Below are 56,230 nucleotides of genomic sequence, written 5' to 3'. Positions count from 1 at the left end.
GATCATTTCCGTGCGCAGGTCGGCCTTCAGCGTACTGATCGAGGTGGTGCCGAAAGCCAGCCGCCGGCCGTCGGCGGTGAGCGCGATCTGCTGCCGGCCGCCCTCCGCATTGGCCATGACGGAGGCCTCCAGCGCGCCGCTGAGCTTCATCAGCGTCAGCGGCGTGATGTCGTCGAGGTCGCGCGCCGACACCGCGATGCGGCCGCTGGCGAGGCCGGCTTCGCTCAGCGTGCCCTGGCCCTCGGCCGAGACGCTGCCGAGCTGGGCGGTGAACTGGTCGAGCCGCCAGCCGCCGCCCTCGGCGGCGCCGCCCTTCACGTCGACGACCAGCGGCTTGCCGTTGACGTCGCCGCCGGCGGAAAGGGTGCCGGCCGGCGCCGAGACGAGGCGGTTGGCGGCAAGGGTGAGGCGCAGATCGCGGATCGGCCGGCCCTGGGCGCGGATATCGGGCGCGGTCAGGGTCACGGCGGCATCCGGGTCGTCCTTCAGGCCGGTGAGGCGGGCATTGAGGCGGGCCGAGCCGGCGAGGCGGCCATCAATTTTGGCGAGGTCGGCGAGCGTCACGTCGCCGGTCACGTCGAGCCGCGTCCGGGCGATGCCACCGTCGAGGACGGCGGTGACATGGGCGCCCGTGGCGGTCAGCCGGTTCAGCGTCATGCCCTCGCGCGAGGTCTGCGCGGTGCCGGCCAGCGACATCTGCCGGCCGACCAGCCGGTCGGCGATCGCATCGCCCAGCGACAATTCGCTGCCGCGCCCGTCGATGCGCGCGAGCACGCGCGACTGCGAGGGATCGCCTTCGAGGGCCGCCTGGACGGTGGCGCGGCCGGCGAGCCGGCGGCCGGCCATGGTGGACAGGGCGGAGAGCCTGGTGATCTCCGCCTGGACCTTGGCGTCGAGCACGCTCGCGCCGGTCCGGCCGGTCACGCCGAGGGCGAGGTTGGGAGTGGCGATGCGGGCTTCGGCGATGTCGGCAACACTCTTGTCGTCGACTGTGGCGCGCACGGTGAGCGTCGCCGTGTCGCCGAGCGCCTCGGCGAGGCCGCGATCGGCCGGCGCGACGCCAGCAGCGCGGCCGTCCATGGTGATGCGGAAGCGCTGCGGGCCGCCGGCCGCGAAGGGCTCGACGGCGAGCGTCGCACCAAGGGACTGCAGCTTCAGGCCGGGCGTGTCGAGACCGGCAAGGTCGAGCCTGCCGTCGACCCGCGGCGCGCCGACCGGTCCCTTGGCGGAGGCGTCGAAGGCCAGGCGGGCAAGCGAGGAATCGCCGCGCCGGGTGGCGCCACCGGCGGACGGCAGGGCGCGGGCGGAGACGGTGACGTCGAGGACCTGGGCGGCGTCGAGCCTGCCGGCGACCAGCAGTTCGGCGAGGTCGGAAGCAAGGCGCAGGCGCTCGATGCCGAGCGCCCCGTCGTCGGCGAAGGTGATGCCGCCGCCGAGCGTCGTGGTGCCGGCGAAGATGGTGCCGACGGCCGGCGGCAGGAGACTTTCGATATGGGCGGTCAGGTCGAGGCTGAGGCGGCGCTCGGCGCCGTTGCGGCCGAGACGGGCCTCGCCCCGCGCGTCGGTGCCGGGGCCGGCGTCGAAGGCGACCTTGCCGCGCCAGTCGTCGAGCACGCCGGCGCCCGACAGGTCGAGCTTGACCGGCGGCAGGCCGGGCAGACCCATCAGGCGCGCGACGATGCCGCCGGCCGGCTCGTCGTGCTGGAAGGAGAGGTCGAGCTGCTGGGTGGCGGGAGCAAAATGCAGCTTGACGTTGGACTGGCCGGGCGCATCGAGGCGACGGACGTCGAGCAGTGCCTGCAGGCCTTCGGAGGGGGCGCCGAGGCTGGCATTGCCCTCGGCGGAGAAGCGGGCGGCGACGCCGAGAATGGTTTCGCCCAGCGACAGCTCGCCGAGCTTGAAACGGTCCACCTGCAGCTTGACCGGTATTTCGGGGAGCAGCGGGCCGTCGGCAGGCGGCGCCTCCTCGCCCGGCTTGGGCTTGCGGACGAATTCGATCTTGCCGATTTCGAGGTTCTGCACCTCGATCCGGCCGAGCAGGAGCGCGGCGCGGCGCCAGACGAGGCGGATCCGGTCGATGCGCAGGAAGACGCCGTCGGTATCGGCGATCGAGACGTCGCGGATGGTCGCGTCCGAGGACAGCGCGCCGTCGACCGCACCGATATTGACCTTGGAGGTGGGCGTCGACAGCAGCTTGGAGATGAAGCCGGCAAGCACGCCCTGGTCTTCCTGGGCATGCGGCACGGTCGGGCGCAGCATCAGGCCGCCGACCACCAGGGCGAGCAGGGCGAAGGCGAGGCCGAGCCGGCGAAGGCCGAAGCGCCGGCCGAAAGGCTTGGAGCTTTTCGTTCGCGTCATCAGAAGGCCTGTCCGAGGCTGACATAGATGGCGTAGGCGCTCTCGCCGGTGCGGCGGGAGACGGGAACGGCGAAGTCGACGCGGATCGGTCCGATCGACGTATAATAGCGCAGGCCGAGGCCCGCGCCGATCCTCAGGCGCTCCGAACCGTCGGGGAAGGACGAGGCGAAGGCCTGGCCGATATCGACGAAGGGCACGATGCCGATCGTATCGGTGATCTTGATGCGCGCCTCGAGCGAGGCCTCGAACAGGCTCTTGCCGCCGGTGACATAGCCTTCCGGCGTGCGCGGGCCGAGGCTCTTGTAGTCGTAGCCGCGCACCGAGCCGCCGCCGCCGGCGTAGAAGCGCATGGGGGCTGGAATGTCGCGCAGCGTGCCACCGGCGATGGAAGCGAAGGCGACGCGCACGGCCAGGATGTAGCGGGCGGCCTCGTCGAGCGAATAGTAGGTCGAGGCCTGGACGCGGCCGACGCCGAAGAACGAGGGCGCGTCGCGGAACCCCTTGTAGGGCGTGAACGAAGCGATGACGCGGATGCCGCGCGAGGGATCGAGCGGCCGGTCGGTGGAATCGTAGGTGACCGAGATGGGCAGGCCGACCACGCCGTAGTTGTTGCGGCCGAGCGGGTCGATCGACTGGCCGATCTGGCCCTCGATGCCGGCCTGCACCGAGAAGGCGTCGGTGAAGCGGTGGCGGATCGCGACCGTCGCGCTGGTGACGTTGCTCGAATAGAATTCGGTGCGTTCGCGCAGGAACGAGGCGTCGATCAGCAGGTCGTTGCGGGTGCCCCAGAGCGCCGGCTTGATGAAGGAGGCGGCCAGGCGGCCGCCGAGATTTTCCGGGCGGAAGCCGCCGCGATTGGTGCCGCCGAGCCATTTCTGGTTGGCGAGCAGATAGAACAGGTCGGCGTCGAGGCGCAGCCGCTCGGCGCCGCCGAACAGGTTGCGATGGGCCCAGTAGGTGCGCAGCGCCGGGCCGTCGACGGTGGAGTAGCGCACGGAGGCGCCGAGCAGATTGGGCGGCCGCTCGGTGACCTCGACGTCGAGCGGCAGATTGCCGTCGCTGTCGAGCGCCGTGCCCTCGCGCACCCTGACGCCGCCGAGGGCCTCGATGCGCGAGACCGATTTCCTGATGTCGGCAACGGCTTTCGGCGAATAGGGGTCGCCGCGCTCGGCATAGATGAACGAGCGCACCACGGCGGGGTCGACGTTGCGGGTGCCGGAAACGCCAATGCCGCCGATGCCGGCGACCGGGCCTGGATCGACCGCCAGCACCACGTCGACCTGATGGCTGCGGTGGTCGATGACCGGCTGGCGCCTGACCACCTTGACGAAGGGGTGGCTGAGGCCGCGGAAATGGTCGGAAAGCTGGGCGGCCGCGGCGAGGAGGCCGGAGGTGCGGGCGGGATCGCCGGCTTTCAGCGTCACGATGCGCGGCGGCAGAACCGACGGCGCGAAGGGGCCCCCGCTGCGTTCGTCGATCACCTCGACGCGACCGAACTTATAAAGCGGTCCCGGATCGACCACGATATCGACGGGCACCAGGGCCCGGCCCTTGAAACGGTCGAGCCCGGGGCGCGGCGCCGGCGCGCCTTGCCGGCCGGCGGCCAGCGGCTGGCCGGCGACGACGATGGTGACGCGCGCCGCATAATAGCCCGCGCCCCACATCGCGTCGGTGATGCGCGGCAAGTCGCTTTCGGCGCGGCGCAACAATTCATCGCTGTCGGCGGGCGCCTCGTTGCGCAGACGGTAGAGTATCGAAACGTCGTTGATCGCCGCGGCGGCGTCCTTGTCGCTATCCAGGCCCTTGACCGTCACTTGATAGGCAAGGGCATTGGCGACGACTTGCGGCTGGTCGCTTCCGAATAGTCCAAAAAAACTTTGCGCGTAGGCAGAATCGTGGCCAGCAACGCCGAGTATTGCCGAAACTACGCAGAGATAGGTTCGGGATTTAGCCCGCCGCCGGAACGCCATTCACGCTTACCTTTCAACGACGATACAATGGTGGCGATGGGGTTAAATTATGACGAACAACCCTCGAATGTGAAGAATTTCGATAGCAGATCATTAATCATGTCAATCTGATGGACCGCAATTCGTGCAGTAAACACCCGTTGCTACCACGGGTTCCATGGCCTGTCCGCCGGCCGCCGGGGCGAGGCGGGACGCCATTCGCCGGTATCCGCCGTTCGGCCGATGGGCGTCAAGAAAATGCTGCTCGCCAGTTGCGCGTCGCCCATGCAGAAATCCGGCGGAGATGACAAGGCGCGCGGGCCACGCCGCCGCTACCGGGAGCACGCCATGCAGAGCCTTCATTCGGGCGGGACGATCGGCGCCCTCGTGATTGGCGCCATCGTCCGACACGGTGACCGGCCGGCCATTTCCGACGGCACGGTCAGCTGGTCCTATCGCGAGCTCGGGGCGGCGATCGGGCGCTTCATCACCGTCTATCGGTCGATGGGCCTGAAAAAGGGCGATGCGCTCTCGGTTCTCGCCGGCAACCGCGCCGAATCCTGGGCTGCGATGTGCGCCGGGCTGATCATGGGCCTGCGCTACACGCCGCTGCATCCGCTCGCCGCCGAGGACGACCAGGCCTTCATCGTCGAGGATGCCGAAATCGACATCCTGATCGTCGACGGCGGAAAGTTCGGCCCGCGCGGCCAGGCGATCCGGGCGCGCGTGCCGACGCTGAAGCACCTGATGTCGTTCGGACCGATGGAGGGCGTGCGCGACATTCTGGCCGCGGCCGCCGCCGCGGAACCCGCGCCGCTCGTCGACGAGAGTGAAGCGGAGGATATCGGCTGGCTCGCCTATACCGGCGGCACGACCGGCCGGTCGAAAGGCGTGATGCTGCCGCACCGCGCCGTGGTCACCATGACGCTCCTGCTCTATGGCGACTGGGACTGGCCGGCCGAGATCCGCTATCTCGCGGCAACCCCGATCAGCCACGCCGCCGGCGTCACCATCTATCCCGTGATGTATCGCGGCGGCTATGTCCGCCTCGTCCAGGGCTTCGACGCGGAAACCTATTGCCGGATCGTTGCCGAGGAGCGCATCACCGCGACCTTCCTGGTGCCGACGCTGATCTATGCGCTGATCGACCAGCACGAGGTGCGGGCACGCCACGACCTCTCCTCGCTCGACATGATCGTCTATGGCGCGGCGCCGATGTCGCCGGACCGGCTGAAGGAGGCGATGAGCCTGTTCGGTCAGGTTTTCGTGCAGCTCTACGGTCAGACCGAGGCGCCGCAATGCATCACCACCCTGCGCAAGATCGACCACGACCTTGCGCGGCCGGAGCGGCTCGGCTCGTGCGGCCGGCCGAGCCCCTTCGTCGACGTCAAGCTGTTCGATCAGGACATGCGCGAGGTGGCGGTGGGCGAGCCCGGCGAGATCTGCGTGCGCGGGCCGCTGGTCATGTCGGGCTACTGGAAGCGGCCGGACGCGACGGAGGAGACCCTGCGCGGCGGCTGGCTCCATACCGGCGATGTCGCGGTGCGCGACGCCGACGGCTATCTCTACATCGTTGACCGCACCAAGGACATGATCATCTCGGGTGGCTTCAACATCTATCCGCGCGAGGTCGAGGATGCGCTGATGGCGCATGCCGCCGTCGCCTCGGCCGCGGTGATCGGCATTCCCGACGAGAAATGGGGCGAGGCGGTGACCGCCTTCGTCGTGCTGAAGCCGGGCGCAGCCGCGGGGGCGGAAGAGCTGCAGGCGCATGTGAAGGCGCTGCGCGGCGCGCCCTGGTCGCCGAAATCGGTCCAGTTCGTCGACGCCATTCCCGTGACCGGGCTCGGCAAGATCGACCGCAAGGTGCTGCGCGCGCCCTATTGGGAAGGACGCCGGCGCGGCGTCGCGTGACGGCGGGACGGTCGCGCCATCCGGCGCGGGGCATAGTATGAAGATCGCGGTGCGGGCAGCGATTCGGTGCTGGCGGCGCCGGCCACCAAGGCCGCGCCGGCATGGCTGGGATCTCCTGTGGAGGACGGGAGGGACGGTCCACCGCCCCCGCCGGCCGTGATATCGTGCCGGCCGTTCGGCGCTATGCGAGGTGGAATGAAAGTCGGCATCGAGCTCGGGATGACATCGGCGGGCGAGCCCGCCAGGCTCGATCTGGAGGAGCTGCTTTCAACCCGCCTGCTGGTGCAGGGCAATTCCGGGTCCGGCAAATCGCACCTGCTGCGCCGGCTCTTGGAGCAGAGCGCCCCCTGGGTGCAGCAGGCCATCATCGATCCGGAAGGAGATTTCGTCTCCTTTTCCGAGCGCTTCGGCCATACCGTGGTCGATGCCGAGCGCTCGCCCGGCGAACTGCAGCGGATCGCCAACCGCATCCGCCAGCACCGGGCCTCCGTCGTGCTCAATCTCGAAGGCCTCGACGCCGAGGAGCAGATGCGCTGCGCGGCGGCCTTCCTCAATGGCCTGTTCGACGCCGACCGCACGGTCTGGTTCCCGATGCTGATCGCGGTCGACGAGGCGCAGCTGTTCGCCCCGGCCGTTGCCGGCGAGGTCGCCGACGATGCGCGCAAGGCTTCCCTCGGCGCCATGACCAATCTGATGTGCCGCGGCCGCAAGCGCGGCCTGGCCGGCATCATTGCCACACAGCGGCTCGCCAAGCTCGCCAAGAATGTCGCCGCCGAAGCCTCGAACTTCCTGATGGGGCGCACCTTCCTCGACATCGACATGGCGCGGGCGGCCGACCTGCTCGGCATGGAACGCCGCCAGGCCGAGGCCTTCCGCGATCTCGAACCGGGCCAGTTCGTGGCGCTCGGGCCCGCCCTGTCGCGCCGCCCTCTGCAGGTGCGGATCGGCAGCGTCGACACGGCCGGCCGCTCGGGCCGGCCCTCGCTGATGCCGCTGCCGGAAACGCCGCGCGACGCGCTCGAGGACCTGATCTTCGACCCGGCGGGCGACGTGCTGCCCATGCCGACCCCCAATCCGGCGCGGGCGATCGCCACCGCCGAGCTGATGCGGCGCATCGAGACGGGCCGGATGCCGGAGACGGGCGCGGAGCCGGAAACCGATCCGCGCTCGGAGGAGGAGCGGCAGGCGCTGATCGACGGCATCTACGCCGAGCTGCTGTCGGATCCCGAGGCCGCGTTCCGCCCGGTGCCGCTGCTCTACCAGGATTTCCAGTTTCATTGCCGCCTGAAGAAGCTCGGCACGTTCGGCCAGGACATGTCGTCGTTCCGCCGGCGCCTTGCCCTGGCGCGCGCCGGCATCACGGCCGAAGAGGGCGATGCCGCCTGGCAGCAGGTGCTCTCCGTATCGGAAAGCCTGCCGGAGGAGATGCAGGGCGTCTTCCTCATGATCGCCCGGGCGGCGCGCGAAGGTGCGGTCTGCCCGCCTGACGAGGCGCTCGCGCGCGCCTATGGCAGCCATTCGCCGTCACGCGGGCGCTGGCTCCTGACCTATATGGCCGAGCAGGGGCTCATTCGCAGCGAAGCCGATTTCCGGGGCAACCGGACGGTGGCGATCGCCGGCGTCGGCTGGCGCACCGCCGCCGGCAGCCCGAAGACGGCGGGCAAGCCTGCGGCGCCGGCCTCGAAACTCGCCTCGGCCCAGGCGCTCATTCTGGGGTTTGCCGGCAGCGGGCGGACCGGTGACGAGGCGGCCGGAGACATGCATCCGGACGAACCGGATCCGGACGAGGGGCATCCGGGCGAGGGCACGGTCGCGGCCGAATAGCCCGCACCGGCGCCGGACGGCGCGTCCCGTCCGTCACGTGAGAAGAGGCGGGCGCCGGCATGGCTGAACGGCAGACAGCATCGCAGATCTTCCTCTGGGTCGTCGCCGTCGGCTTCTTCATGCAGATGCTCGACTCGACGATCGTCAACACGGCGCTGCCGGCGATCGCGGCGAGCCTCGGCGAAAACCCGCTGCGCATGCATTTCGTGGTGATCGCCTATTCGCTCACCATGGCCATGCTGATCCCCGCTTCGGGCTGGATCGCCGACCGCTTCGGCACGCGCCAGGTGTTCATGGCGGCGATCATCCTGTTCACCGTCGGCTCGGTCGGCTGCGCCATGTCGCGCACGCTCACCGAGCTCGTGCTGACCCGCATCGTCCAGGGCTTCGGCGGCGCCATGCTGCTGCCGGTTGGCCGGCTGGCCGTGATGCGCGCCGTGCCGCGCGAGGAATTCCTGCCGGCCATGAGCTTCATCGCCATTCCCGGCCTGCTCGGGCCGCTGATCGGTCCGACGCTCGGCGGCTGGCTGGTGCAGGTCGCCTCCTGGCACTGGGTATTCCTCATCAACGTGCCGATCGGCATCATCGGCTGCATCCTGACCTATACCCATATGCCCGACAGCCGCGCCGCCTCGATCGGCCGGTTCGATTTTGCCGGCTATCTCATGCTGTCGGTCGGCATGGTCGCGCTGTCCTTCTCGCTGGACGGCCTTGCCGGGCTCGGCATGGAGCACGCGACGGTGCTGCTGCTCCTGGTGTTCAGCATGGCGCTGATCATCGCCTACGGCCTGCATGCGCAGCGCCGGCCCGATCCGCTGTTCCCGCTCTACCTGTTCAAGATCCACACCTATTCGGTCGGCCTGCTCGGCAATCTCTTCGCGCGGATCGGTTCCGGCGCCATGCCCTTCCTGATGCCGCTGCTCCTGCAGGTCTGCCTTGGTTACAGCGCCATGGATGCCGGCATGATGATGCTGCCGGTGGCGGCGGCCGGCATGTTCGCCAAGCGCATCACGCCGCCGCTGATCCGCTCCCAGGGCTATCGGCGAGTGCTGGTCGGCAATACCCTGCTGCTCGGTCTCATGATGATGAGCTTCGCCCTGGTCACGCCGGGACAGCCGCTCTGGATCAGGCTGATCCAGCTCGGCGTGTTCGGCATGCTCAATTCGCTGCAGTTCACCGCCATGAACACGATCACCCTGCGCGACCTCGACAGCGACGGCGCCGGCAGCGGCAACAGCCTGTTCTCGATGGTGCAGATCCTGGCCATGAGCCTCGGCGTCACGGTGGCCGGCGCCCTGCTCGCGACCTTTGTCGGCATGTTCGGCAGTTCCGGCCCGGCGGGCACCCTGCCGGCCTTCCAGGCGACGTTCCTGTGCATCGGCCTCATCACCTGCGCATCGGCCTGGATCTTCTTCCAGCTCGCGCCCGAGATCCGCGGCGCCAAGGAACACGATGATCCGGCCGATGTGAGCTGAGCCGGAGCGGCCATTCGCCGTGTGCGCTGGCGCATGAACCGCCGCCGGTTTTCCTGCCACTCATGGGGACACGGAGCCGCGCAGGGCGGCTCAAGTCCCGGAGGGGCGGTCATGGTGGCTATCGATCTCTCGTCCAAGCGCAGCTCTGCATCGGCCAACGCCAGGCCCGCCGCGGGCTTCGACCGGTCGGTCGCCCGGCGCGACCTGCGCTTCGTCAGCCTCGACCGCCGCGGCGGCCGGCCCGTGCCGCATCAGCCGCAGGGCGGCCGCGTCGCCCTTGGCTGGGTGCGCGCCTTCCTGCGGGAAGGGCTCTGAAGCCGCCGGACGCTCCGTCGCTGCCGGCTGGCCGGCTCAGCTCTGCAGGCCGAGCGCGGCGCGTCCCGCTCCAAGCAGGATGGTGTCGCTCTGCGGCGAGTGGACGCGGGCGCAGAGCACGTCGCGCAAATGCCGCTCCAGCGGATTGGCGCGGCTGAGGCCGGGATTGCCTGTCAGCGCCACGGCCTTTTCGACGGCCGCGATGGCATTGGCGCTGATGAGGTGCTTGGCGAGATAGCTTTCGTGGACGGGCGGCGGCGTGCCCTGGTCGACCCTCTCGGCCAGTCCGAACAGCATGGTGTTGGCGAGAAGGAGCGCCTCGATCTCGCCGACGGCTTCCTGCATGCGCGGCAGGCTCGACAGTGGCGCGCCGAGATTGGCCGGCGTCCGGTTCTTCAGGAAACCGATGAGCCAGTTCCGGGCGGCGCGGGCGACGCCGTCATAGACCGCGGCGAAGAGCAGGACGGGCCAGGCGGCCGACGCCGCGTCGGGCACTCCCCACTCGGCCGGACGCCTGATGTCGACCGCGTGGTCCGCGGGGATGACGACGTCTTGCAGCAGGACGTCGTGGCTGCCGCTCGCCCGCATGCCCAGATGATCCCAGGTCTCGACGATCGAGAAGCCGGGCGTGCCGCGCGGCACCAGGAAGGCGCCGACGCGCGGCTCCGGCTCGTCGGTCCTGGCCCAGACGGCGTTCCAGGCCAGGATCGGCACGCCGGTCGAGAAGATCTTGTGGCCCGAAATCGACCAGCCGCCGGCCACCCTGCGTGCGGTGGTCGCCGGCAGCCCGCCGCGCATGGGCGTGCCGAGCGCCGGCTCGACCCTGAGATTGTTGGCGAAGGCGCCCTCGGTGACGGCGGAACGGGCGACGCGGGCGCGCATCGCCTCCGGCCAGCGCGGGTTCTGCCGGAGCTGGGCGTGGAAGTGATATTGCTGGGCGAGCACCAGGGCGGTCGACGGCTCGCCCTCGGCGATGGCGGCGACCACCGCAACGGCCTCGGCAAGACCGGCCTCGCCGCCGCCATGGGCGCGCGCTGTGACGAGGCCGGCAAGGCCGGCCCGCCTGAGCGCTTCAATATTGGCGAGGGGAAAGCTGGCCGCCGCGTCGTGCGCGGCGGCGGTCCGAGCAAAATCCCGGGCGATTACCCGGGCGATTGCCCGAGGTTCGCTTGAATGATCGGCGCGGCCGTCCATGGCGGGGCGGGTCAGGCCGCCTTGGCACGCCGGCCGGCGGCCGCGGCACCCTCCGCCGGCTTCGCCTTCTCGGCGCGCGGCTTGACGAGGTTGACGCCGCCGGAGATTGCCTGCGGCTTGCGCAGCAGATTGAGGATCGGACAGAACCGTTCCACCGCCTCTTCAAGCTCGGCGATGGCCTTGGCGCTCGCCGGCGAGACGATGTGCACGACATAGGCGATGTCGTGCGGGTGGACCGGCAGGTGCGGATGGTCGGGGTGGGAGGCGCGGGCGTCGATCGTGCCGCTGACCTCCACCTCCAGCGATTCGATCGGAACCTTCTGCAGCGCCGCCTGGATCAGGTAGCTGTGGGTGAGACAGCTGCCGAGCACGCCGAGCTGCAGCTCGGGCGAACTCGGCCCGAGATCGTAGCCGGCGAAATCGGGCGGACTGTCGGTGACGACCTGGAAGTCGCGGATGCGGATGCGGCGGATGCCGCTGCGGCCTTCGGCGCTCACCCTTGCTGCGAGCGGCTGGGGGCCGAGCTCGCCCTTGTCGATGCGCGCCTTGCGCGTCAGCACCGCGCCGCGCTTCTCGGCGAGATAGTCGTTGAGATCGGTCATGGACGTCTCCTCGGCTTTCGGAATGGTTTGGTCTTCACCAGGTCGCATCGAGGCCGAGCAGGCCGAGCACCTCGTGGCGCAGCTTGGCAAGATGCGGATCGCCGCGATGGCGCGGATAGGGCCGGTCGACCGCGATCTCGGCCTTGATGCGGGCGGGGCGGTCGGACAGCACCACCACCCGCGTCGCCATGAACAGCGCCTCCTCGACGTCATGCGTGACCAGCAGGGCGGTGAAGCCGGCCCGTTGCCACAGGGCGACGATCTCCGACTGCATGGCGAGGCGGGTGAGGCTGTCGAGCTTGCCGAGCGGCTCGTCGAGAATGAGCAGGCTCGGCTCGTTGACGAGCGCGCGCGCCAGCGCGACGCGCTGGGCCATGCCGCCCGACAGCTGGTGCGGATAGGCCTTGGCGAAGGCGGCGAGCCCGACGAGCCGCAAGGCCTCGTCGACACGGTGGCGCTGGCTGCGGATCAGGCCCTGCGCCTCGAGGCCGAGCGCGACATTGTCGAAGACGGTCCGCCACGGGAACAGCGTCGGATCCTGGAACACGACGACCCGCGACGGATCGGGCCGGTCGATCGGGACGCCGTCGCTGACCAGGCGGCCCGATGTCGGCGGCTCGAGGCCGGCGACCAGGCGCAGCAAGGTCGACTTGCCGCAGCCCGAGGGGCCGAGCAGGGCGACGAATTCGCCCGGCGCAACGGCAAGGTCGATATGGTCGAGCACCGGCAGCGGCTGGCCCTCGAGGGCGAAGCGGTGCGAGACGTCATGGATGCCGAGGCGGGCGCCGGTCGGCGGCGCCTCGGTCCGGATCGCGGCGGCGCTCACCATTTGACGATGCCCTTCTGCCAACCGAGCAGGCGGTCGCGCAGCCGGAACAGCAGCGTGATCAGCGTCGAGCAGACCAGCGTCATGACCAGGAGCGCAGCGTACATGTTGGCATAGGCGGCCCAGCCCTGGGCCCATTGCAGGTACCAGCCGAGGCCGGCCTTGACGCCCAGCATCTCCGCGACGACGAGCACGGCGAAGGATGCACCGAGGCCCATGAACAGGCCGACGAAGACATGCGGCATGGCGGCGGGAATGGCGACCTTGAAGATCAGGAAGCGCCTGCCGGCACCGAGCGTGCGGGCGACGTCGTAGTAGGCGCTCGGCACCGCGGCGACGCCGGACCAGGTCAGGATCGTGGTCGGAAAGGCGGTCGCCAGCGCGACCAGGAAAACGCTGGCGCTCCAGCTCGAGGGAAACGCGAAGAAGGCGATCGGCAGCCAGGCGGTCGCGGGCAGCGGCCCGACGAAGCGCAGGACCGGGTGGACCCAATAGCCGATGCGCTGCGACCAGCCGATCGAGACGCCGAGAACGAAGCCGGCAAGCGCGCCGAGAACGTAGCCGGTGGCATGCAGGCGCAGCGAATGGACGAGGCTGAGGCCGAGCTTGGCATAGTCGTCGGTGAAGACCTCGACCAGCGCCTGGGGCGGCGGGAAGAAGGGCTGCGGCAGGATCTCGCTCTTGGCCGCCAGCAGTTCCCAGGTCGTGAGGAAGAGCGGGAAGACGACGAGCCACGGGCCGAGATGGGCGAGCCGGGCGGCGGTGCGGCCGGTCGCGGCGGTGGCGAGCACCGCCGCGGCGAGGCCGAGCCCGGTCAGCGCGAAGGCACCGGCGACCAGCGTGGTGCGCGACCAGTCGCCGGTATCGGGCAGTCCGTAGGTGAGGCCGGCGAGGGCGAGCCAGACCGTGCTCGCGGCAAGGCCGGTCGCCCAGAGCCGGGGCGGCGCGCCGGCGCGCGCGGGCCGGCCGGCGGCTGCGTCGATGGCTGCGGTGTTGATGGCCGTCATGACGTCAGCTCAGCACGTCGGCATAGACGCGGTCGGCGAAGCGGGCCGAGTCGGTGTTCGGCTTGAACACGGCGACCGCCTTCAGCTCGTCGGCATAGAGCCGGAGCTGCGCCTTCAGGTCGTTGCCGATCGGGTGGTTGCCATGGGTGTGGTAGCGCACCAGGGCCGTGAGATCCTCGATCGGCGAGTTGGGCGGGGCGAAGCGCGAGAAGATGCGCGCGGAAATCTCGGGATGATGGACGAGATAGTCCTGCGCCTCGATGGTCGCGGCGGTCAGGGCGCGGGCGACCGCGCGTTCCGAGCGGATCAGGCTGCCCCGAATGCCGAGAATGCAGCAGGTGCGTTCGGCGAATTCGCCGTGGAGGTTGGACGAGATTTCGGTGAACTTGCCGTCCTTCAGCCAGGCGAAGGTCTTCGGATCGGCATCGGCGAGCGCATGCGCCTCGCCCTTCTCGACCGCCGCGCGCAGGAGCTCGCCGGGAAACTGGCGCCATTCGACGTCGCGTTCGGCATCGATGCCGAGCTTATGGAACTGGATGGCGAACAGGTTCTTGGTCGGCGCGGTCATGTCGGCGACCGCGATGGTCTTGCCCTTGAGATCGGCGAGCTGGCGGATGCCGGAAGCGGTGGGCGCCAGCAGCCGCATGCAGCCGCCATGGGTGCCGGCGGTGATCTTGACGTCGAAACCCTGTTCGAGGGGTTTCAGCCAGCGCAGCGCCATGCCGACGCCGGCATCGGCCTTGGCGGTCGCGATGGCCTCCAGGAGCTGGTCCGTCGAGCCGCCGAAATTGATCAGTTCGACGTCGAGATTGTATTTCTCGAAGATCCTCTGCTCGACACCGACGAGCGGGCCGGAAAGGCAGATGGAGCTGGCGTTCCAGGCCAGCTTCAGGGCGCGCCTCTGGGGCAGCCGCTCGAGAGGCGGGGCGCCGGCATCGCCCTGGTTCGCCGAAGCCGGCGTCACGCACATGGTCTCGCGGGCGAGGCGGTCGAACGCCTCGACATCGAAGCTCGCGGAGGGCAGGGCCCTGGCCGAGAGGCTGGCGAGCGTTCCCAGCGCGCCGGCGAGGCCGAGGCTCGTGACGACGCGACGGCGCGACAGGACGGCGCCCGCAGCAAGAGCGGATTGTGTTTCGGACGGCTGGTCGGACACGATGGTAAGCTCCGGTCGGTTCATGCCCGGCAAGATCGACAAAGAAATCCCGTTCGCCGGGCGAGGCCGACGGCGGTAACGTGCATCTTTTCGACGTGCGAGCGCGCGGTGAATAGTTCCGCTCTGAGGTCTTATTCTCGAATAAACCGTTGGATGGTCAATAGAGCGCTCTTTCGAATTGGGCGACTGCTGGAGGAGCCGGATCCTGCGGGGCCGGCGCCCGGGAGAATGCGGACCCGGCCGATGCATCGCCTCCCGATGCGGCTCACGCGGCGGCGCGGCGCGCCGCGAGCGCGCGGGTGAGCGGGATCAGCGTCCGGCCATAGTCGACGGCGTCGGCGTGGGGCTCGAAGCCGCGGATCAGGAAGGTCGTGACGCCGAGGTCGTAATAGTCGATGAGCGCTTCGGCGACCTGTTCGGGCGTGCCCACCAGGGCGGTGGAATTGCCACGCGCGCCGGTCAGGGCGGCCATGCCGGTCCACAGCCGCCGGTCGAGCCGCGGGCCGCGGGCGGCCGCCTCGAGCAGGCGGAGCGAACCGGAATTGACCGGCTCGCGGCTGCGGGCAAAGCCGGTCTGGTGGATGAGCGCGGTGGCGCGTTCCAGGAACTCGTCGGCACGCTTCCACGCACGCTCCTCGGTATCGGCCAGAATCGGGCGGAGGGACAGGCTGAAGCGCGGGCGACGGCCGTGGACGGCGGCCGCCGCGCGCACCCGGGCGGTGAGCTCGCGCACCTGGTCGTGGGTCTCGCCCCAGAGCGCATAGATGTCGGCGTGGCGCCCGGCGACCGGGATCGCGGCGTCGGACGCCCCGCCGAAATAGATCGGGATATGCGGCTTCTGGACCGGCTTGACCGTCGAGAAGGCGCGCTCGAACCGGTAGAAGCGGCCCTCGTGGTCGAACGGGGTCTCGCTCGTCCAGGTCCGCTTGACGACGTCGAGATATTCGTCGGTGCGGGCGTAGCGCTCGTCCTTCGTCAGGAAATCGCCGTCCTGGCGCTGTTCGGCATCGTCGCCGCCGGTGATGATGTGAACCGCCACCCGGCCGCGCGTGAACCGGTCGAGGGTGGCGAACTGGCGGGCCGCGAGCGTCGGCTGGGTGAAGCCGGGCCGATGCGCGATCATCAGGCCGAGCCGGCTGGTCGCCGCTGCGGCATGGCCGGCGACCAGAATGCTTTCGGGCGAGGTCGAATGGAAGGCGACGAGCGCCCGGTCGAAGCCCGAGGCCTCGTGGGCGCGCGCGACCTTTTCGACGTGATCGATGTCGATGACGGGCCCCTGCGCGGGAATGATCTCCGAGCTTTCACGGGTCGCGATATAGCCGATGAATTCAATCGTCATGAGGTGCTCCGATGCGCCGCGAGATGAGAAGCTGAAGCCAGGCAGGTTCAGGGCCCATCATGAGGCGTGGCGACTGGAGAGTGTTTTCGAAGTTTCAGGTCCGGGCAGAAGGAAACCTGCGTCCTGCAGGGCTGCCGCGCTGCGATGTTTCTCCGTTGCTGAAAGCCGAGGCGGGCGCCAGGATGAGCGCCGTCCCAACACGCGAAAGACCTCCGCGCAGGAGGCGGGACCGGCCGCGACGGCCATCACAGGGGAGCGGAGAGGCATGGGCAGGCGCGAGCCGGTGGACGTGGTGGTGGTCGGCGCGGGGTTTGGCGGGGCGGCCTTTGCCTGGCGCCTCGCGACGCGGCGGCCGGATCTCAGGATCGTGGTGCTGGACCGCGGCGGCCCGCCCCACTACGCGGCCATGCCGATGCAGACGCCCGGCTGGCAGCGCGCCTTTCTCGGCTCATGGGCAACCTCGCCCAATCTGCGGCTCGCCGCGGGCGCTGTCGCGCCCTCCGCCGACTATCCGGTCGATGACGCCGATTCGGCCTTCAAGCCGCTCATGTGGAACGGCTTCGGCGGTTCCACCGTCACCTGGGCCGCGCATTTTCCGCGCCTGCACCCGTCGGACTTCCGCACCCGCTCGCTCGACGGCGTCGGTGACGACTGGCCGTTCGATTATGCCGATCTCGAGCCCTATTACGACCTCAACGACGCGCGCATGGGCATTGCCGGCCTTGCCGGAGATCCAGCCTATCCGCCGAAACCGGCGCGTCCCATGGCGCCGGTCGCGCCCGGGCGCATGGGCAATCTCGCGGCCGAGGCCTTCGACCGGCTCGGCTGGCACTGGTGGCCGGTCGATGCTGCGATCAATACGGTGCCTCATGGCGGGCGTCCGGCCTGCAATTATTGCGGTCCCTGCCTGACCGGCTGCGTGACGCGCGCCAAGGCTTCCGTCGACCAGACCTACCTTGCCGATGCCGTGGCGGCCGGGGTCGTGCTGCGCGGCGGCGCGGTCGTGACCGAGATCGAGCTCGGCGGCGGCCGGGCGACCGGCGTGCGCTACCGCGACGCCGACGGCACCGAGACCCTGCAGCCGGCGGCCGCCGTGGTGATCGCCGGCAATGGCATCGGCACCGCGCGCCTGATGCTCGCCTCCGGCCTGACGGGACCGGCACTCGGGCGCAACCTGATGTTCCACGGCGCGGCCTATGTCCGGGGCCTGTTCGACCGGGAGCTGGACGGGCCGGTCGGGCCGGGCGGCTGTGCCATCTACAGCCACCAGTTCTACGAGACCGACCCGGCGCGGGGCTTCGTGCGCGGCGTGCACCTGCAGGTGACCCGCGAGAACCCGCTGATGACCCAGGCGACCCGTCTCGCCGAGCCCTGGGGCGCCGAATCACATGCGCAGGTCCGCGCCGAGTTCGGCCGGTCGATGGCGGTCCTGGTACTGAACGAGGACCTGCCGGAAGCGCATAACCGGGTGTCGCTCACCGACCGGATCGAGGCCGACGGCATGCCCGGCGTGAAGGTCGACTACAAGGTGTCGGAACACACGCGCAAAGCCCTGGATTTCGGCCTGGACCGGGCCGAGGAGGTGCTGCGCGCGGCCGGCGCGGTGGCGACCGTGCGGGTGGATCTTGCCCCCTATACCGGCTGGCACCTGCTGGGCACGGCCCGGATGGGAAGCGATCCCGCGACCTCGGTGACCGACGGTCGCGGTCGCTGCCATGGTGTCGCCAATCTCATCGTGGCTGATGGCAGCCTGTTTCCAACCGTGGGCGCGGTGAATCCCGGCTCGACCATAGGAGCACTGGCACTGCGCATAGCCGACGATCTTGCGAGGGACATGGCATGAACGGCGCCTTTTCCGACGGCTTTCTCGATGCGGTCATCGATACGCTCCTGCCGGGCGAAGCCGAATCGGCGTCCGGATCGCCCCTGCCGACGGCGACCGGGGCGGGCCTGGCCGGCCGGGATTACGGCGAGCGCCATGCGGCGGTGCTGACGGCGATCCACGCCGAGGCGGTCAGTGACCGGGCCTTCGTCACCGCGGCGCCGGCCGAGCGGCACCGGATCCTGGCCGAGGTCGAGAAACGCGCCTTCGAGCCGTTCCGCGCGCTGGTCCAGGAGGTTGCCGCCGACTATCACGACCAGCCGGCGGTTCTCCATGCCTATGGCTGGCGCAGCGAGCCGCCGCAGCCCGGCGGCCACAGGATCGCGCCGGCCGACGACGCGACGGCCGCGCGGCTCGCACGCGTGGTGGCCCGTGGCCAGATCTTCCGGGTGGTGCCATGACCCCGTCGGCGTTCCCGAACTTCCGCCCCTTCGAGCTCGATGTCGGCGAGGCGCGCATCGCCGGGGTGATCGGCGGCGAAGGGCCGCCGGTGCTGCTGCTGCACGGCTATCCGGAAACGAGCCTTGCCTGGCGCCATATCGCGCCGGTGCTCGCCCAGTATCATACGGTCGTGGCGACGGACCTGCGCGGTTATGGCGACAGCGTCGGGCCGGTGGGAGCCTCGCCGGAAGCCTATTCCAAGCGCGTGATGGCGCAGGACCAGATCGCGGTCATGGCCCATCTCGGCTTCAAGCGTTTTGCCGTGGTCGGCCACGACCGCGGCGCGCGGGTCGGCTATCGCATGGCGCTCGACGCCCCCCATGCGGTGTCGTGCTTCACCTCGCTGACGGTGATCCCGACCGCCGACATGTGGCGCAAGGCGGACCGGGCCTTCGGCCTTGCCGCCTATCACTGGTTCCTGCTGGCTCAACCGTACGACATGCCGGAGCGGCTGATCGGCGCCGATCCCGACTTTTTCCTCGAGGTGACGCTGCAGCGGATGGCGCTGTCGCCGTCCGCCTATGCCGATGCACTCGAGCCCTATGCCCAGGCGTTCCGCAAGGCCGAGGTACGCCACGCCATGTGCCAGGACTACCGCGCCGGCGCCAGCATCGATCTCACCCACGACCAGGTCGATCTCAGCGATGGCCGCAAGCTGCGCTGTCCGGTGCTGGTGCTCTGGCCGGAGCATAATGCCCCGGCGGTGCCGCCGCTTGACACCTGGCGGCCCTGGGTCGGCGCGCCGGTCTTCGGCAGGCCGCTTCCGGGCTGCGGCCACCTCCTGCCCGAGGAGGCGCCGGACGCGGTGCTGGCCGACCTGGTGCCGTTCCTGAGCGATGCCGGCGCGTGAGCGGCGGCCGGCGAAGGCGGCGCCGCCGCGGAGACGTCAGCGTGGCGCCGGCCTCTCGATATTGAGCGGCGCGCAGTTGCGGTGCCCAGCCTCCATGCAGGCAAGCACCCGGGAAGAGGCCTGCAACTGGTCGAAGACGACGTAGGTGGTGATGCCGAGAATGATCACGGCAATGGCGGCGCCGATGTTCTGGCGCATGCGCACCCGCTCGTCCCACGCGTTGAAGCCGCTGGGCGGCGGGTTGTCCGCCGGGCGCGTGGCATCGGACCAAGTCTGCCAGCTTGGCCCGCGCGGCTTGTCCGATCTCGTTCGCTCGTCGTAACGCATGGCGCTCCGACCCTCGTCGATGCAGCCGCGGGCCCGACCCGTCCGGTCCGGCCGCAAACGGCCTCGTGTGGCATTGTAGCGCAGCCTCGCCGGTTGTCACGGTGGCGTTTTCGACCCATTGCAGCGCATCAGCCCGGCCGACCTGGTCGTTGCGTCGCGTCGCGGCCCGGTCGATCATTGCACCCAAGGGAATCGGCTCAACAGCATCGGACCATTGCATGATCGCCAAGCTGGTCGCCGCGGCGCTGCTCCTCGTCAATGGCGCCCTGCACATTGCCGAATATGCGCTGGTGCCGCCGAGCCTGCCAGTCATGATCACGGCGGGTTTCGGAGCCGTCTACGGCGCGCTGGGTCTCATTCTTCCCTTCGGTGGCCGCCGCCTTCTGGTCATCGCCCAGGTCATCTCGGCGATCGGCGGCTTCATGGCCGTGTCGAGCGTCTGGCAGGATCTGCAGCCGATGACCTTCTGGATCGCCGGTTTCGTGATGCTCGATCTCGCGGTCATCTGGTTCTGCGCCTGGGCCAAGGCCGAGCTCGCGGCCGAATAGCCACCGGCCCGGGCCTCAGCGATCGGCCAGCAACTGCCTGTATTTGGCGATCTCGGCCGGAATCAGCGCGGCCAGATGCGCCGGCGTCGTCTCGTCCGGCTCGGGCGCTGTCGAGGCGAGCTCGGCGAAACGCTTGCGCAGGCTTTCGCTGGCCATGGCCTGGCGAATGGCCGCGTTGAGGCGCCGGACGATCGGCTCGGGCGTGCCCTTGGGAGCGAACAGCGCATTCCAGCCCTGGGCCTGGAAGGCGGCAAGGCCGGCCTCGGCGGAGGTCGGCACATCGGGCAGGATCGCGAGACGGGCGGGGCCGGCCACCGCGAGCGCCCGCGCTTCGCCGGCCTGGACCTGCGAGCCGAGCGAGGTCGCCGCGTCGCAGACACCGTCGATCTGGCCGGCAAGGAGATCCTGCATCGCCGGAGCGGCGCCGCGATAGCCGACCAGGGTCACCTCCACCGCCGCAGCCTGGATGAAGCTGCGGCAGATGAGATAATTGGACGAGCCGACCCCGGCGTGGCCGAGCGTCGCGCGCCCCGGATTCGCCTTGGCATAGGCGATGAACTCGGCGAGCGTGCGCGCCGGATGGGTCTTGCGCACGGCGAGCAGGGGCGAGGTCTTCGCCACCAGGCCGATCGGCACGAAAGCGTCGGGGCCGTATCGCAGGTCCGGATAGATCGAATAGGCCGCGGCATTGGTGCCGGTATTGCCGATCACGATCGTGTAGCCATCCGGCTCGGCGCGCGCGGCACGGGCGAGCGCGAGGGTTCCGCCGGCGCCGCCGGCATTTTCCGTGACGATCCGCTGGCCGAGGGCATGGCTCAGCTCCTCGGCGACCACCCGGGCAATCACATCCGACGTGCCGCCGGCGGCAAACGGCACGATCATCAGGATCGGCCGGGCCGGATAGCCGTCGTCGGCGCGCAGGTCGGGAGCTGCCGCTACGGCAGCGGCAAAAACGAAGGCGGCAAAGGCAGCGGGCCAGAGGCGCATCGGCTGTTGTCTCCGGTTGGGGCCATGCCAAGCATTGGCAGCATCGCCCGCCAATGCCCAGATCGGGTCATCGCTGATGCGCGATGCCCATGGGACACGACGCCAATTCCCGGACGCGCCCTGGGGAGAAGGGCGGCTTTTTGCCCTGTCCGGCCGGCGTGGGCCGTTCCGCGGCTGGCGCTCGGCGGCGTCTCATGTCATCAGGGAGCCCATCGCAACCTGCCCAAAAGGTCCATGTCAGAACCCGTCCGCACCCGACGCGTCTATCTTCTCACCGGTTACGAACCGCTTGGGCCGGCAGCCCATCATCATCGTTTCGATCGCGAGATCAGGCGATTCGAGAAGACATGGTCGGTCCGGGCGGAGGTCGGGCCCATGACGCTGCACGATGGCCGGCCGGTGGCGTCCTGGCCGGTCACGCTCAGCGGACCGGACTGGCAGACCAGGACCGACGTCCGGCTGCTGCGCTGGGACGACGTCATTGCCGAGGATGTCGACCGGCCGGTCTGGCTGCGGCTGGTGCTCTATTTCCGGGCCGCGGTCGATATTGTGCTGACCGGCACATTCTTCCGCTATATCGCGGCCTACTGGCGCTATTCGCTGTTCGCCGGCTATCCGGCCGTGCTGCTGATGCTGTTCACGGCCCTGTCGATCGGCCTGGGCTCGGCCTGGGGCCTGCTCGGCGGTCCCTATCCGGTGCTTGCCGTGCCGCTCGTCGCCATCGGCCTGTTCACGGCTCTGATGCGCTGGCCCGGGCGGCGTTTCCACATCGACTACATGCTGAACGACTGGATCTTCGCGCGCGACATGATCCGCCGGGCGCGGCCCTCGATCAGCCGCCGGATGACCGAACTCGCCGGTGAGATCGCGGCCGGCGTGAAGGCGGGCGACGTCGACGAGGTGGTGATCATCGCGCACAGTCTCGGTGCTGCCTGGATGGTCGAAAGCGTCGCGGAGGCGCTGGCCGCCGATCCGGATCTCGCCGGGCGGGGAACGCCGCTCGGCCTTGCCGGCGTCGGCTCGTCCACCCTGAAGATCGCGCTGCACCCCGCCGCCGGCTGGATCCGGGCGGCGGTGCGGCGCATCGCCGAGACGCCCGACATCACATGGGCCGAATATGACAGCCATGTCGACTTCATCTGCTTCTACAAGTGCAGCACGACCCAGGCGCTCGGCATCGACGTTCGCGGCCGGCCGATCAGCCATTCCATCCGCCTGTCGCGCATGCTGGCGCCGGAAACCTGGGGCCGGTTCCGCGGCAATCTTCTGCGCGTGCACCGGCAATATGTGATGGGCAACGAGCAGCGCTACCGCTACGACTTCCACATGATCGCCTGCGGGCCGTTCCGGTTCGCCGATATCGTCCACGACGGCGAAAGCCTGCCGGAGGCCCTGCGGCACGACGGCGCGCTCGCTGGCGCCGCCGCGCTCAGCCCTTCGCCCGCCACCAAGACCGCCGCGCCATGATCCGTCTCACCGCCCAGATCGTCTTTCTCGTCGGCGTGGTCGGCTGGGGCGCGATCCGCATTCCCCACGAGGTCAAGAACAAGCGACGCAACCGGATCGACGTCAGCGCGGTCGACGGTCGCGAGCGGCTTCTGCTGCTGATTTCTCTGTCGGGCCTCGGCATCGTCCCGATCGCCTATTGCCTGCTTGCGGGACGCGGATTCCTCGCCTTCGCCGACTATCCGTTTTCGGCCCTGCAGGCCGGGATCGGCACCGCCGTCTTCGTGGCCGCCTTGGCCCTCTTCCTGGCGACGCACCGCCAGCTCGGCCGCAACTGGTCGCAGACGCTGGAACTGCGCGAGGACCACACGCTCGTCACGCATGGCGTGTACCGGCTGGTGCGGCACCCCATGTACACGGCCTTCTTCCTGTGGGGCCTTGCACAATTGCTTCTCTTGCAGAACTGGATTGCCGGTCCCGCCGGGCTGATCGGCTTCGGCGTGCTCTACGCGTTCCGCGTCCAGCGCGAGGAAAGCATGATGCATGCGGCTTTCGGCCAGCAATATGCCGATTACATGGCCCGCACGAAACGGATCATCCCATTCATTTATTGACAGGGCCAATACAAGCGGCTTCCTTGCGCGCTTCCTAACGGAAGCACATTTGAGGCGCAGGTTTCGCCGGGCCGTCCTGCCCGCGCGTCATGGATATGGTAGGGCATGGGCATGGTGTCGCGTATCGGCTTGCTGCCGCTGATCGTCGGTGGGCTCGCGCTCGGCGGGTGCCAGATGGTCGGCCTGGACGGGGCGTTCGCGCCGCGCCATCAGGCCCGCCACGCCGAGCCGCAGCGCCAGCAGATGCAGGCGCTGACCCCCAAGGTCTATCTCATCCGCGGCATTGCCCGTCCGGTGTCGGCGGGCGTCGACCAGTTGGCCGCCAAGCTGGACCAGCTCGGCTATCGCACCAGCATTCACACATTCGACGACTGGCGCACGGTCGTCGAGCAGATCGCGGCCGATCAGCAGGCCACCCGCCGGCGCCAGAAGGCGGTCATCATCGGCCATTCGCTCGGCGCCAACGCCGCCCTGTCGGTGGTCAATGCGCTTGCCGCCCGCGGCATCGAGGTGCCGCTGGCGGTCACGTTCGACCCGACCGTGCCGCTGGTGCTGACCGGCGGAACCGGCCGCCTGGTCAATTTCTACCAGTCGAACAACGGCTGGGGCCGGCCGATCGCCGCGGCCGCGGGCCAGGAGCGGCGGATCGAGAACGTCGATCTGCGCGCGGCGGCGAATCTCAGCCATTTCACCATCGACCAGGACGATGCGATTCATCAGCGGATCGTGGCCTGGATCCGCCAGTCCGCCGGGCCCGGCAACGTCCGGCTGGCGCAGAGCCCGCGGCGCGCGCGGGGGTGACGGGGCGGCCGGACCTCGCCCCGATTGTGTCACATTGCTTCCCCAACGTGATGCCCGCCTGCAACAATCGGCAGGCATCGTGCCTCACACGGCCGATCCCGGGACGGGCCGCATTGACACGCTTCGAGGGCGGATCATTGACTGGCCATTAACCATGCGGGCGGCAGGGTGAGCGGCCGGCTTGCCGACAGGCAATCCGGCTCTTGTCTGGTGTTGTGACGACGAGGTCGACGATGGGCAGGCCGTCCTGGACGGGTATTCTCGGAGTTGCGTTCGCCGCGCTGCTGCTGGCCGGCTGCCAGGCGACCGCCGGGCAGGGCGGCGGCGCGGCCGTGCAGATGGCACGCGACAGCCAGGCCGCCGCGCCACGGCTCGCGCCGGCCCAGCGCCGGGCCCAGGTCCAGCCACACATCTATCTCATCCGTGGCCTTGCCAATGTCTTCTCGCGCGGCATGGACGATCTCGCCGCCAAGCTGGTGCAGCGGGGCTATGTCGCGACCGTGCACGAACACGGCGAGGGCTCGGCCATCGCCGGCGCCATCCTGCGCGACCAGCGTGCCTCTGGCGGCCGGGCCCAGGCCGTGATCATCGGCCACTCGCTCGGCGCCAATGTGGTGGCCGACATCGCCAATGCGCTGGCCGCCCAGGGCGGCTCGGTCGCGCTTGCCGTCGCTTTCGATCCGACGGTCGAGCGGCAGATCACCGGCGGCGCTCGACGCTTCGTCAATTTCTACCAGGCGAACAACGGCTGGGGCATGGCGGTGACGGCCAGCCCGCGCTTCCGCGGCCGGCTGGAAAACATCGACCTCAGCCGTTCCGGCGAGCTGTCGCACTTCAATATCGAAAAGGATCCGCGGCTGCATGCCCAGGTGATCGGCTGGGTCGCGCAGGCGATCGGCCCGGGCCACCGCCGGCCGGCGCGGGTCGCGGCCGGCTCCGGCCAGGTGGCGACACGCTGATCGCCGCCGGCGCTGCCGCGGGCGCGTCGCGCCCGCCGGGCGAGGCTCGGTCAGCCTGCGGCGCGCTGGTAGTCCTTGATGTCGGAAAAGACGATGCCGGGCGCCCGTTCTTCCTCGTAGCGCAGTGAGAAGGCGCTGGACGCCATATAGACTGGTGCGCCGTCGAGATCGCGCGCCATCGACGAGCCGTGCGCGGCGATGAAGCTGTCGAGCTTGGCCTCGTCGTCGGACGAGAGCCAGCGGCAGACCTGAAACTGGCAGGGGTCGAAGTCGACGGGCAGCGAATATTCCGCCGCCAGCCGCTCCTTCAGCACGTCGAGCTGCAGCGCGCCGACGACACCGACGATCGCCGGCGAGCCGTCATTGGGCACGAAGAGCTGGACGACGCCTTCCTCGCCCATCTGCTGCAAGGCCTCGCGCAGCTTCTTGGCCTTCATCGCGTCCTTCAGCTTGACCCGCCGCAGCTGTTCGGGCGCGAAGCTCGGCACGCCCTTGAACACGATCTCCTCGCCTTCGGTCAGCGTGTCGCCGATGCGCAGCGTGCCGTGATTGGGGATGCCGACAATGTCGCCGGCATAGGCCTCCTCGGCGAGCTGGCGGTCCTGCGCGAAGAAGAACTGCGGCGCGTTGAGCGGCATGGCCTTGCCGGTGCGGACGAGCTTGGCCTTCATGCCGCGCGTCAGCTTGCCCGAGCAGACGCGGAAGAAGGCGATGCGGTCGCGGTGGTTCGGATCCATGTTCGCCTGGATCTTGAACACGAAACCGGCCATGGACTTCTCGTCGGCGTCGACCACCCGTCCCTCGGCGACCTGGGCACGGGGCGGCGGCGCATAGGCGATCAGCGCGTCGATCAGGTCGCGCACGCCGAAATTGCGCAGGGCCGAGCCCCAGAACACCGGGGTCAGATGACCTTCGCGATAGGCGGCGAGATCGAACGGCTTGCAGCCGCCGATCGCAAGCTCGACCTGCTCGCGCCACTCGTCCGCGCCGGCCGGCAGCAATTCGTCGAACAGGCCGGCCTCCGGGCCGTTGACCTTGGTCGGTTCATTGTCGCGGTCGAGCCGGCGCACCTGGTTGCGGGCGAGATCGTAGGTGCCAGCGAATTCCCGGCCCGCGCCGATCGGCCAGGTCAGCGGCGTGGTGTCGATCGCCAGCGTCTTCTCGATCTCATCCATCAGGTCGAAGGGATCGCGCGCCTCGCGGTCCATCTTGTTGACGAAGGTGATGGTGGGGATGTCGCGCAGCCGGCAGACCTCGAACAGCTTGCGCGTGCGCGCCTCGATGCCCTTGGCCGCGTCGATGACCATGACCGCGGAATCGACCGCCGTCAGCGTGCGGTAGGTGTCTTCCGAGAAGTCTTCGTGGCCTGGCGTGTCGAGCAGGTTGAAGACGCAGCCGCCATATTCGAAGGTCATCACCGAGGTGACCACCGAAATGCCGCGCGAGCGCTCGATCGCCATCCAGTCCGATGAGGTCTGGCGGCGGCCCTGCTTGGCCTTGACCTCGCCGGCGAGCTGGATCGCGCCGCCGAACAGCAGCAGCTTCTCGGTCAGCGTCGTCTTGCCCGCATCGGGGTGCGAGATGATGGCGAAGGTGCGCCGGCGCGAGGCCGGGGTCGGCGCGGCGGCGTTGGCTTGGAGGCTCGTCATGGCGCGGGGTTTAGCGTTGCCGGCGGCGCGAGGTCAATCGGCGGGCCCATCTCGACCGCGACCGGACGGCCGCTATAGTGCGTTTTCGCCTTGGCTTCTTGGGGGGAGAGCCGCATGCGCCGTTTCATGTCCGCCATCGTCAGTCTCATGCTGGGCGCGGGGGGCGCGCCCGCCGTGGCGCAGACCCTGCCGCCCGGCCCGCCGCTGGCCATTCAGATGGTGACGCAGCTGTCGCCGTCCATCCCGCAATATACCCGTGTCGACATTCCCATGCTGCGCGAAGGCATTCCGCAGCGGTCGGGCGGGCGCATTTCGGTGACACTGGCGAGCTGGCCCGAGCGCAACCTCAGCGGGCCGGAACTGCTGCGGGTTCTGCGCGCCGGCCAGATCGACCTTGCCGGCATCGCGCTGCCGACGGTCGCCGGCGACGTGCCGCTGCTCGACATCATCGACCTTGCCGGCCTCAACGCCTCGCACGACCAGGCCCGGCGCGTCGCCGAGGCCATGCTGCCGACGCTCAACCAGGAGCTGGAGCGGGTCGGGGTGCGCATCGTCGCCTTCTACCCGTTCCCGGCCCAGGTGCTGTTCTGCCGCGATCCCGTCACCAGCCTTGCCGACCTCAAGGGCCGGCGCGTGCGCACGCCGGGCGGCTCGCAGAACGACTTCATCCAGTCGATCGGCGCCCAGCCGGTGGCGATCGGCTTTCCCGAAGTCTACGCGGCGCTCGAGCGCGGCGTCGTCGACTGCGCGGTCACCGGCACCGCGACCGGCAACGGCGCGCGCTGGTACGAGGTGACGCGCCACCTCTATGCCCTGCCGATCCAGTGGGGCACCGCGGCCTATGGCGTCAATCTCGCCTGGTGGAACCGGCTTGATCCGGCGGTGCGGCAGTTCCTGCAGGAGACCATGCGCAATGTCGAGGAGGCGCAGTGGAAGCTCGGCCTCGAGGCGACCGAGGACGGCATCCAGTGCAATGCCGGGCTCGCCGCGGGCTGCAGGATCGGCCGCGTGGTGGAGAGCCGTCCGATGACGGTGACGCGGGCGAGCGAGGCGGATGCGGCGCTGCTGCGCCAGTCGCTGAGCACGGTGGTCCTGCCGGCCTTCGTCAAGCGGTGCGGCGAGCGCTGCGGCGAGGTCTACAATCGCATCGTCGCGCCGATCAGCGGGGTGAGGTACGAAGCACGATGATCCGGCTGATCGACCCGAAGGACCATAGAACGGTGCCGTGGAAGAATGGCGGCGGCACCGCGACCGACTACGCCGTCGAGCACATGGCCGATGGCGATGTGGCCTGGCGCATCGGAACGGCCGAAATCGTCAGGGACGGCCCGTTTTCCGACTATGCCGGCGTGACGCGCGTCTTCACCATCATCCGCGGCCCCGGCCTGTTCCTGGACTTTCCACGGGAGGGCACGCGCCGGGTCGCGCCCGACCGGCCGACCCGGTTCGCCGGCGCACCGGCGCCGTTCTCCCGCCTCGACGGTGCGCCGGCCACGGCCTTCAATCTGCTGATGCGCGACGATGCCTTTGCCGGCGACGTGGAGATCCGGCGCGGGCAGGGGCGCGCCGAGCCGCTGCCGGCCGCCGGCACGCTTGCGGTCGTCGCGCTCGACGGCATCTGGCAGATCGCCGGACCGGCCGGCGAGGCGCGACTTACCACAGGTTGTACTGCGCTCGTCGATGCAGCGTCCGGTATGTTTCTGGAGGGGCGGCTGGACGACCGCGCGGCCATCGTCCGACTCGATCCGATCTAGCGCGAAAATAAAGATTTTGGGCGGCGCTCGCGGGACTTGCAAAAATGTAACGAACCGGCGTATTTGCGCGTTGCAGAAACATTCTGCGGCGGTTGTCATGTTCCGGTAATGTACAAGCGCGCATTGGGTTTGCGCGTCTCACGCAGCGGCCTCTGTGAGGGCTGTTTTGTTTCTGGCGCCCTTGCGTGAACCCGACGTCTTCCAGTTCCTGAGGCCCCTGATTGTCGATCAATGAATCCTACGCAGTGCCGCTCGACGGAGGGTCCACGGGCGTCGTCACTGCTGGCGCGCCTGTCGGTACGTTCGCGATCGACAGCAGGACGATCGGCCAATTCCTGGTTGAGCGTGCGCGCCTCGCATTCTGGTCGCTGATCGGGCTCAACGCCTTCGTGGCGACCGCGGCGCCCATGCTCGGCTTCGTCACGCTGCCGCGCGATACGCTCGAAGGGTTCATCTGGGGCCGCACCTTCCAGTGGGGCTTTTCCAAGCATCCGCCGCTGCAGGCCTGGATCCTCGGGCTGAGCGAATGGCTCGCCCCGGCGGCGCCGTGGCTCGCCTATGTCTATGCACAACTGTGCGTCGCGCTGACGCTGTGGGCGGTCTGGCAGCTCGGCCGCGCCGTGCTCGGCGAGGTGCAGGGTCTGATCGCGGCGCTGCTGACGCTGGTCGGCGTGCACTATTACGGCCCGCCGATGGCGACCTTCACGCCGGACACGCTGTCGGCGCCGCTCTGGGCCCTGGCCGGCCTGACGTGGTGGCGGGCGGTGGTCCAGGAGCGGCCGCGCGCCTGGTACGGCTTCGCGCTGGTCGTCGCGCTGTCGATCTACGCCAAATATGTGGTGCTGCTGCTGGTCGGCGTGCTCGGGCTGTTCACGATCGCAACGCCGCGCGGCCGTGAAGCGCTGAAGCGGCCGGAGCCCTGGATCGCCGGGCTGATCTGCCTCGGCCTCGTCGCGCCGCATCTGAACTGGGTGTTCGAGACCAGCTTTTCGACACTCGGCTATGCCTTCTCCCACGGCGAGAAGGCGAATTCGATCATCATCCGCCTCTATTTCTGCCTGACCTTCCTGTCGGCGCAGGTGGTGCAGCACGCCATGCTGATCGTGCTCCTGGCGCTGACCGTGGGCTTCGGGCGGCTGAAGCCGAAGACCGAGCTCGTCGTCGAGGGGCGCGTGGTGCCGCGATTCGAGCAGGCGGCGATCCTTGCCATGGCGGTCGCGCCGCTGATGATCGCCCTGGTGGTCAATTTTGCCGTCGGCGGCGAATTTCGGCAGGGTCGCGGCACGGCGCTGTTCGCCTTCTCGGCCATCGCCGCGCTCATGCTGATCGGGCCGCATCTCGAACTCGGCCGGCTGAAGCTCGCGGCCGCCATCGGCCTCGGGCTCATCATCCTGCTGCCCTTCGCCAATGCCTTCCACCACCATGCGCGGCTTGCCATGGGCGCCGGCGTCGTGCCGACCCTCTATCCGGCCGCCCCGCTCGCGGAAGAACTGACCAGCCGCTGGCACGCCGAAACCGACCGGCCGCTGCGGGTCGTCGTCGGCGATCGCTGGCATGCCGGCAACATCGCCTTCTATTCCGCCGACCGGCCGCTGATCCTGCTCGACGGCGATTCGCGCCAGGCACCCTGGGTGAGCGACGCGATGCTCGCGCGCCGGGGCGGCCTGATCGTCTGGCAGCCGGAGGATCGGGAGGCTTTTGCCCGCCTCCGGCAGCGCTTTCCCGACCTCAAGGCGCAGGGCACGGTGTCGGCGCCGAGCCCGCTCTCGTTCGGGCCGGTGACGACGCTGGCCTATGCCATTCTCCTGCCCGAGGCGCCGTGACGGCGTCCCGGGCGGAGGTCGGCCGGGCTCATTCCTCTTCGATGAGCTGTACGATCATGCGCGTCGTCGGGTCGACCAGCACCGGGCGCTCGTTGACGATGGTGTAGCGATAGCTGGTGGTGCCGTATTCGCTCGGCACCGGATAGGTCGTCACGCCGTCTTCGGGCAGGACGGCGCCGACGATCACCGGCGAACCGTAGCTGTAGGACGGGTGATGCCGTTCGATGACGTAGCGGCGAAAGCGCGGCTGCTGGTCGGGACTGATGCGCTGCGGCCGTGTGCTGGCGGTCGGCGAGCTCTGGCTGTCGCCGACCTGAGCCTGGACCGGCGGCACCGTCAGCGTTGCCGCAATAGTGGCGACGAGGAACGCCGCCGACGATCTCGATATCGGTTTCATCCTGCTGTCTCCGTGCACTGCTGGCCGTCCGGGAACGGAAGGGCCTCGCCAGAGTGCAACCGCCGGCCTCCGGCCGGCGTTCCGCGCCGGGCCAGAAAGGTTGCGCCTGTCCGCGCCGCCGGCCGGGCGGCGGGCGAGGGACCGCGCAAGGCGGCATATGGTCTTGCGGCACGCCGAACCTTGACAGGCCGGGCCGCCCCGGCTATAGCCCGCCTCCTCCGAATATCGTCGCTTAGGCAGTCGGGATGTCCCGGCGCTCTGCGCTGTCGTTCACAAGGGATCGAACCGATGAAGGTCCGCAACTCGCTCAAGTCGCTGCGCGCCCGCCACCGCGACAACCAGATCGTGCGCCGCAAGGGCCGCGTCTACATCATCAACAAGACCCAGAAGCGCTTCAAGGCGCGTCAGGGCTGAGCCCCGCTCCGCGCCTGGCGCGGATGTGATGGGATGGGAGAGGGCGCTCGCGCCCTCTTTTGTTGACCGCCGGCACATCTTGGCTCAGTTTCGGGCCATGACGCGCGCGGCGGTTTTTCTATTGGCCCTCCTTGCTCCCGCTCTTCTGGCGGGCGTGGCGGGTGCGCAGACGACCGGCCCGTCGAGCGGCTCGCCGCTTGCCGGCAATCCATCGGTTCCCGCGCTCGAATCGGAGCGCTCGCGCCGGCTCGACGAGCTGTTCTCGCGGCTGAAGGATGCGAGCGACCCGCGGATCGCGCGGGTCATCGACCGGGAGATTTCCCTGATTCTCGCCCGCTCGGGCTCGGATACGGTCGATCTCCTGATGGCGCGTGCCGCCCAGGCCTTCCAGCGCCAGGACCACGATCTCTCGCTCTCCCTGCTCGATGCCGTCGTCGATCTCTATCCCGATTATGTCGAGGGCTGGAGCCGGCGGGCGACCATCTATTTCGCCCGCAAGGAATATGGCCGGGCGGTCGCCGACATCGAGCAGGTCCTGCGGCGCGAGCCGCGCCACTATGGCGCGCTCGCCGGTCTCGGCATGATCCTGCAGCAGCTCGGCGACGAGCGCCAGGCGCTGGTGGTGTTCCGCAAGGCGCTGGAGATCAACCCGCATCTGGAGCGGATCCCCGAAGTGATCCGCAGGCTGCAGCCCAAGGTGGACGGAACGGCCCTGTGACGGGCCGTCCGGGCGCCGGTCACGGGCCGGCATCGGCCCGCGCCGCGTAGCGGCGGGCCAGCGTCGCGCAGGCGAAGAGCTGGGCCTGGTGGAACAGCATCAGCGGCAGCACGATCAAGCTCACCGGCTGGCCCACGAACAGGATGTTGGCAAGCGAAATGCCGCTCGCCATGCTCTTCTTCGAGCCGCAGAAGACGATGGCAATCTCGTCCTGGCGCGAGAAGCCGAGCCCCCGGCTGATGCAGGTGCTGGCGACGAGCACGCTCGCCAGCATCAGCGTCGCGAGTGCCGCGATCCGGCCGAGGCTGGCAAGGTCGACCGTCTGCCAGATGCCGGCGGTCATGCCGTGACTGAAGGCCGAATAGACGATCAGCAGGATCGCGCCCCGGTCGACGGCGGTGACCGCCGACATGTGGCGCGAAACGAGGCCGCCGCACCAGGGACGCGCGAGCTGGCCGGCGAGGAAGGGCAGGAGCAGTTGCAAGGCGATGTCGCGGAGCCCGGCGAAGCCGATGCCCGGGCCGCGCGCCGACACGAGCAGCGCCACCAGGGCCGGCGTCACGACCATGCCGGCGAGATTGGAGAGGGTGGCGCTGCAGAGCGCCGCTGGCACATTGCCGCGCGCCAGCGCCGTAAAGGCGATGGAGGCCTGAACGGTCGAGGGCAGCATGCCGATGAACATCAGGCCGAGGGCGAGGTCGTGCGGCAGCCAGGAGCGGAAGGTGGTCGCAAGGGCAAGGCTGACGAGCGGGAAGAGCACGAAGGTGATGGCCAGGATCAGCGCCTGCAGGCGCCAGTGGACGAGGCCGGCGCGCACCGCCTGCGGCGCGAGCCGGACGCCATAGAGGAAGAACAACGCCGCGATGGAGGCCTGCACCGCAAGGTCGAGGGTGCCGGCAGCCGGGCCGCGCGCCGGCAGCAGCGAGGCAAGCCCGGCCGTGGCGGCCAGCGCCAGCAGATAGGGATCGGGAAGTGGCAGCGAGAGCGGGCGGAAGGCCATCGTCAGGTCCCTCTCGGTCCTGGTGGATCGTTCGGGCCTTGTTCTCCGCCATTTTGATCGTGAATGGCATCGATATTAGAATTCAAGGAGCGTGATAACCGTCGCTGCTGGAGGCCTGCCGTGGAACTGCCGCATCCGAACCTCCTGCGCTCGTTCCTGGCGGTAGCGGAAACCCGCAGCTTCACGCTGGCGGCGGAACGGCTCGCGGTGCGGCAGTCGACGATCAGCCAGCACATCAAGCGGCTGGAGCAGGGCCTGGCGCGCCGGCTGTTCGCGCGCGACACCCATGCGGTGGCGCTGACGCCCGACGGTGATGCGCTGATCGGGTTCGCGCGCGGCGTGCTGGAGGCCAATGCCAGGATGGAGCGGTTCGTCGCCGGCTCGGCGCTGCGCGGCCGGCTGCGTTTCGGCGCCTCGGAAGACTTCGTGCTGTCGGAGCTGCCGGCGGTGCTGGCCGAATTTGCCGAAGCGCACAGCTCGGTCGATGTCGAACTGACCGTCGGCATCAGCGGCGAGCTCGTCCGCATGTTCGAGGCCGGCGATCTCGACCTCATCTTCATCAAGCGCCCGCTGGATCATCCAGCCGGCACCGTCCTGTCGAGCCCGGCGGCCCGCGTACACACGGTCTGGCGCGAGCAACTCGCCTGGCTTGGCCGACCCGGCATCCGGCCGGATCCAGGCCGGCCGCTGCCGCTGGTGCTGTTCCGACCGCCGAGCGTGACGCGCATCCTGACGCTCGACGCACTCGACAGGGCGGGCCGCGCCTGGCGGGTCGCCTGCACCAGCGGCAGTTTCAGCGGGGTGAGGGCCGCGGTGCTCGCCGGGCTCGGCATCACCGCCCATTCGGCGCGGCTGATGCCGCCGGGGCTTGCCGCCCTGCCGCCGGCGCGCGACCTGCCGGCGCTCGGCATGATGGAATTCGTGGTGATCGGCCCGGGGCCGCAGAACCGGACGGCGGCGGCGCTCACCGCGACGATCCTGTCCAATGCCGCGCGGCTGCAGAAGCCTGCCTCCTAGAGAGGCGGCCGCCAGGCCGGCTCAGGCGTGGCCGGCATCGCTCGACAGCATGGTCGGGTCGATGCCGATCTTGCGCATGGCCCGGTCATATTTGGTCTCGATGTCGGAACCGAAGATCAGGTCCCGGTCGGCCGGGCAGTGCAGCCAGCCATTGGCCTGGATCTCGTTCTCGAGCTGGCCCGCGCCCCAGCCGGCATAGCCGAGCGCCAGGACCGCGTCGGTCGGGCCGTCGCCGCTCGCCATGGCCTTGAGAATGTCGAGGGTGGCGGTCAGGCAGATGCCCTCGTCGATCGGCAGGGTCGAGTTCTCGACATAGAAGTCCGACGTGTGCAGCACGAAGCCGCGTCCGGTCTCGACCGGCCCGCCGCGCAGCACCCTGACCGCCGAGGTGCTCGGCGGCAGCGCGATCTTGCGGTCCTCCGGAATGATGTCGAGCTGCACCAGGAGGTCGGGAAAAACGAGGTTGGTCGCGGTCTGGTTGACCACGATGCCCATCGCGCCGTCGGACGAATGCGCACAGACATAGATCACGCTACGGGCGAACCGCTCGTCGCGCATGGTCGGCATCGCGATGAGCATTTGTCCGTCGAGATAGCCGCGGGACGTGTCGCGCGGCCTGCGTCGGGTTGGTTGCTGCGCCATGCTTCCAAATTACCCCGGAATGATCGGGAAGGCTACCGGCCGCGCAGGACCCACACCCGCCTCACGGGCTGTTGACGTAAGCTTGTCCGCGCGGCATCCGGTGTTCACCGGATCGTCAGTGGTCAGGGCCGGCGGACCGCTCTAAGTGCCTTGTCATGATCGATCGGCGCCATCTTCTCCTGACCCTCGCGGCCGTTTCGGCGCCGGCGCTCCTGCGCAGCCGGCCGGCGGTCGCCGACGCGGCATCCGCATGGTCGCGCGACATGCGCTCGTCGCTGCGGCTGATCGGCGCGGGCTCGGAGGGCGAGGGCGCCGCGCTGCGCCATAGGGCCGGGCTGCAGATCAGGCTCGAACCGGGCACCAAGACCTATTGGCGGACGCCGGGAGACTCGGGCGTGCCGCCGCTGTTCGACTGGTCGGCCTCGCAGAACCTTGCCGAGATCAGCCTCGCCTGGCCGGCGCCGATCCGGTTCAGCGACGGTGCTGGCCAGTCGATCGGCTACAAGGCCGACGTGGTCTTTCCGGTCCTGGTCCGCCCGGCCGATCCCGCGCAGCCCGTGCATCTTGCGGCCAAGGTCGATTATGCGGTCTGCGAGACCATCTGCATTCCCGCCAAGGGCGAGACGCGCCTGACGCTGGCGGCCGGCCCGGCGCCCGACCCCGCGCTGGCCGGCGAGGTCGCGCGCTTCGCCCAGCAGGTGCCGCGCCCGGCCGTCGAGGGCCTGTCGCTGGCGCTCGTCGCGGTCGAACAGGCCGGACCGCAGCCGGTGGCGACGCTGCTCGCCGATGTCGGCGCCGAGACCGGCAGGGTCGATCTCTTCGCCGAAGGGCCGGATCCGCAATGGGCGCTGCCGCTGCCGGAGCCGCTCGATCAGGAGGGCGCCAGGCGGCGCTTCCGCCTGACGCTGGACGGCGCACCGCGCGGCGTCGCGCCGCTCGGCCATCTCCTCACCTTCACGCTGGTGGCCGGCAGCCGGGCGCTCGAAGCGCAGCTGAAGCTTGCCTGATCGGCCGGGGCCGCCTCGACGCGGGAGGGCGGACCGTCTATTCCTCTAGCCGTCCCTTCCGCGCCCGCCGCCCGGCGAGCCGTTTCCGACGACGAGGAAAGCCCGATGACCATCAAGATTGGCGACCGCCTGCCCGATGCGACCTTTCGCCAGATGACTGCCGACGGCCCGGCCGCCCGCAGCACGGCGGACCTCTTCGCCGGCAAGACCGTGGTTCTGTTCGCGGTGCCCGGCGCCTTCACGCCCACCTGCCACAAGAACCACATGCCCGGCTTCGTCGCCAATGCCGACGCCTTCAAGGCGAAGGGCGTCGACGCCATCTATGCGACCTCGACCAACGACGTCTTCGTGCTCGATGCCTGGCAGAAGGCTTCGAACGCGGTCGACAAGGTCGGCGTCCTCGCCGACGGCAGCGCCGATTTCGCCAAGGCGATCGGCCTGGAGAACGACATGTCGTCCTTCGGCATGGGCATGCGCTCCAAGCGCTATTCCATGCTGGTCAAGGACGGCGTCGTGGCTCAGCTCAATGTCGAGGAAGCGCCCGGCAAGGCGGACGTGTCGGGCGCCGAGACCCTGCTGAAGCAGCTCTGAGGCCGCCACGGCCGTCGGCGCCGGCCGTCACAGCACGATGGCGCCGACGAGCGCGAAAGTCAGGTGCTCGCCGGAGGCATAGCCCGGAATCCGGTGGCCGAAACGATCGAGCAGGCGGTTCGCGAAGCGGGCCGCCTTTTTCGTGACCTTGAGCGGCAGGGTGATGGCGGCCGGCAGGCTGTCGCGGCAGATGGCGTGCTTGCGGACATAGCGCGGCACGTGCCAGGTCGCCCATGTGCCGGCACGAAACAGCGCGGCATCGCCGGGCCGCAGCGTCCGCTCGGGTGCGCCGTCGCCCGATACGATCACTTCGCCCTCGATGATGTGGACGATCTCGTCGCCGCCGAAATACCAGCGGAAGCGGCCGGCGGTGCAGTCCCAGACCATGGCAGAGGTGGTGCCGTCGCTGCTGTCCGACCATTGCCGGCAGCGTGCCACCGGCGCGCCGTCCAGGATCCATTCCGGCCGGATCGGCGCCGGGTCGAGTTCGATCTCGTCGAGGCTTGCCGCCTTGATCGCGGTATTGGACATCGTTCCTGCCCTGCTGTTTCGCGGCGGGACATCCGCGCCCCGCATGGGACCGCTTCCGCAAAAGCCTTGCCAGGATCGGCGGCAAGGACGGCCGATGGCGCCGGCCTGCAGGGTCCTGGACGCGGCGGGGCATGCCGCGCCGCGGCGGCAAGCCCTTGCAGCGGCGCGCTTTCATGAAAGCGAGGCAGACCGATAACCATATCGGGCGATGGGTCGGGCTCAGCGCCGCTTGAACGGCTCCATGCCCATCCGGGCGAGCTCGTCGGCCCGCTCGTTCTCGTCATGGCCGGCATGGCCCTTGACCCAGTGCCAGGTGACGGTGTGGCGTCCGCTCGCCTCGTCCAGCCGCTGCCAGAGGTCGGCATTCTTCACTGGCTTCTTGTCGGCGGTACGCCAGCCGTTGCGCTTCCAGCCGTGAATCCAGCTCATGATGCCGTTCTTCACATATTGGCTGTCGGTGTGCAGCTCGACCGCCGAAGGGCGGTTCAGCGCCTCCAGCGCCGAAATCGCCGCCATCAGCTCCATGCGGTTGTTGGTGGTCTCGGATTCGCCTCCTGACATCTCCTTGACCGCATCGCCGTAGCGCAGGATGGCGCCCCAGCCGCCCGGCCCCGGATTGCCCGAACAGGCGCCGTCCGTGAAAATCTCGACGCGTTTGGTCATTTGAGGCCGTATTCTGTCGCCGACGCCACACGCTGGTGGAAGCGCAGCTTGTCGAGATATTCGAGCGGGTTCTTGGGCGTCACCACGGCGCCCGGCGGCACGTTCAGCCAGTCGACGAGGCGCGTCAGCAGGAAGCGCAGGGCGGAGCCTCGGGCGAGCAGCGGCAGGGCCTGGCGCTCGGCCGGTTCCAGCGGCCTGACGTCCTGATAGGCGGCCAGCATGGCCGCGCCCTTGGCAAAATCGAACTCGTTGTCGGGCGAGAAGCACCACGCATTGAGGCAGATCGCCAAGTCGTAGGCGAGCAGGTCGTTGCAGGCGAAGTAGAAGTCGATCAGACCGGACAGCCGGTCGTTCAGGAAGAAGACATTGTCGTTGAACAGGTCGGCATGGATGACGCCGGCCGGCAGGTCACGCGGCCAGACCTGCTCGAGATGGTCGAGCTCGCGCGCAATGGTGTCGCGCAGGCCGGGAGCGACCGTGTCGGCGCGATCCTGCGCCCGCTCGTAGAGCGGCCGCCAGCCGCCCACCGACAGGGCGTTGACGCGCCGGATGGCAAAGCCCTGGCCGGCAAGGTGCAGTTCGGCGAGCGCCCGGCCGACCGCCGCGCAGTGGCTGACCTGGGGGCGGCGGATCCACAGGCCCTCGAGGAAGGTGACAATGACCGCCGGCCGCTTGGCGAGCATGCCGAGCGCCTCGCCATCGGTCATCTTGACCGGCTGCGGGCAGTTCAGGCCGCGCCGGCTCAGGTGTTCCATCAGTCCGATGAAGAAGGGCAGGTCCTTCGGGTCCACCCGCTTCTCGAACAAGGTGAGCAGGAAATAGCCCGCCGTCGTGTGAAGCAGGAAATTGGAGTTCTCGACGCCTTCGGCAATGCCCTTGAACGACAAGAGCGAGCCGATGTCGTAGCGCTTGAGATGCGCCGACAGCTCCTCGGCGGTGACATCGGTATAGACGGCCATTTGGCTTCGGACTTTCGGGCTTTGGACCTTCAGGCTGCGGCGTCGGGCCGAAGCTGGCGGGGCAGAGGAAAGAAGACGCTCTCGTCGGCGGTCGAGACCGTCTCGACGGTGACGCTGTAGCGGGTGGCGAAAGCCTCGATGATCTCCTCCACCAGCACCTCCGGTGCCGAGGCCCCGGCGGTGATGCCGAGCGAGGCGATCTGGCCGAACCGGTCCCAGTCGATATCGGCGGCGCGCTGCACCAGTTCCGAAATGCGGCAGCCCTCGCGCTCGGCCACTTCGCGCAGGCGCTGGGAGTTGGACGAATTGGGTGCACCGACCACGATCATCGCCTCGACCCGCGGCGCGACGCGCTTGACCGCCTCCTGGCGGTTGGTGGTGGCATAGCAGATGTCTTCCTTGTGTGGTCCGACGATGGCCGGGAAGCGCGCGGTCAGGAAGTCGACGATCTCGCGCGTGTCGTCCACCGACAGCGTGGTCTGGGTGACATAGGCGAGCTGCGCCTCGTCCTTCGGCACGAAGCCTTTGGCCTGGGCGAGCGTTTCGATCAGGGTGACCGCGCCCGGCGGCAGCTGGCCCATAGTGCCGACCACTTCGGGATGGCCGGCATGGCCGACCAGTACGACCTCGCGGCCGCGCCGGAAATGAATCTCGGCCTCGCGATGGACCTTGGTGACCAGCGGGCAGGTGGCGTCGATCGCCAGGAAGTTGCGCTTCTCGGCCTCGGCCGGAACCGATTTCGCCACGCCATGGGCGGAGAAGATGACGGGAGCCTCGGTGTCCGGGATCTCGGAAAGCTCCTCGACGAAGATCGCGCCCTTGGCCTTGAGGCCGTCGACGACGAAGCGGTTGTGGACGATCTCGTGGCGGACATAGACCGGCGGGCCATAGATCCTGAGGGCCTGCTCGACGGCGTCGATGGCGCGCACCACGCCCGCGCAGAAGCCGCGCGGCGAGCAGAGCAGGATCTTCAAGGGCGGCAGTTCTGGGCGTGAGCTGGCCAAACCAGGGTCTCCGGACGAAGCGGTTTCGGTTTCGGGGGGAACGCCGGACCTGTCAAGGGACGGGTGCGTGACGGCGCTTCGGCGGCAGCGTCGCCCGGGGCACCCTGACCTTGCGGAAAATGGCGACGATCTCCTGCCGGGTGCAGGCCTTGGCGCCGCGCGCGATCGCCTTGTCGCGCTCGAAGCCGGTCAGATCGTAATGTGGCGCGCTGGTCCGCGGCGGTCCCTGATAGGACGAGCGGTGGAGGCCGAGCGAAAAGGCGAAACGGTGCAGCTCGTCGATGTCGTCGGCGAGGAGATGGCACCATTTCAGTCCCTGCCACTGCCAGATGGCATCGTCGACATAGACGGCCATTACCGGCCCTCGTGCCGCGCGGGGCCACCATCCGGCCCCTGCTGGCGCGGGGCACTGTCGTCCGCTCCGTGGTCCATGGCCGCGCCCGCCGCTCAGGCGGCCTTCAGGCCGGCCAGGCCGAGCGCCCGGTCCTGGCGCGCGGCCACGGCGTCCAGGCTGAAATTCTCGATCTCCTCGTTGTAGAGGCGATAGAAATTGAGCTCGGCCTTCAGGTGCAGGAAAACGCCGCCGAGGCCGATGGCCGCCCGGTCCATCAGCACGAATTCCTGCGGGATGGTCACCGGTCCGCGTTCCTTGAGCGCCTTGTGCACCTGGAAGGCTTCGCGCCGGCCATATTCGCCGGGCGCGACGCCGTCGGCGATCGTCCGGACGCGGTCGTCGAGCAGCGGTCCGTAGATGAACCGCGCCCACATGTTGAGAACCTCGATCAGATCCCTGCGCAGGTTCCTGAAGCCCCAGGTCTCGTAGGCGTGGACGACGCGCGCCTCGTCGCCCGCTTCCAGGCCCTTGTAGAGGTCGATCACGGCGCCGATGAACCGGGCCGGGAAAACGCGCACGCAGCCATAGTCGAGAAGGTTGATGCCGCCGGCTTCGCCGTCCTGCGCGAAGACGGTGTAGTTGCCGAGATGCGGATCGCCGTGGATGACGCCGATCGCGGCGAAAGGATGCCACCAGGCGCGGAACATGGCGGTGGCGAGCCGGTTGCGCTCGGCGAGCGACGCCTCGACATGGCTCAGCATGCGCGTGCCCTCGAGCCAGGACAGGGTCAACAGGCGTCCGGTCGACAGTTCGGGCCGCACCGTCGGCACGCGCACCAGCGGCTCGTCCTTCAGGACCTCGGCATAGAGCGCGGCGTGCTTGGCCTCGCGGCGGTAGTCGAGCTCTTCGCGCACCCGCGCGCTGATTTCCTTGATGATCTCGCGCGTGTCGATCGCCGGGTCCATGCGGCGCTGCAGCGCGAACAGGACTTCGAGCTGGACGAGGTCGGCTTCGACGGCCGACTGCATGTCGGGATATTGCAGCTTGCAGGCGAGCGCCATGCCGTCATGGGCGCTGGCACGATGGACCTGGCCGAGCGAGGCGGCGGCGGCGGGGATCTTGTCGAAGGCAGCGAAGCGTTTTTCCCAGTCCGGGCCGAGCTCGGCCATCATGCGTCGCTTGACGAAGGCCGGCCCCATGGGCGGGGCCTCCGACTGCAGTTTCTGCAGCTCGCTGGCATATTCCGGCGGCAGCACTTCGGGAATGGTCGACAGGAGCTGGGCGACCTTCATGATCGGCCCCTTCAGTCCGCCCAGCGCACGGGTCAGGTCGGCGGCGTTCTTCTCCCGGTCGAGAGACCTGCCGAACAGCCGGGCGGCGGCGATCGAGGCGGCGGCGCCCGAGACGTTGACGCCCACCCGGGCATAGCGGGACAGGCGCCCGGTCAGGCGGTTGGCTTCATCGTCACGTTCGGACATGCGCGCTCCGGCTTTGACTGGACCGCCAAGAGATAGTGCTTCAGGCGCCCGGCCGCGAGGGCGCCGAGGCCGAAGGCGCCCGCTGCCGCCGGCTCAGCCCGGCCGGCGCGGGTCGCCATCCTCGGTCGTATCGATCACATAGGCCCATTTGCGCGTCGCCACCCGCATGGCGCGCCACTTGTTGTCGAGATGGAAGCCGGTCGCCACGACGGTCTTGCGCGGGTCGGTCCGACGCTCGCGGCCAAAGACGATATCGGACATGGGATAGGTCGCCCGGCTCCGGCCGATGGTGGACAGCGTCTCGACCGTCACCGCCGTGTCGGACGCGTAGAGCGCCGTCACGTAGAGCCTCAGATAGAACTCCAGGCCGAGTGCCGCGGCGGCAACGATCGGCGTCAGGATCAGCGCGGCCAGGTGATTGTTCGAGGGATCCTCGATGCGCGTCGACCAGGCGAGCCAGGCAAAGCCTGCCGTCGCGGCCCAGAACAGCGCCTGCAGGAAGCGCACGCGGCGCCAGCGGGTATTGCGGTAGACTTCGCGCATGGCGGTCGTCCGGTTGCGAGCGGGCAGGGTTCAGGCCCGGCCGGGATCCCAGGCCGCCTGGTTGGCGCGGAGCTGCTCGAGCAGTCCGTTGACATCGCCGAGCACCCAGAGATCGCGCACCTTGTCGCCTTCGAAGGTGAAGAACGGCGCGCCGGCCCAGGCAACGTGCTTGCCCGTCGGCGCGAAACCGAACAGCTCGGCGCGGTGCAGGCCATGGAAGCGCAGCCGGCCGGCGACGCGGTTGTCCTGCTCGACCAGTTCCAGGATGTCGCTCGTATAGTTCTCGAGCGCCCCGGTGACGAAATCGACGTAGCCGGCGAAAGCCTCGTGGCCGACCAGGACCGGGCCGAGCGAGCCGCGAAAGGTGAAGCCCTCGTGGAAGATGGTGGGAATGAGGCTCTTGTCCGCCTTGTCCCACAGGCCCTTGTAGAACAGCGTGACGATTTCGGTCTGGTGCGACATCAGCTCTCCATGGCCTCCAGCTCGGCGATCATCCGCTCGATGACGCTGAGACCACCTTGCCAGAAGGCGGGCTCGCGCGCATCGAGCCCGAACGGGGCGAGCACCTCGGAATGGTGCTTGGTGCCGCCGGCGGCCAGCATGGCGAGATAGCGCTCGGCAAAGCCCTTGTCGGCGGTCTCGTAGACGGCATAGAGCGAGTTCACGAGGCAGTCGCCGAAGGCATAGGCGTAGACGTAGAAGGGCGAGTGGATGAAGTGCGGGATATAGGCCCAGAAGGTCTCATATCCCGGCTTCAGCACGATGGCCGGGCCGAGGCTTTCGGCCTGCACGCTCATCCAGGCCTCACAGATCTGGTCGGCGGTCAGCTCGCCCTCGCGGCGGGCGATGTGCACCTTGCGCTCGTAGGAATAGAAGGCGATCTGGCGGACCACCGTATTGATCATGTCCTCGACCTTCGAGGCGAGCAGGGCCTTCTTCTGCACGCGGTCGGTGGTGGCTTCCAGCACGGCCTTGAAGGTCAGCATCTCGCCGAAGACCGAGGCCGTCTCGGCCAGGGTCAGCGGGGTCGGTGCCATCAGCGGCCCGTTCGGCGCAGCCAGAACCTGGTGGACACCGTGGCCGAGCTCATGGGCAAGGGTCATCACGTCGCGCGGCTTGCCCTGGTAGTTGAGCAGCACATAGGGATGCGCGGACGGCACGGTCGGATGGGCGAAGGCGCCCGGCGCCTTGCCGGGCCGTACCGGCGCGTCGATCCAGCTTTCGTCGAAGAAGCGCCGCGCGATGGCGGCCATATCGGGCGAGAAGCCGGCATAGGCCGAGAGCACGGTGTCGCGTGCCTCGGCCCAGGGAATGGTGCGGGTCTCGACCTTGGGCAGCGGCGCGTTGCGGTCCCAATGGTTCAGTGTGTCGCGGCCGAACCAGCGCGCCTTCAGCTTATAGTAGCGGTGCGACAGCTTCGGATAGGCGGCACGCACCGCGGCGACCAGGGCGTCGACCACCTCGCGCTCGACCCGATTGCTCAGGTGGCGGGAATCCGCGACGTCCTCGAAGCCGCGCCAGCGGTCGACGATCTCCTTGTCCTTGGCGAGGGTGTTGGTGATCAGCGTGAAGGTGCGCAGATTGTCCCTGAAGGTGGCGGCGAGCGCGTCGGAGGCCGCCTTGCGCCGCTCCTCGGCCGGGTCCTGCAGCAGGTTGAGGGTGGGTTCCAGCGTCAGGCTCTCGCCATCGACGGTGAAGCGCAGATTGGCGATGGTCTCGTCGAACAGCCGGTTCCAGGCGGCCCGGCCGGTCATGTTCTTTTCGTGGAACAGCTGCTCGATGCGGTCTTCGAGCTGGAACGGCTTGTCGCGCCGGAGATCCTCCAGCCAGGGCCGGTAGTGGCCGAGCCGCGCGCCGGACATGGCCCGTTCGATATGGGCATCCTCGATGCGGTTGAGCTCCAGGGTGAAGAACAGGAGATGCGACGAGATCGCGGTGATCTTCTCCTGGATGTCGCCGTAGAATTTGGAGCGGATCGGATCGGTGGTGTCGCCGGCATAGACGAGGCCGGCGAAGGAGGCGAGGCGGCCGAGCAGGTCCTCGAGCGCCTCGTAGCGGACGACCGCGTCGGCAAGCTCGGCCTCGGCGCCGGCATCCGCGGCGATGGCCGCCAGGCGCCCCTTGAAGGCGGTCTCGAAGGCGATGGCCTCACGCTCGGCCTTGTCGAGGTCGCGGCGCACCGCCGGCGCGTCCATGGCCGGATAGAGCGCGCTCAGATCCCACTGCGGCAAGGCGCCGAGCGCGTCCGTGGCCTTGGCGCGTTCGCCCGCGCCTTTCGCATGGGCAGCCTGGAACGTTCGACGCATGGATGGAGCCTCCGACGGGACGAACAGAAACGTCCCCTATGGTCGGAACCGCCGGTCCGATCAATGCGGTGCTTCGCCCGGGCGTGCCGGAACCTCGGCGGCGTTGCCTTCCGGCAACGTTCCGTTACACAAGCGGGGTGCCCGGCAGGGGCCGGAGCGCTCAGCCGGCCGCGAGCCGGCGCGGGTCGGCGGCCATTCCGGCGCCGCGCTTGCGGAAGCGGACGAGCGAATAGACGCCGAGCGGACCGACCCGGCGGCGCTCGATCACCTCGGCGCCGCCGTGGTTGGCAGCCCAGGCCTCGAGGCGCGCGAAGGGGAATTCCGGACGCAGGCCGAATGTGTGGGCGTGCTTGGAGAACCAGCGCTCGATGGCGGCGGCAAGCCCCCGTTCGGAATAGAGATGGTTGACGAGGATGATCTCGGCGCCGGGCCGGGCGACGCGCGCGCACTCGTCCAGGACCCGCTCCGGGCGCTCGACCAGGGTGATCACGAACTGGGCGACGACGCAGTCGAAGCTCGCGTCGGGAAAGGCGAGGTCATGGGCGTCCATGACCCGGACGTCCTTCACATGGGGGAAGGCGCCGCTCGTCATCCGCTCGCGCGCCTTGGCGACCATCGGTTCGGACAGGTCGATGCCGGTGATCTCGGTGGTGGCGTCGTAGTCGGAGAAGGACAGGCCGGTGCCGACGCCGACCTCCAGGATCCGGCCGCCGACGCGCCGCGCCGCCTGGGCGGCCGCCCGGCGGCCCTGCTCGAAGACCGGGCCGCAGACGGCGTCGTAGATCGGCGCCCAGCGGGCATAGGCTTTCTCCATCGTTTCGCGATCGAGATCTCCTGCCATGTCGGGCTCCTTGCGTCTGGACGGTGCGAGAGGACGTGATCGCCCGAAGGTCTTCAGGCGATCGTGCGGGACGACGGGGCCGTCGACTCAAGAGTTCGAGGCGAAAACGACGGCTCGCCGAGCGCCTAGCAAGCCCATGCGACAGTCTTGCGACAGCAGCGAACCGCTATTCGGCGCCGCGTGGAACCCCTGATGCTGGCCGGCTGTCACAAAAGCTGTAACGGAATCTGCTTCCTGGCGGTCACGGCTTTTGCAGCGGGATCCAGGTCATGGCGGAGAAGCGCTACCGGGCAATGTTCATTTCCGACGTGCATCTTGGCGCGCGCGGGTCGCAGACCAAGCTGCTCATCGACTTTCTGCGCTACAACGACGCGGACGTCATCTATCTCGTCGGCGACATCATCGACGGCTGGCAGCTCAGGCGCGGCTGGCATTGGCCGCAATCGCACAACGACGTGGTGCAGAAGCTGCTGCGCAAGGTGCGCAAGGGGTCGCAGATCATCTATCTCCCCGGCAACCACGACGAATTCCTGCGCGACTATTTCGGCACCCATTTCGGCGGCATCGAGGTGATGGACGAGGCAATCTACACCTCGGCCGACGGCAAGCGCTTCCTGGTGGTGCATGGCGATGCCTTCGACGTGGTGGTCATGCATGCGCGCTGGCTCGCCCATCTCGGCGACTGGGCCTATGACGCGGCGATCTATCTCAACCGCTGGTTCAATCTCGTCCGGCGCAAGCTGGGGCTGACCTACTGGTCGCTGTCGGCCTGGGCCAAGCTGAAGGTGAAGAAGGCGGTCAACTTCATCGGCGCCTTCGAAGAGGCGCTCGCCAGCGAGGCACGCCGGCAGAAGGTCGACGGCGTCATCTGCGGCCATATCCATCACGCCGCCATCCACGACCAGCACGGCATCCGCTACATGAACTGCGGCGACTGGGTGGAGAGCTGCTCGGCGCTCGTCGAGACCTATGAGGGCCGGTTCGAGATCGTCCGCTGGACCGAGATCCTGCCGGAGACGGCGGCGCCGGCCGCCGCCGCCGAGGCCGAAGCCGATCTGCCCCTGCCGCTGCCCGGCGGTCGGAAGGTTGCCGCCTGATGCGCCTCGCGGTCGCAACCGACGCCTGGTCGCCTCAGATCAACGGCGTGGTGCGCTCGCTCCAGGAAACCGCGGCCGCCTTGCCGCAGTTCGGCATCGCCGCCCATTTCGTCACGGCCGAAGGCCTGCCAAGCCTGCCGCTGCCGACCTATCCGGACATCCGGCTGGCGATCATGGCCGGATCGGCCGTCGCCCGCCGGCTCGACGCGATCGCGCCCCATGCCGTCCATATCGCCACCGAAGGCCCGATCGGGCACGCGGTGCGACGCTGGTGCCTGACGCGCCGGCTGCCCTTCACCACCAGCTATCACACCCGCTATCCGGACTATGTCAGAGCCCGGGCGCCGATCCCGGAAGCCTGGACCTATGCCTGGCTGCGCCATTTCCACGGCGCGGCGCAGCGCACCATGGTGCCGACCGAAACCATGCGCCGGGAGCTCGAGCGCTGGGGGTTCGCCAATCTGACGCTCTGGGCGCGCGGCGTCGACACGCAGCTGTTCCGGTCGCGGCCGGGCCAGCGGCTCGACTGGCCACGGCCGATCATGCTGAGCGTCGGCCGCCTGGCGGTCGAGAAGAACCTCGAGGCCTTCCTCGGCCTCGACGTGGCCGGCACCAAGCTGGTGGTCGGCGACGGGCCGCAGCGCGCCGAGCTCGAAAGGCGCTTTCCCGATGCGGTGTTCCTTGGCGCGCGCACCGGCGAGGCGCTGGCCGAGATCTATGCCGGCGCGGACGTCTTCGTGTTCACGAGCCGCACCGACACCTATGGCAACGTCATGCAGGAGGCGCTTGCGAGCGGGGTGCCCGTCGCGGCCTTTCCGGTGCCCGGGCCGATCGACGTGGTGGCCGATCCGACGATCGCCTGCCTCGACGAGGATCTGGCCAAGGCGATCGCCATCGCGCTGACGCTCGACCGGGCGCGCTGCCGGGCCGTCGCGGAAGGCCGGTCCTGGACCGCCGCCGCCCGCCAGTTCGCCGAGGCGCTCGCTCCTTTCGACATGGCGCCCTGCCGCGCCGCGTGACCGCGACCGTCAGGTGAGGCGGGTAATGGCGTCGGCCGCCGCCCGCAGGTCGGGCAGGATTTCGGCGACACGTGCCGCCGTCATGCGCTCGCTGGTCGAGGCGACGGCGACCGCGGCGACGGCACTTCCCGTCGGGGCGAAGATCGGCAGGCCGACGCCGGTCACCCCGGGCACCGCGCGGTTGCCGATCAGCGCATGGCCGGTCGTTCGGGCAAGGCGCCGCAGCCGCAGGAGCTCGTCGCCGGTCATCCGGCCATAGGCATGGAGCAGCGGGTCGATGTCGGCGAGCACCTGCTCGGCGTCGGCGTCATCGAGCGCGGCGAACAGGGCGAGGCCGCCGGCGGTGATGCCCAGAGGGTGCCGGGCGCCGAGCGGAACCGACGGCGTCTGGATCGGAAAGGTGCCCTGGACGCGATCGATGCAGACGCTGTCATTGGCGCTGCGCACGAACAGGAAGGATGTGTCGCCGGTCCGCTCGGCGAGCTGCTGGAGCGCCGGGCGGCATTGCTGGTGCATGGTCAGGGACCGGGCCGAGACGAGGCCGAGCTCGAGCGAAAAGCTGCCGAGCACATAGCGGCGCGAGCTGCGATCGCGGGCGAGCAGGCCTTCCTCGACCAGGGCCTGCAGCAGCCTGTGGACGGTCGGGCGGGGCAGGGCGAGGGCCTCGGCAATGTCGGCGAGGCGGACGGCCTTGCCGTGCCGCGCGGCGACCAAGCGCAAGGCGCCGACGGCGCGCGAAATGGTCTGCGTGCCCGAGATGGATGTCACGGTAAGCCCCTTCGATCCCCGCCGCGCCGACGCCATGCTCATGGCGCACAATGAAATTCTACTATATGGAATTATTGAAGTGTCAACGATCCCGGCGATCGTCCGGGAGGTTCCAAATGGCTGGAAGATCGCCTGTCCGACCCGATCCAGCTTTCATGTTTTGGACAAAATTCCATATTCCGAAATTCTATTCTGGAAAATGCGATAAATTTTGACGGGCCGTGCCGCCGGTTCCTATCGTTTCCGGATTCCACTTATTGGAACTTCGAGCGAAGGACAGGCCCTGCATCATGAGCAATGACCGGCCCGGACGGACCGTCCGGGAACGTATTCCCTACGACCCGATCGTCGGGCGCCGTTTCAAGCTGCCCGGCAAGGCGCGGGTCGCAGTCTGGACCATCGTCAATGTGGAGAACTGGGAGCCGACCGGGGCGATGCCCCGGGCAGTCCTGCCACCGCCGATGGGACAGCCGCTCCTGCCCGACGTTCCGAACTGGGCCTGGCACGAATACGGCATGCGCGTCGGCTTCTGGCGTTTTGTCGACGTGCTCGCGGCGCGCGGCCTGAAGGCCTCCTTCGCGGTCAACGGTTCGGCGATCGCGGCCTATCCGGCCGCCTGCGAAGCGGCCCGCGCGGCGGATTGGGACTTCATCGGCCACGGCTTCGTGCAGGGCCCGATGCACCGCGTGGCCGATCAGGCCGCGGCGATCCGCCAGACCATCGATGCGATCGGCGCCTTCACGGGCAAGCCGGTTCGCGGCTGGGAAAGCCCGGGCCTGACCGAGACCGACGAAACCGTCGACCTGCTGGCCGAGGCCGGCATCGAATATGTCGCCGACTGGGTCCTGGACGATCAGCCGGTGGCGATCCGGACCCGCGCCGGCGAGATCGTCTCCGTGCCCTATACGGTCGAGATCAACGACGTCGTGCTCTCGGCCGTCCAGCAGCAGCCCTCGGACGCAATCTTCACCCGCGGCCGCGACCAGTTCGACCGCCTCTACCAGGAGGGCGCGACCGTCCCGCGCGTGATGGCGATCAGCATCCATCCCTATCTGACCGGCGTGCCGCACCGCATCCGCTATCTGGAGGCGCTCTACGACCACATCCTCGCCCATGACGACGTGCTCATGTGCACCGGCGCGGAGATCCTCGACATCTTCCGCAGCCAGCAGGATGCCGGATCGTGAGGCTGCCGCGCATTCTCCTGGTGTCGACCGGCGGCACGATCACCATGACCGGTGCGGCGGGCGGCGGCATCACGCCCTCGCTCAGCGGCAGCGACCTCGTGCGTCAGATCGGCGCGCTCGGCGCGCTCGGCGCGCTCGCCGAGCTGGATGTCGTCACCTTTTCCACCAAGCCCGGCGCGTCGCTGACGCTCGACGACCTCCGCGCGATCGCCGCGCTCGTCGACAGGCGCCTTGCCGAGGACTGCGCCGGCGCGGTGGTCGTGCAGGGCACCGACACGATCGATGAGAGCGCCTTCGTCCTCGACCTGCTGGTCGGCTCCGACAGACCGGTCGTGGTGACCGGCGCGATGCGCGGCGCGGCGGCGCCGGGCGCAGACGGTCCGGCCAATCTCGTCGCCGCGGTCACGGTGGCAGCCTCTCCGGCGATGAGCGGCCTCGGCACGCTGGTGGTGCTGAACGACGGCATTCATGCCGCGCGCTATGTCGCCAAGGCCGATACCGCGCTGCCCGACGCCTTCGCTTCGCCGGTGGCCGGTCCGCTCGGCCGTGTCGCGGAGGGCGAGGTCCTGATCCTGGCGCGCGTGCCGCGGCGGCCGGCTCTGGCTCTGCCCGCCGGCGTGCCGGTCGCGCCGGTCGCGCTCGTCAAGGTCGGCCTCGGCGACGACGACAGGCTGATCGCGGCGCTTGCCGGGCTCGGCTATCGCGGCGCGGTCATCGAGGCGATGGGCGCCGGCCACGTGCCGGACCATCTCGCGCCGGCGATCGGCAGGCTCGCCGCGGCCATGCCCGTCGTGCTCGCGAGCCGCACGGGCGGCGGCCCGGTCTTCACCAGGACCTACGGTTTTGCGGGCTCGGAGATCGACCTCATCGGTCGCGGCCTCATGCCCGGCGGCCTGATCGGCGGGCTCAAGGCGCGGCTGCTGCTGCAGCTCCTGACGATGCAGGGGCTGGCGGGGCCGGACCTTGCCCGCGCTTTTGCCGAACGATCGGGCAGCCCGGACGGCGATACCGGTTCCGCCGCCCCGCCACGCCCCCTCTCGCCATCCTCCCAAACCCACGCCACGACCGCCCGGTCGGGTGCGTCCGGCGCAGTCACGCGCGGAAAGGCATCGTTGCCATGAGCCAGTCAGTCCCCAGCCAGTCCCGGGCCGCATCCGCCGACGCGGCAGCCGGCAGCCGCGACAAGGTCGCGCTCGCCATGTTCGTCGTACTGCTGCTGTCCTATGTGGTGAACGCCATGGACCGGCAGCTGTTCTCGGTTCTCGCCACCGATGTCCGCCGGGCGCTCGACCTGTCGCTGCCCCAGGTCGGCCTCGCCTCCACGATCTTCACGCTCGGCATGGGCCTTGCCGGCATCCCGACCGGCTACCTCCTCCAAAGGATGTCGCGCCTCGGCGTGTCCATTCTCGGCCTGATCATCTTCTCGGTCGCGACCCTTCTGACCGCCTATGCGAGCGGCCTTGCCGACCTGCTCGTCTACCGCTTCGTCTCGGGGCTCGGCGAAGCGATGCAGCTCACCGCGATCCTCGCCATCGGCACGACCTATTTCGTCAACCACCGGGCGATGGCGGCAAGCTCGCTGAACTTCACCTTCGGCATCGGTGCCGTGGTCGGGCCCAATATCGGCGCGGCCATCCTCAACGCGACGCATTGGCAGATGCCGTTCATCGTCTTCGGCCTCGCCGGCATTCCCGTGCTGCTGCTGATCCTGCTCTTCGTGCGGCCCTGGTTCAGCGAGGCGCGCGCGGACGAGGACCTTTCCGCCGCCGGTCGCGAAGAGGACGCCGCGGAGAGCCTCTGGGCGCCGCGGCCGGTCCTGCTCGCCACGGCGACCGTGTTCGCGGGGCTCAGCATCTACGGCTATCTCGGGCTCTATCCGACCTATCTGCGCGAGGCCGTCGGCTTCTCGCCGCGCGAGGCGGCGCTCGCCGTCAGCTGCTATGGTTTCGGCGCGCTGTTCTCGCTGATCGGCGGCTGGTCCGGCGACCGGTTCGACTACCGCAAGCTGCTGGTGGCATCGCTCCTCGTCGCGGCGGTGTCGGGCGGGCTGCTGTTCACCGAACTGAGCCGCTCGCTGCCGCTCCACATGCTGCTCTCCTTCATCTTCGGCGTCACCATCAGCGGCATGGTCTATGCGAACCTCTCCGCCGGCATCATCAAGTCCGTGGTGCGCCGGAAGGCCGCACAGGCGTCCGGCCTGTTCGTCGCCGCGCTCTACATCCCCGCGGCCTTCGCGGGCTATATTCTCGGCTCGCTGAAGAACGTCGTCGGCTGGACGCCGGCCGGGGCCGGGCAGCTCGCCGGATGCGCCGTCATTGCCGCGCTGCTCTGCCTGATGACCGGCAGGCTTCGTTCCACGCCCGGAGCCTGAGCGCCCGCCGGGGCGGGTTCGAGGCCCGGCCCCGGCGCGCCGGCGCCGCGCGCGCAACGCGGCGAGGGGCAGCGCGCCGCCGCTAGAACGACGCCGAGGCGGTGCCCGACACGTTCGAACTCGCGGTCACTGGGTGGTCTGAAACGCCGCAAGTGGCGCGGCAAGGGCGAGGTCGGCCCGCGCTTCGTCGCCTGCCGAGGGCCGCCGCCGGGCCTCGATGCCCGGTCGGGCCGGCGGCCATGCCCCATGGCGAAACCGATTTCAGCACATTACGTTCGGTCGCCATTAACCCTCTCTTTACGGGGGATGCTCACCCTTTCCCGAATCGAGACATCGCATCTGGAAGGCCGGGCCATCCAATGACCACCATCCTCATCTGCGACGACGATCCCGTCCAACGCCGCCTGGTCGAAGCCATCGTGCGCAAGGCCGGCTATGACGTGCGCATCACCGAGAACGGCGAGCAGGCGATGCGCGTGCTCGCCGAGGAGGGCGACGGCATCGACCTCCTGGTGCTCGACCTCGTCATGCCCGAGCGCGACGGCATGGGCGTGCTCGCGGCCATGCGCGAGCAGGGCATCGCCAAGCCGGTCATCGTCCAGACCAGCCAGGGCGGCATCGACACGGTCGTGAATGCGATGCGGGCGGGCGCGACCGATTTCGTCGTCAAGCCGGTCGGCGCCGAGCGTCTGTCGGTGTCGATCAAGAACGCCCTGAAGACCGAGGCGCTGTTCGCCGAGGTGCAGCGCCTGAAGCGCAAGGCCGAAGGCACGCTTGGCTTCAAGGACATCGTGACCCGCTCGGCGCGCATGGCGCCGGTGCTGCGCATGGCCGAGAAGGCCGCCGGCTCGATGATCCCGGTCATGATCGAAGGCGAGAGCGGCGTCGGCAAGGAGCTTCTGGCCCGCGCCATCGCCGGATCGGGCGAACGGCGCGCCAAGCCCTTCGTTGCGGTCAATTGCGGCGCCATTCCGCAGAACCTCGTTGAATCCATCCTGTTCGGCCATGAGAAGGGCGCCTTCACGGGCGCCACCGACAAGCACACCGGCAAATTCGTCGAGGCCCATGGCGGTACGCTGTTCCTCGACGAGGTCGGCGAACTGCCGCTGGAAACCCAGGTCAAGCTTTTGCGCGCCATCCAGGAAGGGGAGGTCGACCCGGTCGGCGCCAAGCGCAGCGTCAAGGTCGATATCCGCATCATCTCGGCGACCAATCGCGACCTGATCCGGGCCGTGAAGGAGGGCCGCTTCCGCGAGGATCTCTACTATCGTCTCTGCGTCTTCCCGATGACCCTGCCGCCGCTGCGCGAACGCGTCGAGGACATTCCCGATCTCGTCCGGCATTTCCTGGCGCGGATCGCGGCGGAGGAGGGCAAGCGCGTGCGCGGCATCCAGCCGGCTGTCTTTGGCCTGCTGCAGGCCTATGGCTGGCCGGGCAATGTCAGGCAACTGGAGAATACCGTGTTCCGTGCCGTCGTGCTGTGCGACGGCGACGAATTGTCGGTCGCCGACTTCCCGCAGATCGCGGCTCATGTCGAAGGCTACGAGGTGGTGGTGCCGCTGGCTCCGCCGCCGCCTTCGGCGCCTGAGCCGGCAAGCCAGATCGCGGCGCCCGCGCCGCCTGCCATGATCGTCCCGGGCGCCTCGATCGGCCTCTTGGACGAGGCCGGCCATGTCCGGCCGATGGAGGTGCTGGAGACCGAGGCGCTGAAGTTCGCGATAGAACACTATCGCGGACAGATGTCGCAGGTCGCGCGCCGCCTCGGCATCGGGCGTTCCACGCTCTATCGCAAGTTGAAGGACCTCGGTATCGAGCAGGGCGAGGCCGAGGCGGAGGGAGTGTGACCGCAAAGCCGCGCAGGCGGCTGAAACGGTGTGCAAACCCGCTCCGGCGCTTGATTTTGCGCCGAGTCGCGTGTTGGACAAGTCAATGCCTGCGGCCGTCGCCGCGGCCCAGGGGATCAAGATGCGGCTCCGGTCGGCAGTGCTTTCGTGCGCCCTGATGGGACTAGGGTTTTGCGCGCCCCTGAAGGCAGAAACCGCCGAAAGTTTCCGGCTCGCAGACTGGGAGGTGGAAGCTGCCATCCCGCGGCCGCCGCTCGATGCCGCCCTGCCGCTGACGGCCGCCGATTTCGGGCTCGCCGCCTTCCCGCCGTCGCCGCTGCTCGCCGAGCACATGACCCAGGACCCGGCGGTCGCGGGCGTGCCGCTCGCCGACGACGAACATCCCGACGCCGCCCTGGCGCCGACCCCGGTCATTCCCGAGCCGTCGGCGGCCGAGCTCGCGGCGATCCCCGACGATCCGCCGAGCCTCGTCGAGAACGGCCAGCCCGATCCCGCCATCACCGTCCAGCGCGTCGCACGCGCCCTGCAGACAGCGCTCGCGCGTCCCGAGGGGGACCGGGCGTTGCAGGCGCTCGCCGCCTTCTACGCCGAGCGCCGCTACGAGCCGCTGTTCGTCCAGGACGGCGTCCTGTCGCCGCGCGGCCGGGCGGCCCTGACCAGGCTCGGCCAGGCCGGCGACGACGGCCTCGACCCGGCCGCCTACCGCTTCGCCATGCCGGAGGGCGCACGCACGGCCGAAAGCGTCGCCCGCCTCGAAGTCGCGCTCGCCCGCGCGGTCGCCCTCTACGCCGCGCAGGCCTCGGCCGGACGGACCGATCCGGGGAAGCTCTCGGCCTATTTCGACGTGCGCCCGCCGCGGATCGAGCCGGCCCAGGCGCTGGCCGAACTGGCCAAGACGACCGATGCCGTCGCGACCACCGCGGCGCTCGACGCGTTCAATCCGCCGCATGAGGGGTTCCGGCGCCTGCGTGCCAAGCTGATCGAGATGCGCGGCGAGCGGCGTGAGATGAGCGACTCGCCGCTGATCCGCCGCAACGCCCTGCGCGAGCGTGACCTGGTCGCCAATCTGGAGCGCTGGCGCTGGCTGCCGCGCGATCTCGGCCAGGCCCATATCTGGGTCAACAGCCCGTCCTACCAGGTGGAGGTGGTCCAGAACGGCCGCGTCATCCACCATACCCGCGCGGTCATGGGCAGGGCCGAAACCCAGACGCCGATCTTTTCGGATGCGATGAGCCACATCGTGTTCAACCCCTATTGGCACGTGCCGCATTCGATCGTCCGGCGCAGCATGCTGAGCGGCGCGGCGCGCAACGGCGGCTATTTCGCCCGGCGGGGCATCCAGGTGGTGCAAGGCGGCCGCGTGGTCGACGCGTCCACGATCAACTGGGCCTCCGCCAATATCGGCCGTTATGCCTTCCGCCAGCCGCCCGGCGCGGCCAATGCGCTGGGCAAGATGAAGTTCATGTTCCCGAATCGGCACGCGATCTACCTGCACGACACGCCGTCGCGGCAATATTTCGGGCAGAGCTACCGGGCGCTGTCGAACGGCTGCGTGCGCGTGCAGAATCCGGAAGCGCTCGCGGAGGTGCTGCTCAATCTCGGATTGCCGGGCGAGACCTGGTCCAGCACCCGGATTCAGGGACTTTATGGCCCAAATGAGCGTACCGTCCGCTTCAAGCAGACCGTGCCGATCCATCTGGTCTATTTCACGATGACGGTGGATAGCACCGGCTCGCTCGTTGAATATGCTGATATTTATGGCCACAATGCCCGCGTGCGAGCGGTCCTGGCCGGCACACGGGGCTGACGTTCCGTTTACCGTTCATGATGGATGGGATCATGATCCGGCATGATTTCGCCACAGTCGGTGCTTACCGCTCACGGGCCCGTGAGCCGGCTGTCCAGGCGTCCGGTCGTGCGGCAGAAGGGTTCTTTAACCGTTCCCGACGATGATGCGTTCACCATTTGCCGGGCGGGCCCGGCGGAGAATTCGGTCTTTCGTCCGCTGACCAGAGCCCAGAAAACATCGTGAAACAGCAGATCAGAACCCTTTCCGGCTTCGTATCGCAGCGTCTGCTGCGGGGTGCATCGACGGTAGCGGTAGGGTTCGGGTTCCTGATGCTGGTCGGCGGCCAGACCCAGACCGTCGTCGCCAATGGCGACACGCGCACGCTGCCCTTCGTGCACCGGCATACCGGCGAAGAGCTGCTCATCACGTTCAAGCGCAACGGCCGCTACGACCAGGAAGCGCTCAACCGGCTCAACTGGTTCCTGCGCGACTGGCGCACCGACCAGCCGACGCGCATGGATCCGGGGCTCTTCGACCTCCTGTGGGAGGTCTATCGCGGCGTCGGCGGCCAGGCACCGATCAACGTCCTGTCGGCCTACCGCTCGGAAGGCACCAATGCCATGCTGCGCCGCCGCTCGCGGGCGGTCGCGCAACATTCTCAGCACATCCAGGGCCGGGCGATGGATTTCTTCATCCCCGGCGTTTCCATGACCAGGGTCCGCGAGGTGGGCCTGCAGCTGCAGCGCGGCGGCGTCGGTTTCTATCCGGGCTCGGCCAATCACTTCATCCACCTCGACACCGGTTCGGTCCGCCATTGGCCGAAAGTGTCGCGCGACTATCTCGCCCGCCTGTTCCCCGACGGGCGGACCGTGCACATCCCGGCCGACGGGCGGCCGATGCCCGGCTTCGACGTGGCGCTCGCCATGGTCCAGGCGCGCGGCGGCTCGGCTTCACGCCATTACGATTCTCGCGCGGACGAGGCCGACGAGGGGCCGCGCGGGTTCAACATCTTCGCGCTGCTTTTTGGCGGCGCCAACCGCCAGGCTGCGCAGCCGGTGCAGCAGCCGGTGCCGCAGCAGCCTTCGCGCACCATGCTGGCGCAGCGCGGCAGCGGCGGTCGCATGTCGGCGACGCTCAGGCCGGGTGAGGCCGCGCCGGGAATTCCGGCCCGCAACGAGCCCGCTGTGACGCAGGTCGCCCAGGCGGCTCCGCCGCCGCCGGCCCAGGGCTCGCAGGTGCCGTCCGCCGGCGGGCGTGCCGGCACGCCGATGCAGATCCTGCCGAATGCGCCGCGCATGCAGATCGCCATGGCGCCGCTCCCGGTGCGGGCGCCTTCGGCCGCCGAGCGGGCGCGGCTCGACGCCGAACAGGATGGCGAGAGCGAGCTGATGCAGCGCATCGCGTCCGGCCCCATGCCGATGGCCCGGCCGGCCATTCCGGGCCAGGCCGAGCCGCCCGCGCCGACGGTGGTGGCCGCGTTCTCGCCGCCGCTGCCCATGCCGGTGCCCGAAGCGGCACGGCAGGGTGAACCCAACAGGCCGATGCCGCTCGCCGAGCCGCAGCCGGCGACCGACCGGGTCCAGGTCGCGCAGGCGCCGATGCCGCCCGCCCGGCCGCAGATCATCGGCGGTTCGGCGGTCGTCGCCGCGGCCGCGCTGCCGGCCCTGATCACC

Annotated in this window: 53 protein-coding genes (1 of these 53 cut by a window edge); 28 read left to right on the top strand and 25 right to left on the bottom strand. The window is 69.1% G+C overall.

From position 1 onward, the window contains the following. Together OZ671_RS19405 and OZ671_RS19400 are read right to left on the bottom strand one after the other, a co-directional pair. A protein-coding gene (locus OZ671_RS19405) for a translocation/assembly module TamB domain-containing protein (protein WP_268862280.1) crosses the window boundary here: on the bottom strand, positions 1-2,358 show its 5' portion. The gene continues 1,977 nt to the left of window position 1, outside the view; 2,358 of the gene's 4,335 nt are visible here — the first part of the coding sequence; it begins with the start codon at positions 2,356-2,358; its stop codon lies off the left edge, out of view. Continuing rightward, positions 2,358-4,172, bottom strand: a complete 1,815-nt coding sequence (locus tag OZ671_RS19400) for an autotransporter assembly complex protein TamA (protein ID WP_268862279.1) — start codon at positions 4,170-4,172, stop codon at positions 2,358-2,360. The genes OZ671_RS19405 and OZ671_RS19400 overlap by 1 nt, the downstream gene beginning before the upstream one ends. Positions 4,173-4,655: 483 nt before the next feature. On the opposite strand from OZ671_RS19400, the gene OZ671_RS19395 reads away from it, so the two are divergent. From OZ671_RS19395 to OZ671_RS19380, 4 genes are all read left to right on the top strand, one after another. Next, a complete protein-coding gene (locus OZ671_RS19395) occupies positions 4,656-6,221 on the top strand; it encodes an AMP-binding protein (RefSeq protein ID WP_268862278.1) in 1,566 nt (521 codons plus the stop codon). Positions 6,222-6,416: 195 nt separating this feature from the next. Beyond that, positions 6,417-8,045: an ATP-binding protein gene (locus tag OZ671_RS19390; RefSeq protein ID WP_268862277.1), complete on the top strand. Its 1,629-nt coding sequence runs from the start codon at positions 6,417-6,419 to the stop codon at positions 8,043-8,045. Between the two features lie 59 nt (positions 8,046-8,104). After that, complete coding sequence (mdtD, locus tag OZ671_RS19385; protein ID WP_268862276.1) at positions 8,105-9,520, top strand: multidrug transporter subunit MdtD; 1,416 nt, start codon at positions 8,105-8,107, stop codon at positions 9,518-9,520. A 111-nt stretch (positions 9,521-9,631) separates the two neighbouring features. Then, positions 9,632-9,835 carry a hypothetical protein gene (locus OZ671_RS19380; RefSeq protein WP_268862275.1) on the top strand — a complete coding sequence of 68 codons (204 nt, stop codon included), beginning with the start codon at positions 9,632-9,634 and terminating at the stop codon, positions 9,833-9,835. A gap of 36 nt (positions 9,836-9,871) precedes the next feature. On the opposite strand, the gene OZ671_RS19375 is transcribed toward OZ671_RS19380, so the two are convergent. The 6 genes from OZ671_RS19375 to OZ671_RS19350 all read right to left on the bottom strand — a co-directional run bounded on the left by OZ671_RS19375 (position 9,872) and on the right by OZ671_RS19350 (position 15,956). After that, the gene (locus tag OZ671_RS19375) at positions 9,872-11,029 is read right to left on the bottom strand and encodes an acyl-CoA dehydrogenase (RefSeq protein WP_268862274.1); all 1,158 of its coding nucleotides are present in this window, start codon (positions 11,027-11,029) and stop codon (positions 9,872-9,874) included. Between the two features lie 11 nt (positions 11,030-11,040). Beyond that, the gene (locus tag OZ671_RS19370) at positions 11,041-11,631 is read right to left on the bottom strand and encodes an OsmC family protein (RefSeq protein ID WP_268862273.1); all 591 of its coding nucleotides are present in this window, start codon (positions 11,629-11,631) and stop codon (positions 11,041-11,043) included. A gap of 34 nt (positions 11,632-11,665) precedes the next feature. Then, the gene (locus tag OZ671_RS19365; protein WP_268862272.1) at positions 11,666-12,460 is read right to left on the bottom strand and encodes an ABC transporter ATP-binding protein; all 795 of its coding nucleotides are present in this window, start codon (positions 12,458-12,460) and stop codon (positions 11,666-11,668) included. Then, complete coding sequence (locus tag OZ671_RS19360; RefSeq protein WP_442957104.1) at positions 12,454-13,464, bottom strand: ABC transporter permease; 1,011 nt, start codon at positions 13,462-13,464, stop codon at positions 12,454-12,456. Before OZ671_RS19360 ends, OZ671_RS19365 begins: the two co-directional genes overlap by 7 nt. A 4-nt stretch (positions 13,465-13,468) precedes the next feature. Beyond that, positions 13,469-14,617 (bottom strand): ABC transporter substrate-binding protein, encoded by a 1,149-nt coding sequence (locus tag OZ671_RS19355; RefSeq protein ID WP_268862271.1) that lies wholly within the window; start codon positions 14,615-14,617, stop codon positions 13,469-13,471. A gap of 265 nt (positions 14,618-14,882) precedes the next feature. Then, positions 14,883-15,956: an LLM class flavin-dependent oxidoreductase gene (locus OZ671_RS19350; protein WP_268862270.1), complete on the bottom strand. Its 1,074-nt coding sequence runs from the start codon at positions 15,954-15,956 to the stop codon at positions 14,883-14,885. Positions 15,957-16,221: 265 nt separating this feature from the next. On the opposite strand from OZ671_RS19350, the gene OZ671_RS19345 reads away from it, so the two are divergent. Genes OZ671_RS19345 through OZ671_RS19335 form a run of 3 tightly spaced genes read left to right on the top strand, consistent with a single transcriptional unit; the run spans position 16,222 to position 19,129 of the window. Continuing rightward, the gene (locus OZ671_RS19345) at positions 16,222-17,799 is read left to right on the top strand and encodes a GMC family oxidoreductase (protein WP_268862269.1); all 1,578 of its coding nucleotides are present in this window, start codon (positions 16,222-16,224) and stop codon (positions 17,797-17,799) included. Beyond that, positions 17,796-18,239, top strand: a complete 444-nt coding sequence (locus OZ671_RS19340; protein WP_268862268.1) for a hypothetical protein — start codon at positions 17,796-17,798, stop codon at positions 18,237-18,239. The genes OZ671_RS19345 and OZ671_RS19340 overlap by 4 nt, the downstream gene beginning before the upstream one ends. Then, complete coding sequence (locus OZ671_RS19335) at positions 18,236-19,129, top strand: alpha/beta fold hydrolase (protein ID WP_268862267.1); 894 nt, start codon at positions 18,236-18,238, stop codon at positions 19,127-19,129. Before OZ671_RS19340 ends, OZ671_RS19335 begins: the two co-directional genes overlap by 4 nt. A gap of 36 nt (positions 19,130-19,165) precedes the next feature. Here OZ671_RS19335 and OZ671_RS19330 read toward each other — a convergent pair whose 3' ends face one another. Beyond that, complete coding sequence (locus OZ671_RS19330) at positions 19,166-19,456, bottom strand: hypothetical protein (RefSeq protein WP_268862266.1); 291 nt, start codon at positions 19,454-19,456, stop codon at positions 19,166-19,168. A gap of 218 nt (positions 19,457-19,674) precedes the next feature. Here OZ671_RS19330 and OZ671_RS19325 point away from each other — a divergent pair, with 218 nt between their 5' ends. Beyond that, entirely contained in the window at positions 19,675-20,004 is a 330-nt protein-coding gene (locus OZ671_RS19325) for a hypothetical protein (protein ID WP_268862265.1), read from the top strand. A 15-nt stretch (positions 20,005-20,019) separates the two neighbouring features. Here OZ671_RS19325 and OZ671_RS19320 read toward each other — a convergent pair whose 3' ends face one another. Beyond that, positions 20,020-20,991 carry a tripartite tricarboxylate transporter substrate-binding protein gene (locus tag OZ671_RS19320; RefSeq protein WP_268862264.1) on the bottom strand — a complete coding sequence of 324 codons (972 nt, stop codon included), beginning with the start codon at positions 20,989-20,991 and terminating at the stop codon, positions 20,020-20,022. Positions 20,992-21,366: 375 nt separating this feature from the next. Here OZ671_RS19320 and OZ671_RS19315 point away from each other — a divergent pair, with 375 nt between their 5' ends. From OZ671_RS19315 to OZ671_RS19300, 4 genes are all read left to right on the top strand, one after another. Continuing rightward, positions 21,367-22,458 (top strand): hypothetical protein, encoded by a 1,092-nt coding sequence (locus OZ671_RS19315; protein WP_268862263.1) that lies wholly within the window; start codon positions 21,367-21,369, stop codon positions 22,456-22,458. Next, complete coding sequence (locus tag OZ671_RS19310) at positions 22,455-23,051, top strand: protein-S-isoprenylcysteine O-methyltransferase (protein WP_268862262.1); 597 nt, start codon at positions 22,455-22,457, stop codon at positions 23,049-23,051. The genes OZ671_RS19315 and OZ671_RS19310 overlap by 4 nt, the downstream gene beginning before the upstream one ends. Before the next feature lie 105 nt (positions 23,052-23,156). Beyond that, complete coding sequence (locus OZ671_RS19305; RefSeq protein ID WP_268862261.1) at positions 23,157-23,852, top strand: hypothetical protein; 696 nt, start codon at positions 23,157-23,159, stop codon at positions 23,850-23,852. A 233-nt stretch (positions 23,853-24,085) separates the two neighbouring features. Then, complete coding sequence (locus tag OZ671_RS19300; protein ID WP_268862260.1) at positions 24,086-24,811, top strand: lipase; 726 nt, start codon at positions 24,086-24,088, stop codon at positions 24,809-24,811. 50 nt (positions 24,812-24,861) lie between these two features. On the opposite strand, the gene OZ671_RS19295 is transcribed toward OZ671_RS19300, so the two are convergent. Beyond that, complete coding sequence (locus OZ671_RS19295; protein ID WP_268862259.1) at positions 24,862-26,460, bottom strand: peptide chain release factor 3; 1,599 nt, start codon at positions 26,458-26,460, stop codon at positions 24,862-24,864. Positions 26,461-26,574: 114 nt separating this feature from the next. Here OZ671_RS19295 and OZ671_RS19290 point away from each other — a divergent pair, with 114 nt between their 5' ends. From OZ671_RS19290 to OZ671_RS19280, 3 genes are all read left to right on the top strand, one after another. Further along, positions 26,575-27,648 (top strand): TRAP transporter substrate-binding protein, encoded by a 1,074-nt coding sequence (locus OZ671_RS19290; protein ID WP_268862258.1) that lies wholly within the window; start codon positions 26,575-26,577, stop codon positions 27,646-27,648. Beyond that, positions 27,645-28,214, top strand: coding sequence for a HutD/Ves family protein (locus OZ671_RS19285; protein WP_268862257.1), 570 nt, complete (start codon positions 27,645-27,647; stop codon positions 28,212-28,214). The genes OZ671_RS19290 and OZ671_RS19285 overlap by 4 nt, the downstream gene beginning before the upstream one ends. Positions 28,215-28,435: 221 nt before the next feature. Continuing rightward, positions 28,436-30,037, top strand: coding sequence for a glycosyltransferase family 39 protein (locus OZ671_RS19280; RefSeq protein ID WP_268862256.1), 1,602 nt, complete (start codon positions 28,436-28,438; stop codon positions 30,035-30,037). A 28-nt stretch (positions 30,038-30,065) separates the two neighbouring features. On the opposite strand, the gene OZ671_RS19275 is transcribed toward OZ671_RS19280, so the two are convergent. Then, positions 30,066-30,434: a DUF1236 domain-containing protein gene (locus tag OZ671_RS19275; protein WP_268862255.1), complete on the bottom strand. Its 369-nt coding sequence runs from the start codon at positions 30,432-30,434 to the stop codon at positions 30,066-30,068. A 288-nt stretch (positions 30,435-30,722) separates the two neighbouring features. Here OZ671_RS19275 and ykgO point away from each other — a divergent pair, with 288 nt between their 5' ends. Together ykgO and OZ671_RS19265 are read left to right on the top strand one after the other, a co-directional pair. After that, positions 30,723-30,848: a type B 50S ribosomal protein L36 gene (gene ykgO / locus OZ671_RS19270; RefSeq protein ID WP_038307337.1), complete on the top strand. Its 126-nt coding sequence runs from the start codon at positions 30,723-30,725 to the stop codon at positions 30,846-30,848. 121 nt (positions 30,849-30,969) lie between these two features. Further along, complete coding sequence (locus OZ671_RS19265) at positions 30,970-31,566, top strand: tetratricopeptide repeat protein (protein ID WP_268862254.1); 597 nt, start codon at positions 30,970-30,972, stop codon at positions 31,564-31,566. Between the two features lie 19 nt (positions 31,567-31,585). On the opposite strand, the gene OZ671_RS19260 is transcribed toward OZ671_RS19265, so the two are convergent. Beyond that, positions 31,586-32,566 carry a bile acid:sodium symporter family protein gene (locus tag OZ671_RS19260; protein WP_268862253.1) on the bottom strand — a complete coding sequence of 327 codons (981 nt, stop codon included), beginning with the start codon at positions 32,564-32,566 and terminating at the stop codon, positions 31,586-31,588. A gap of 120 nt (positions 32,567-32,686) precedes the next feature. On the opposite strand from OZ671_RS19260, the gene OZ671_RS19255 reads away from it, so the two are divergent. After that, the gene (locus OZ671_RS19255; RefSeq protein ID WP_442957103.1) at positions 32,687-33,583 is read left to right on the top strand and encodes a LysR substrate-binding domain-containing protein; all 897 of its coding nucleotides are present in this window, start codon (positions 32,687-32,689) and stop codon (positions 33,581-33,583) included. A gap of 21 nt (positions 33,584-33,604) precedes the next feature. Here OZ671_RS19255 and OZ671_RS19250 read toward each other — a convergent pair whose 3' ends face one another. Further along, positions 33,605-34,225: a YqgE/AlgH family protein gene (locus OZ671_RS19250; protein ID WP_268862252.1), complete on the bottom strand. Its 621-nt coding sequence runs from the start codon at positions 34,223-34,225 to the stop codon at positions 33,605-33,607. A gap of 155 nt (positions 34,226-34,380) precedes the next feature. Between OZ671_RS19250 and OZ671_RS19245 the strand changes: the two genes are divergently transcribed. Together OZ671_RS19245 and OZ671_RS19240 are read left to right on the top strand one after the other, a co-directional pair. After that, complete coding sequence (locus OZ671_RS19245; RefSeq protein ID WP_268862251.1) at positions 34,381-35,232, top strand: protein-disulfide reductase DsbD domain-containing protein; 852 nt, start codon at positions 34,381-34,383, stop codon at positions 35,230-35,232. Positions 35,233-35,337: 105 nt separating this feature from the next. Then, the gene (locus OZ671_RS19240; protein ID WP_268862250.1) at positions 35,338-35,823 is read left to right on the top strand and encodes a peroxiredoxin; all 486 of its coding nucleotides are present in this window, start codon (positions 35,338-35,340) and stop codon (positions 35,821-35,823) included. Positions 35,824-35,850: 27 nt separating this feature from the next. Here the strand turns inward: OZ671_RS19240 and OZ671_RS19235 are convergent, their stop codons facing one another. From OZ671_RS19235 to OZ671_RS19190, 10 genes are all read right to left on the bottom strand, one after another. Further along, on the bottom strand, positions 35,851-36,354 hold the full coding sequence (locus tag OZ671_RS19235) for a cupin domain-containing protein (protein ID WP_268862249.1): 504 nt from the start codon (positions 36,352-36,354) through the stop codon (positions 35,851-35,853). Between the two features lie 219 nt (positions 36,355-36,573). Continuing rightward, positions 36,574-37,017 (bottom strand): ribonuclease HI, encoded by a 444-nt coding sequence (rnhA, locus tag OZ671_RS19230; protein ID WP_268862248.1) that lies wholly within the window; start codon positions 37,015-37,017, stop codon positions 36,574-36,576. Continuing rightward, a complete protein-coding gene (locus OZ671_RS19225; protein WP_268862247.1) occupies positions 37,014-37,976 on the bottom strand; it encodes a homoserine kinase in 963 nt (320 codons plus the stop codon). The genes rnhA and OZ671_RS19225 overlap by 4 nt, the downstream gene beginning before the upstream one ends. A 29-nt stretch (positions 37,977-38,005) precedes the next feature. Then, a complete protein-coding gene (gene ispH / locus OZ671_RS19220) occupies positions 38,006-38,980 on the bottom strand; it encodes a 4-hydroxy-3-methylbut-2-enyl diphosphate reductase (RefSeq protein ID WP_268862246.1) in 975 nt (324 codons plus the stop codon). 52 nt (positions 38,981-39,032) lie between these two features. Next, positions 39,033-39,335 (bottom strand): DUF4031 domain-containing protein, encoded by a 303-nt coding sequence (locus OZ671_RS19215; RefSeq protein ID WP_268862245.1) that lies wholly within the window; start codon positions 39,333-39,335, stop codon positions 39,033-39,035. A 92-nt stretch (positions 39,336-39,427) separates the two neighbouring features. Beyond that, positions 39,428-40,792, bottom strand: coding sequence for an ABC1 kinase family protein (locus tag OZ671_RS19210; RefSeq protein ID WP_268862244.1), 1,365 nt, complete (start codon positions 40,790-40,792; stop codon positions 39,428-39,430). Between the two features lie 93 nt (positions 40,793-40,885). Next, on the bottom strand, positions 40,886-41,335 hold the full coding sequence (locus OZ671_RS19205) for a hypothetical protein (RefSeq protein ID WP_268862243.1): 450 nt from the start codon (positions 41,333-41,335) through the stop codon (positions 40,886-40,888). Between the two features lie 30 nt (positions 41,336-41,365). Continuing rightward, entirely contained in the window at positions 41,366-41,797 is a 432-nt protein-coding gene (locus OZ671_RS19200) for an ester cyclase (RefSeq protein ID WP_038307290.1), read from the bottom strand. Next, complete coding sequence (locus OZ671_RS19195) at positions 41,797-43,641, bottom strand: M3 family oligoendopeptidase (protein WP_268862242.1); 1,845 nt, start codon at positions 43,639-43,641, stop codon at positions 41,797-41,799. Before OZ671_RS19195 ends, OZ671_RS19200 begins: the two co-directional genes overlap by 1 nt. Before the next feature lie 160 nt (positions 43,642-43,801). Beyond that, positions 43,802-44,482 (bottom strand): class I SAM-dependent methyltransferase, encoded by a 681-nt coding sequence (locus OZ671_RS19190; protein ID WP_268862241.1) that lies wholly within the window; start codon positions 44,480-44,482, stop codon positions 43,802-43,804. Between the two features lie 269 nt (positions 44,483-44,751). On the opposite strand from OZ671_RS19190, the gene OZ671_RS19185 reads away from it, so the two are divergent. Beyond that, the gene (locus OZ671_RS19185) at positions 44,752-45,579 is read left to right on the top strand and encodes a UDP-2,3-diacylglucosamine diphosphatase (RefSeq protein ID WP_268862240.1); all 828 of its coding nucleotides are present in this window, start codon (positions 44,752-44,754) and stop codon (positions 45,577-45,579) included. After that, positions 45,579-46,598, top strand: a complete 1,020-nt coding sequence (locus OZ671_RS19180; RefSeq protein ID WP_268862239.1) for a glycosyltransferase family 4 protein — start codon at positions 45,579-45,581, stop codon at positions 46,596-46,598. Before OZ671_RS19185 ends, OZ671_RS19180 begins: the two co-directional genes overlap by 1 nt. Before the next feature lie 9 nt (positions 46,599-46,607). On the opposite strand, the gene OZ671_RS19175 is transcribed toward OZ671_RS19180, so the two are convergent. After that, a complete protein-coding gene (locus OZ671_RS19175; protein ID WP_268862238.1) occupies positions 46,608-47,366 on the bottom strand; it encodes an IclR family transcriptional regulator in 759 nt (252 codons plus the stop codon). Positions 47,367-47,656: 290 nt separating this feature from the next. On the opposite strand from OZ671_RS19175, the gene OZ671_RS19170 reads away from it, so the two are divergent. The 6 genes from OZ671_RS19170 to OZ671_RS19145 form a co-directional block, all read left to right on the top strand. Beyond that, complete coding sequence (locus tag OZ671_RS19170; RefSeq protein WP_268862237.1) at positions 47,657-48,553, top strand: polysaccharide deacetylase family protein; 897 nt, start codon at positions 47,657-47,659, stop codon at positions 48,551-48,553. Then, positions 48,550-49,674 carry an asparaginase gene (locus OZ671_RS19165; RefSeq protein WP_268862236.1) on the top strand — a complete coding sequence of 375 codons (1,125 nt, stop codon included), beginning with the start codon at positions 48,550-48,552 and terminating at the stop codon, positions 49,672-49,674. The genes OZ671_RS19170 and OZ671_RS19165 overlap by 4 nt, the downstream gene beginning before the upstream one ends. After that, on the top strand, positions 49,671-50,924 hold the full coding sequence (locus tag OZ671_RS19160) for an MFS transporter (protein ID WP_268862235.1): 1,254 nt from the start codon (positions 49,671-49,673) through the stop codon (positions 50,922-50,924). The genes OZ671_RS19165 and OZ671_RS19160 overlap by 4 nt, the downstream gene beginning before the upstream one ends. Before the next feature lie 359 nt (positions 50,925-51,283). After that, a complete protein-coding gene (locus OZ671_RS19155; protein WP_268862234.1) occupies positions 51,284-52,768 on the top strand; it encodes a sigma-54-dependent transcriptional regulator in 1,485 nt (494 codons plus the stop codon). Between the two features lie 226 nt (positions 52,769-52,994). Then, a complete protein-coding gene (locus tag OZ671_RS19150) occupies positions 52,995-54,575 on the top strand; it encodes a L,D-transpeptidase family protein (protein ID WP_268862233.1) in 1,581 nt (526 codons plus the stop codon). A gap of 221 nt (positions 54,576-54,796) precedes the next feature. Then, on the top strand, positions 54,797-56,230 hold a 1,434-nt coding region (locus OZ671_RS19145), incomplete at its 3' end, for a DUF882 domain-containing protein (RefSeq protein ID WP_328286389.1).

This window comes from Phreatobacter sp. AB_2022a (assembly GCF_026847585.1).
Lineage (GTDB): Bacteria > Pseudomonadota > Alphaproteobacteria > Rhizobiales > Phreatobacteraceae > Phreatobacter.
The sequence above is the reverse complement of the archived record's forward strand: the minus strand, read 5'-3'. Positions and strand labels throughout refer to the sequence as shown.

Bases quoted from the DNA above. Each gene is read 5' to 3' on its own strand.
- OZ671_RS19365 (WP_268862272.1), bottom strand. From the start codon at position 12,460: ATGGTGAGCGCCGCCGCGATCCGGACCGAGGCGCCGCCGACCGGCGCC.
- OZ671_RS19185 (WP_268862240.1), top strand. From the start codon at position 44,752: ATGGCGGAGAAGCGCTACCGGGCAATGTTCATTTCCGACGTGCATCTT.
- OZ671_RS19205 (WP_268862243.1), bottom strand. From the start codon at position 41,335: ATGCGCGAAGTCTACCGCAATACCCGCTGGCGCCGCGTGCGCTTCCTG.
- OZ671_RS19245 (WP_268862251.1), top strand. From the start codon at position 34,381: ATGATCGATCGGCGCCATCTTCTCCTGACCCTCGCGGCCGTTTCGGCG.
- OZ671_RS19195 (WP_268862242.1), bottom strand. From the start codon at position 43,641: ATGCGTCGAACGTTCCAGGCTGCCCATGCGAAAGGCGCGGGCGAACGC.
- OZ671_RS19340 (WP_268862268.1), top strand. From the start codon at position 17,796: ATGAACGGCGCCTTTTCCGACGGCTTTCTCGATGCGGTCATCGATACG.
- OZ671_RS19335 (WP_268862267.1), top strand. From the start codon at position 18,236: ATGACCCCGTCGGCGTTCCCGAACTTCCGCCCCTTCGAGCTCGATGTC.
- OZ671_RS19300 (WP_268862260.1), top strand. From the start codon at position 24,086: ATGGGCAGGCCGTCCTGGACGGGTATTCTCGGAGTTGCGTTCGCCGCG.
- OZ671_RS19325 (WP_268862265.1), top strand. From the start codon at position 19,675: ATGATCGCCAAGCTGGTCGCCGCGGCGCTGCTCCTCGTCAATGGCGCC.
- OZ671_RS19330 (WP_268862266.1), bottom strand. From the start codon at position 19,456: ATGCGTTACGACGAGCGAACGAGATCGGACAAGCCGCGCGGGCCAAGC.
- OZ671_RS19225 (WP_268862247.1), bottom strand. From the start codon at position 37,976: ATGGCCGTCTATACCGATGTCACCGCCGAGGAGCTGTCGGCGCATCTC.
- OZ671_RS19305 (WP_268862261.1), top strand. From the start codon at position 23,157: ATGGGCATGGTGTCGCGTATCGGCTTGCTGCCGCTGATCGTCGGTGGG.
- OZ671_RS19180 (WP_268862239.1), top strand. From the start codon at position 45,579: ATGCGCCTCGCGGTCGCAACCGACGCCTGGTCGCCTCAGATCAACGGC.
- OZ671_RS19295 (WP_268862259.1), bottom strand. From the start codon at position 26,460: ATGACGAGCCTCCAAGCCAACGCCGCCGCGCCGACCCCGGCCTCGCGC.
- OZ671_RS19260 (WP_268862253.1), bottom strand. From the start codon at position 32,566: ATGGCCTTCCGCCCGCTCTCGCTGCCACTTCCCGATCCCTATCTGCTG.
- OZ671_RS19210 (WP_268862244.1), bottom strand. From the start codon at position 40,792: ATGTCCGAACGTGACGATGAAGCCAACCGCCTGACCGGGCGCCTGTCC.
- OZ671_RS19215 (WP_268862245.1), bottom strand. From the start codon at position 39,335: ATGGCCGTCTATGTCGACGATGCCATCTGGCAGTGGCAGGGACTGAAA.
- OZ671_RS19290 (WP_268862258.1), top strand. From the start codon at position 26,575: ATGCGCCGTTTCATGTCCGCCATCGTCAGTCTCATGCTGGGCGCGGGG.
- OZ671_RS19370 (WP_268862273.1), bottom strand. From the start codon at position 11,631: ATGACCGATCTCAACGACTATCTCGCCGAGAAGCGCGGCGCGGTGCTG.
- rnhA (WP_268862248.1), bottom strand. From the start codon at position 37,017: ATGACCAAACGCGTCGAGATTTTCACGGACGGCGCCTGTTCGGGCAAT.
- OZ671_RS19320 (WP_268862264.1), bottom strand. From the start codon at position 20,991: ATGCGCCTCTGGCCCGCTGCCTTTGCCGCCTTCGTTTTTGCCGCTGCC.
- OZ671_RS19155 (WP_268862234.1), top strand. From the start codon at position 51,284: ATGACCACCATCCTCATCTGCGACGACGATCCCGTCCAACGCCGCCTG.
- OZ671_RS19350 (WP_268862270.1), bottom strand. From the start codon at position 15,956: ATGACGATTGAATTCATCGGCTATATCGCGACCCGTGAAAGCTCGGAG.
- OZ671_RS19345 (WP_268862269.1), top strand. From the start codon at position 16,222: ATGGGCAGGCGCGAGCCGGTGGACGTGGTGGTGGTCGGCGCGGGGTTT.
- OZ671_RS19200 (WP_038307290.1), bottom strand. From the start codon at position 41,797: ATGTCGCACCAGACCGAAATCGTCACGCTGTTCTACAAGGGCCTGTGG.
- OZ671_RS19315 (WP_268862263.1), top strand. From the start codon at position 21,367: ATGACGCTGCACGATGGCCGGCCGGTGGCGTCCTGGCCGGTCACGCTC.
- OZ671_RS19250 (WP_268862252.1), bottom strand. From the start codon at position 34,225: ATGGCGCAGCAACCAACCCGACGCAGGCCGCGCGACACGTCCCGCGGC.
- OZ671_RS19310 (WP_268862262.1), top strand. From the start codon at position 22,455: ATGATCCGTCTCACCGCCCAGATCGTCTTTCTCGTCGGCGTGGTCGGC.
- OZ671_RS19390 (WP_268862277.1), top strand. From the start codon at position 6,417: ATGAAAGTCGGCATCGAGCTCGGGATGACATCGGCGGGCGAGCCCGCC.
- OZ671_RS19275 (WP_268862255.1), bottom strand. From the start codon at position 30,434: ATGAAACCGATATCGAGATCGTCGGCGGCGTTCCTCGTCGCCACTATT.
- OZ671_RS19360 (WP_442957104.1), bottom strand. From the start codon at position 13,464: ATGACGGCCATCAACACCGCAGCCATCGACGCAGCCGCCGGCCGGCCC.
- OZ671_RS19190 (WP_268862241.1), bottom strand. From the start codon at position 44,482: ATGGCAGGAGATCTCGATCGCGAAACGATGGAGAAAGCCTATGCCCGC.
- mdtD (WP_268862276.1), top strand. From the start codon at position 8,105: ATGGCTGAACGGCAGACAGCATCGCAGATCTTCCTCTGGGTCGTCGCC.
- ykgO (WP_038307337.1), top strand. From the start codon at position 30,723: ATGAAGGTCCGCAACTCGCTCAAGTCGCTGCGCGCCCGCCACCGCGAC.
- OZ671_RS19170 (WP_268862237.1), top strand. From the start codon at position 47,657: ATGAGCAATGACCGGCCCGGACGGACCGTCCGGGAACGTATTCCCTAC.
- OZ671_RS19380 (WP_268862275.1), top strand. From the start codon at position 9,632: ATGGTGGCTATCGATCTCTCGTCCAAGCGCAGCTCTGCATCGGCCAAC.
- OZ671_RS19160 (WP_268862235.1), top strand. From the start codon at position 49,671: ATGAGCCAGTCAGTCCCCAGCCAGTCCCGGGCCGCATCCGCCGACGCG.
- OZ671_RS19235 (WP_268862249.1), bottom strand. From the start codon at position 36,354: ATGTCCAATACCGCGATCAAGGCGGCAAGCCTCGACGAGATCGAACTC.
- OZ671_RS19240 (WP_268862250.1), top strand. From the start codon at position 35,338: ATGACCATCAAGATTGGCGACCGCCTGCCCGATGCGACCTTTCGCCAG.
- OZ671_RS19395 (WP_268862278.1), top strand. From the start codon at position 4,656: ATGCAGAGCCTTCATTCGGGCGGGACGATCGGCGCCCTCGTGATTGGC.
- OZ671_RS19285 (WP_268862257.1), top strand. From the start codon at position 27,645: ATGATCCGGCTGATCGACCCGAAGGACCATAGAACGGTGCCGTGGAAG.
- OZ671_RS19375 (WP_268862274.1), bottom strand. From the start codon at position 11,029: ATGGACGGCCGCGCCGATCATTCAAGCGAACCTCGGGCAATCGCCCGG.